A 57,066-nucleotide genomic window follows, 5' to 3' on the forward strand; every position below is an offset into this window, starting at 1 on the left:
CTTCCGCCAGCCATGAGGCTTTCAGCGCGCTGTCGCCCAACACCGCCGCAACCACCTGCGCGCCAAAGTTCGGCGGGCTGGAGTAGTTGCGACGCACGGTCGCTTTTAATTGCCCCAGTACGCGCCCCGCGGTTTCAGTATCTTCACAGACGATCGACAGCCCGCCAACGCGCTCACCGTACAGGGAGAAGATTTTCGAGAACGAGTTGCTGACCAGCATGGGCATCCCGGCGTTCGCTATGGCGCGGATAGCGTAGGCATCCTCTTCCATGCCAGCGCCGAAGCCCTGATAGGCGATGTCGAGGAAAGGAATCAAATTACGCGCTTTCAGCACCTCAACCACTTGATCCCACTGAGCGTTGGTAAGATCGGCTCCCGTTGGGTTATGGCAGCAGGGATGCAGCAGCACGATATCGCGTTTCGGTAGCGTATTGAGTTTTTCAAGGAAAGCAGCGAAACGCACGCCATTGGTTTTATCATCAAACCAAGGGTAAGTACTTACTTCGAATCCAGCCCCTTCAAATATAGCGATGTGGTTTTCCCACGTCGGGTCGCTGACCCATACGCGCGAGCCCGGGAAGTAGCGTTTCAGGAAGTCAGCGCCGACTTTCAGGGCTCCGGAGCCGCCCAGCGTCTGAATAGAGGCCACGCGATGCTGCGCCAGTACCGAATGATCGGCCCCGAACAGCAGCGACGCAATCGCGTGGCGATAGGTGTTCAGCCCTTCCATCGGTAAATAGATTGAGGCGCCGTGCGGCTGGGCGTTAAGACGTGCTTCCGCTTCGGCAACCGCCTTCAGCTGCGGAATGATGCCGTCTTCGTTGTAATAAAGACCGATGCTGAGATTTACTTTGTCACTACGCGGATCGTCTTTAAAACGCTCCATCAGGGAGAGAATGGGGTCGCCAGCGTAGGCGTCAACTTTCTGAAACACGCGATGTTTCTCCAGGTTTACATGGGCTCGTTATAACACAATAAACTGGATGTGAAAGAAGGTCGAGGGGATGTTGGCGGATAAAACAGAACGGGCTGGATTTGACGCAACAACGTGAACGCCCATCCCGGATGGCGGCTTAAACCGCCTTATCCGGGCTACCGGCCCGTAGCCGGTAGCGGCCCCGTAGCCCCGGTAAGGCGTCAGCCGCCACCGGGGGAAAGCGCGCTGGCTGACATTAATCCACGTACTTCATGGATACCCGTGAAGTCAGGCGCGTAATAAGTTCGTAAGCACTTACTTTTGTAATTTCGGCAATCCGCTCGACGGGGAGGCCTTCGCCCCACAGCACGACCGCGTCGCCAGCGTGGTCCTGTGCTTCAGGCCCGAGATCGACGCAAATCATATCCATCGCCACGCGTCCGACAATCGGCACTTCCCGGCCGTTAACCAGTACCGGCGTTCCGGACGGCGCGGCGCGCGGATAGCCGTCACCGTAGCCCATCGCCACAACGCCTAAACGCGTATCACGCTCGCTGATCCAGGTTCCACCGTAGCCTACCGGCTCGCCGGCTTTATGCTCGCGGACCGCGATCAGGCTGGAGGTCAGAGACATCACCGGCTGGCAGCCAAAATCCGCGCCGGTGGATCCACCGTCGAGCGGCGATACGCCGTAGAGAATAATCCCCGGACGCGCCCAGTCGAAGTGCGACTGCGGCCATAGCAATATACCGCCGGATGCGGCGATTGAGCGCAGCCCCGGTTTCCCTTCCGTGAAGGTGGTAAAGATATCCAGCTGACGTTCGGTCGCGCCGCACTCAGGCTCATCCGCACGGGCAAAATGGCTCACGATATTGACCGGCTGGCGGACGTTTTTACACTGGCTCAGGCGCTGATAAAAGGCTTCGGCCTGTTCGGGCAGAACGCCTAATCGATGCATCCCGGTGTCCAGCTTCATCCATACGGTTACCGGCTCGGGTAAATCCGCTTCCTCCAGCGCAGCCAGCTGCTCCGGGCTGTGTACCGCCGTGTGCAGGCGCTGGGCGGAGATCACCGGCAGGTCGGCGGCCTCAAAGAATCCCTCCAGCAGCAGGATCGGCTGGACGATACCGCCCGCGCGCAGGCGCAGGGCTTCTTCAAGACGGGCGACGCCAAAAGCATCGGCGTCCGGGAGCGTTCGCGCGGTCTCAAGAAGACCGTGTCCGTAGGCGTTCGCTTTCACCACCGCAACCAGTTTGCTGGCGGGCGCCAGTTCACGCAGACGTTGCAGGTTGTGTCGCAGAGCGCGGCGGTTAATGACTACAGTTGCCGCTTGCATTTGAATTCCTTGAATTATTTATCTCAAATTTGGCGTTATTGATGCAGCGAGTTTGGGTGCGGCCAGCGCGCAGCCACCGGAGCGTACTGAAGTACGTGAGGATGGCGAGCACTGCCCAATCCCAAAATCGCAAATAAAATAGCCAAATTATTTATTCGTCGTCGTATTGTGGCCCAGCATAATTATCAAAACGCGACCACTGACCGTTAAACGTCAGGCGCACCGTCCCGATAGGGCCGTTACGCTGTTTACCAATAATAATTTCAGCGATACCTTTTAAATCACTGTTTTCGTGATAAACCTCATCACGGTAGATAAACATGATTAAGTCGGCGTCCTGCTCGATGGAGCCGGACTCACGCAGGTCGGAGTTGACCGGGCGCTTATCCGCGCGCTGTTCCAGCGAGCGGTTAAGCTGCGACAGCGCCACCACCGGCACCTGTAGCTCCTTCGCCAGCGCCTTGAGCGAGCGGGAAATTTCGGCGATTTCCAGCGTACGGTTATCGGAGAGCGACGGCACGCGCATCAGCTGCAGGTAGTCGATCATAATAAGACCGATGCCGCCGTGCTCGCGGGCGATACGCCGCGCGCGGGAGCGCACTTCGGTTGGCGTCAGGCCGGAGGAGTCATCAATATAGATGTTACGTTTTTCCAGCAGAATTCCCATGGTGCCGGAAATGCGCGCCCAGTCTTCATCATCCAGCTGGCCGGTACGAATGCGGGTCTGGTCAACGCGCGACAGCGAGGCCAGAGAACGCATCATAATCTGCTCCGAGGGCATCTCGAGACTGAAGATGAGTACCGGCTTATCCTGCAGCATCGCCGCGTTTTCCACGAGGTTCATCGCAAAAGTCGTCTTACCCATTGACGGACGCGCGGCGACGATAATCAGGTCCGACGGCTGAAGACCGGCGGTTTTTTTATTGAGATCGTCATAGCCGGTATTCACCCCGGTGACGCCGTCATGCGGCTGCTGGAAGAGCTGTTCAATACGCGCCACGGTAGCGTCGAGCACGTCGGCGATATTCTTCGGCCCCTCGTCTTTATTTGCGCGGCTTTCGGCAATTTTAAACACCCGGGATTCGGCGAGGTCGAGCAGATCTTCGCTGGTGCGGCCCTGGGGATCGAAACCGGCCTCGGCGATTTCATTCGCCACGGAGATCATTTCGCGTACCACCGCACGTTCGCGGACGATATCGGCATAAGCGCTGATGTTCGCCGCACTTGGCGTATTTTTCGATAATTCCGCCAGGTAGGCGAAGCCGCCGACGCTGTCCAGCTGCCCCTGACGCTCCAGCGATTCGGCGAGCGTAATCAGGTCAATCGGGCTGCCCGATTCCTGCAGGCGCGCCATTTCGGTGAAAATATGGCGATGCGGACGGGTATAAAAATCTTCCGAAACAACCCGCTCGGCAACATCGTCCCAGCGTTCGTTATCCAGCATTAAACCGCCCAACACCGACTGTTCCGCTTCAATCGAGTGCGGCGGGACCTTCAACCCATCGAGCTGATAATCACGCTCGCGGGGTTCAGTCTGTGGTTTGTTGAAGGGTTTATTTCCTGCCATAGTGAATGGAGTTACCGAGATAGTGAATGGGTCGAAAGATTACCACATTTCTGGAGGAAGCATGGCAACACGAATTGAATTTCACCAGCACGGAGGGCCTGATGTTCTGCAAGCGCTGGAGTTCACGCCGAAAGATCCCGCAGAGCACGAAATTCAGGTAGAGAATAAGGCCATCGGCATCAACTACATTGATACCTATATCCGCAGCGGCCTCTACCCGCCCCCGTCATTGCCGAGCGGTCTGGGTACCGAAGCCGCTGGCGTAGTAAGCAAAGTCGGCAGCGGCGTGAAACATATCAAAGCCGGCGATCGGGTGGTCTACGCGCAATCGGCGCTGGGAGCCTATAGCACCGTCCACAACGTGCCCGCGGATAAGGCCGCCATTTTGCCGGACGCGATCTCTTTCGAGCAGGCGGCGGCCTCATTCCTGAAAGGGCTCACGGTCTATTACCTGCTGCGGAAAACCTACGAGATCAAAGCGGGCGAGCCGTTCTTGTTTCATGCGGCGGCCGGCGGCGTCGGGCTCATCGCCTGTCAGTGGGCCAAAGCGCTGGGCGCGAAGCTGATCGGTACCGTCGGCAGCGCGCAAAAAGCTGAACGCGCCAAACAGGCCGGCGCCTGGCAGATCATTAACTATCGCGAAGAGAATATCGTCGAGCGCCTGAAAGAGATCACCGACGGTAAGAAAGTCCACGTGGTTTATGATTCCGTCGGGAAAGATACCTGGGAAGCCTCCCTTGACTGCCTGCAGCGTCGGGGGCTGATGGTGAGCTTCGGCAACTCCTCCGGCCCGGTGACCGGCGTCAATCTCGGGATCCTCAATCAAAAAGGTTCGCTGTACGTCACCCGCCCTTCTCTGCAGGGCTATATCACCACGCGTGAAGAGCTGACGGAAGCCAGCAACGAGCTGTTTTCGCTGATCGCCAGCGGCGTGATAAAAGTGGATGTCGCGGAGAGCCAAAAATATGCGTTAACCGACGCCAGACGCGCACATGAGGTGCTGGAAAGCCGGGCGACGCAGGGTTCAAGTTTGCTCTTGCCGTAATGGCCGGAGCACTAAAGTTTAGGGCTTCCACATGGGAAGCCCTTACTTTTTTTGTTCGGCTGTATGTAGGGTACAGCACGATGAATTCGTTAACCCGCTAATAGTGACAGATTTAATAAGCAAAGCCTACGCTGTTTTATGCAAAAATCTTCAGGTTGTGACATACCGCTCAATACCTTAGTAGCGCCAGCGGTTATTAGCGCGATAACGGTTGTCGGTTGGTGATTTTATCGCCCGAATCACCCAAACCACAACAACGGCCAGCAGCAGCCACGGCAGCAGTTTAATCATTAACGCAAACAGACCGCCGACAAACATCAGCGCGGTCGCGACCACAATCGCGGCAATAATACCCAGCAGTGAAATGCCGGTGACCAATAACATGACAAAAAAGCCAATAACGAATAAGAGTTCCAGCATCGTCTTTCCCCTAAAGAAATTTTATCTACCTTACCGGATATTACAAAAATCGTTCCAAATATAACCTATTGAATAATAACAAAAACGCCCGGCACGATACGTGCAGGGCGTGGTGAATTTGACCAGGTTTTAGTGAAAAACTAACGCTTGTCGGCAACCAGTTTCAGCGCCTGTTCCAGCACGTTGATGTCCGCCCCGGCTTTATGCGCATTTTCGCTCAGATAGCGACGCCACTGGCGCGCGCCGGGGATCCCCTGAAACAGCCCGAGCATATGGCGCGTTACGTGCCCCAGATAAGTACCGTTGCTAAGCTCGCGTTCGATATAGGGATACATCGCCCGGACCACGGAAACCGGGTCAGCATCGACGCCTTCCACGCCGAAAATTTCCCGATCCACCGACGCCAGAATGCCTGGATTCTGATAGGCCTCACGGCCCACCATTACGCCGTCCATATGCGCAAGATGTTGTTTTGCTTCTTCCAGCGACTTAATGCCGCCGTTAATCGCCATCGTCAGATGCGGAAAATCACGCTTCAGCTGGTAAACGCGCGGATAGTCAAGCGGCGGGATCTCGCGGTTTTCTTTGGGGCTCAGCCCCGAAAGCCACGCTTTGCGCGCATGGATGATAAACATCTCGCACTCGCCTTTCCCGGATACCGTTTCGATAAAATCACACAGAAACCCGTAGCTGTCCTGGTCATCAATGCCGATACGGGTTTTCACCGTGACCGGGATCGACACGACGTCGCGCATGGCTTTAATACAGTCTGCCACCAGCTGCGCGTTCCCCATCAGGCAGGCGCCGAACATACCGTTCTGCACGCGATCGGACGGGCAGCCAACGTTCAGGTTAATTTCATCGTAGCCGCGCGCCTGCGCCAGCTTCGCGCAGTGTGCCAGCGCAGCCGGATCGCTGCCGCCGAGCTGCAGGGCGACCGGATGCTCTTCTTCGCTGTAGGCCAGATAGTCGCCCTTGCCGTGAATAATCGCACCGGTGGTCACCATTTCGGTGTACAGCAGCGTGTGGCGCGACAGCTGACGCAGAAAATAACGGCAGTGTCTGTCGGTCCAGTCGAGCATCGGCGCGATGGAAAAACGGTGAGCGGCGAAAGCAGTAGGCGTTGAATCTGACATCATGGCGAATAAATAAGCATCCGGGTAAAAAGGGGCGCTACTATAGCACAAAGATAAACCACTGACGCATAGCGTCAGCGCTCACCTTTTTTATCCCGCAATAAACGCTATATTTTCCGTGGCTTCCCGTCGTGAGGGCCAAAAAACTGCGGCGGATGGTCAACCCAGCGATCCTGTCGCGTGGCGGCATAGCCGGGGTTAAGCGGGTAGTAGATGCGATTAAATTTCTTATTTGCCTCGCCAACGACTAACAGGCGAACCTCCTGCTCGGTGTTATTGAGGAAGGTGTGGCAAATGCCGGTTCCGGCAGGAAAGCCGACGCTATCCCCCGGCTCCAGCTTCCAGAGATAGCCGTTAATCCACACTTCCGGATAACCTTCCAGCACGTAGATAAACTCTTCTTCGTCGCTCTCCGCATGCGGATAAGAGGTTCGGCGTCCGGGCGGTAGACGCTCATGGTGGATCCCCAGGCGATTCAGCCGCAGGCCCCGCGCCAGCGGCGCGCCGATGGAGAAAAGCTCAGTACTGTCGGGATAGGTGGAATCATCCACGCCTTCCAGTTCACGCCAGTGTCGAATGCAGTCAGGTCGTTTCATCGTTTTCTCCCGAAAATGAGATGCATCAGGTATAGCATAAGGTGGCAAGGTTGAGCGACCCCAGGAGCGCGGCTGGGACGAATTGGCGCAGCCAGCGCGCAGGTAACGTGAAGTGTGACGGGTATAGCCCGCCGGGTCTCGGCGTTTTACCGGTATCGTGATAAAGTAACAGTTTCAGATTCACGCAACCAGAGGACGCTCATGGATAAGACCACTTCGCAACAAATGTTAGCGCATGCTGAAAAGCTGTGCGCGCAGCGTGGCGTGCGCCTGACCCCGCAGCGCCTTGAAGTATTGCGTTTGATGAGCCTGCAGCAAGGGGCAATCAGCGCCTACGACCTGCTCGATCTCCTTCGTGAAAAAGAGCCTCAGGCGAAACCGCCGACGGTGTACCGGGCGCTGGAGTTTTTACTCGAGCAAGGGTTCGTGCATAAGGTGGAATCCACCAATAGCTACGTGCTGTGTCACCTTTTCGATCAGCCGACCCACAGCTCGGCGATGTTTATCTGCGACCGCTGCGGCGGCGTCAAAGAAGAGTGTGCGGAAGGCGTCGAAGATATTATGCATACGCTGGCGGCAAGAATGGGATTCGCCCTGCGCCACAACGTCATTGAGGCTCACGGCCTGTGCGCCGCCTGCGTCGAGGTTGAATCCTGCAGTACGCCGGGCCACTGCCACCACGACCATACCATCCAGATCAAAAAGAAAGCCCGCTGAGGCGTTAGCCGCAGCGGGAATCAAGGGTGTATACCCGTCATACTTCAAGTTGCATGTGCGTTGGCTTTGTTACTCGGCTCATCCCTGAGCCTCGCCCTTCGGGCCGCCGGGATACGGCGTTCAAATCTGTTCCAGACAGATTTGTCGCTCACCCCAGTCACTTACTGGAGTAAGCTCCTGGGGATTCTCTGCGTTGCCGCGTTACTCGGCCTGCGGCCTCGCCCCTCCGGGGCCAGCGCAAGCGCTGTTCAAAGCACGAGTGCCTTGTCCTGCAACTCGAATTATTTAGGGTATAAATCGTTAGAGCAGGCAATAGTAAGGGGTTAAAACACGCCGTTTTCGCTACCAGCGATAGTCGTTTTTGGTTTCCCAGTCGGTCACTTCTTTCTCTGCCTGGTCTTTGGCGTAACCGTAACGTTCCTGAATTCTGCCCACCAGCTGGTCGCGTTTGCCTTCAATGACGGTCATGTCATCGTCGGTCAGCTTGCCCCATTTTTCTTTCGCTTTACCTTTGAACTGTTTCCAGTTACCGCCGATTTCGTCTTTATTCATCATGCATTCCTCATCGTTCGGTTATCGTTCGGTGAATGAACAGCCCGCTGTGTGCCGGACATGACTTAACTATAGATGAGTATTCTGAGTAAGATTTATTATTCGGAATCTTTAACCATCAGATGCACCAAATGCATTACGAAAACCAGGTTCCGCGCTGCCAGTGGCGCCGCCAGATAACCGCCAGAGAAACGCCGCGCAGAGCGAGAAAGACCGTCAGCGCCAGCCACAGTCCGTGGTTGCCGAGCGTCGGTACCGTCAGCAGCGTCAGGGCAAACCCCGCCGCCGCTACCGCCATGCTGTTGCGCATCTCCGCCCCCCGCGTCGCGCCGATAAACATGCCGTCCAGCAGGTAGCACCAGACGCCAATGACCGGCAGGATCATCTGCCAGACCAGATAGCGGTCGGCCAGCTGCTGCAGCGAAGGCAGCGAGGTCAGCAAAGCGATAATCTGCTCACCGGCAAGGCCGTAAATCAGCGCAAACGCCAGCGCCACCATCCCTGACTGGCGGCAGGCCGCGTGCCAGACGGCAAGCAGCTGGCTGTCGTCGCGCGCGCCGTAGGCCTGCCCGGAGTGCGCCTCCACGGCGTAGGCAAAACCGTCCAGCGCATAGGCGGTAAAGGTCAGCATCGTCATGAGGACCGCATTGACCGCGACGACATCGGCGCCAAGGCGGGCGCCAAATACCGTCACCGCCCCGAAGCAGAGCTGTAGCAGCAGCGAGCGCAGCATGATGTCGCGATTCAGCGCCAGCAGGCGGCGTATATCTCCGCGCCAGGCGTTTTTCAGCATCGACAGGGAAACGCCGCGCAGCGCCAGCACGCGTCTCGCCATCAGCAGGCCAATAAAGAAAGTGACGTATTCTGCGGTGACCGTCGCCAGCGCCGCCCCCTGCACGTTCATATGCAGGCCCATCACCAGCCATAAATCGAGCACGATGTTGAGGACGTTGCCGACCACCAGCAGGATCACCGGCGCTCTGGCGTACTGCACGCCCAGCAGCCAGCCCAGCAGGACCAGATTCGCCAGCGATGCCGGCGCGCTTAGCCAGCGGAGCTCCAGGAAGCGTCTGGCCTGTTCGAGCACGGCTTCGCTACCGCCGACGATATGCAGCGCCAGGTCGATTAACGGCATCCGTAAGAGCACAATCGCCGCCCCGGCGGCCAGCGCCAGGCCCAGAGGCTGTACCAGCGCACGCGCCAGCCGCTGCGGATCTTTTGCGCCAAACGCCTGCGCCGTCAGTCCGGTGGTACTCATTCGCAGGAACAACAGCAGCATAAAGAGGAAGCTGGTCGCCGTTGCGCCAACTGCTACGCCCCCCAGATAAACCGGGCTGTCGAGGTGGCCAATAACGGCGGTATCCACCAGCCCCAGCAGCGGAACGGTGATATTGGAGAAGATCATGGGCAGCGCTAAGCGCCACAGGGCTTTGTCGGCGGCGTTAAAAAGCATGGAGAAAGAGCCCAAATGAGGAAAAACGGCGCAGCATCATGCATCAGGTGATGATGCCGCGAGGTGAAGAGATTACTGCCAGTTGCCGTTGCGGATAACGCCAACGGCCAGGCCTTCAATAGTGAAGCTTTGCTCGCGAAGGTCCACCACGATCGGCGAGAATTCGCTGTTTTCCGGCAGCAGTTCAACGACGTTACCCTGCTTTTTCAGTCGCTTCACGGTAACTTCTTCGTCGATGCGCGCCACAACCACCTGGCCATTGCGCACATCCTGCGTTTTATGGACGGCCAGCAGGTCGCCATCAAGAATACCGATGTCTTTCATCGACATCCCGCTAACGCGCAGCAGAAAATCGGCATTCGGCTTAAACATAGCCGGATCGACCTGATAGTGACCTTCGATATGCTGCTGGGCCAGCAGCGGCTCACCCGCCGCGACGCGGCCAATAAGCGGCAGACCCGTTTCTTCTTCCGTCAGCAGACGAATACCGCGGGAGGCGCCGGAAACGATCTCGATTGCGCCTTTACGCGCCAGCGCTTTCAGGTGTTCTTCCGCCGCGTTTGGGGAACGGAACCCCAAGCGCTGAGCAATCTCCGCACGCGTCGGCGGCATGCCCGTCTGGCTGATATGATCCCGAATGAGATCAAACACCTCTTGCTGCCTGGTCGTTAACGCTTTCATTCCGCCCCCTGGGTGTATATACAGTTATGCTGTGAGTATATACAGCTAACGGTGATTTTGGAACCACATTTCACACAAAAATCAGGAGTTTCTTTCCGTTTTGCGAGCCGCTACGCCAGGCGTTAGCGGTAGTTTGCCCATAAAAGCGTTCCCCACGCGATCAGCGCGATGATGATCGCCAGCAATACCGCCGCCGATCCCATGTCTTTCGCTCGCCCCGACAGCTCGTGATGTTCAGGGCCAATACGGTCAACAACCGCCTCAATCGCGCTATTGATAATTTCAACTATCATCACTAGCAGGACCGAGCTAATCAACAGCACCCGGGTGATGGCATCGACGTCTAACCAGCAGGCGATCGCCACGGCAACAACGGCCGCGATGCCTTCCTGACGAAAGGCGGCCTCGTTGACCCACGCCGCCCGGAATCCTTTCCAGGAATACCCTGCCGCTTTAATAATTCGGGTTAACCCAGTGGTATTATTGGCCATCAAACAAACCTTTTTATGTAAATGACGTCAATGAGTGTACGCGTTTGCCGCGTTACAACGGAAATTTTGCGCACTTTCTGTTATTCTTGCGGCGCATTTGCATGATTAACCAGAGGCTTCACATCGTCTATGTCTGGCTGGCAACGAATTTACTATAAATTACTGAATTTACCATTAAGGGCGCTGGTAAAAAGCAAGTCGATTCCGGCACAACCTGCTCAGGAATTAGGCCTGGATACCTCGCGTCCCATTATGTATGTCCTGCCCTACAATTCGAAGGCGGACCTGCTGACGCTGCGCGCGCAATGTCTGGAACATGAGTTACCGGACCCGCTGGAGCCGCTCGAGATCGACGGCGGCCTGCTTCCGCGCTACGTATTTATCCACGGCGGACCGCGCGTGTTTACCTATTACACGCCGAAAGAAGAGTCTATCAAGCTCTTTCACGACTATCTGGATTTGCACCGCAACCATCCCGATCTTGACGTGCAGATGGTGCCGGTTTCGGTGATGTTCGGTCGCGCGCCGGGGCGTGAAAAAGGCGAGGTGAACCCGCCGCTGCGCATGCTCAACGGCATTCAGAAATTCTTCGCCGTCCTGTGGCTGGGCCGCGACAGCTTTGTCCGTTTCTCGCCTTCGGTCTCGCTGCGTAAGATGGCGGACGAACACGGTACCGATAAAACCATCGCCCAGAAGCTGGCCCGCGTGGCGCGCATGCACTTCGCCCGTCAGCGTCTGGCGGCGGTCGGCCCGCGCCTGCCCGCGCGCCAGGATCTGTTTAATAAACTGCTGGCGTCGAAAGCCATTGCCCGTGCGGTAGAAGACGAAGCGCGCAGCAAGAAAATTTCTCATGAAAAGGCGCAGCAAAACGCTATCGCCCTGATGGAAGAGATCGCCGCAAACTTCTCCTATGAGATGATTCGCCTGACCGACCGCGTGCTGGGCTTTACCTGGAACCGGCTGTATCAGGGCATTAACGTGCATAACGCCGAGCGCGTGCGCCAGCTGGCGCATGAAGGCCACGAGATCGTTTATGTCCCGTGCCACCGCAGCCATATGGACTATCTGCTGCTCTCTTACGTCATTTATCATCAGGGCCTGGTGCCGCCGCATATCGCCGCCGGTATCAACCTGAACTTCTGGCCCGCCGGTCCGATCTTCCGTCGCGGCGGCGCGTTCTTTATTCGCCGCACGTTCAAGGGCAATAAGCTTTACTCAACCGTATTCCGCGAATATCTCGGCGAGCTGTTCAGCCGCGGCTATTCGGTGGAGTATTTCGTTGAAGGCGGGCGTTCGCGTACCGGACGCCTGCTGGATCCGAAAACCGGCACCCTGTCGATGACCATTCAGGCGATGCTGCGCGGCGGTAATCGCCCCATCACCCTGGTGCCGATTTACATCGGCTACGAGCACGTGATGGAGGTCGGTACCTACGCCAAAGAGCTACGCGGTGCGACGAAAGAGAAAGAGAGCCTGCCGCAGATGCTGCGCGGCTTGAGCAAGCTGCGAAATCTCGGCCAGGGCTACGTTAACTTCGGCGAACCCCTGCCGCTGATGGCCTATCTGAACCAGCATGTGCCGGACTGGCGCGAGTCTATCGACCCTATCGAAGCGGTTCGCCCTTCCTGGCTGACCCCGACGGTGAATAATATCGCCTCGGATCTGATGGTGCGCATCAATAATGCCGGCGCGGCTAACGCCATGAACCTGTGCTGTACCGCGCTGCTGGCATCGCGTCAGCGTTCACTGACCCGCGAGCAGCTCACCGAGCAGCTGGAGTGCTATCTCGCCCTGCTGCGCAACGTGCCATATTCAGCGGATGCGACCACGCCTGCGGCTTCGGCCAGCGAACTGATTGACCACGCGCTGCAGATGAACAAGTTCGAAGTCGAGAAAGATACCATTGGCGATATCATCATTCTGCCGCGCGAGCAGGCCGTCCTGATGACCTACTACCGCAACAACATCGCCCATATGCTGGTGATGCCGTCGCTGTTAGCCGCCATCGTCACTCAGCATCGTCGTATTACCCGCGCCGAAATCCTGCGTCACGTCGAGATGTTCTATCCGTTCCTGAAGGCCGAGCTGTTCCTGCGCTGGGAAAAAGCGGAGCTGGCGGGCGTCGTCGATGCGCTGATCGCTGAGATGCAGCGTCAGGGCCTCATCGCCCTGAACGACGATGAGGTGAGCGTCAATCCGTCTCATGCCCGTTCTCTGCAGCTGCTGGCCGCAGGCGCGCGCGAAACGCTGCAGCGCTACGCCATTACCTTCTGGCTGCTGAGCGCTAACCCGTCAATCAACCGCAGTTCGCTGGAGAAAGAGAGCCGCACCGTGGCGCAGCGCCTGTCCGTTCTGCACGGCATCAACGCGCCGGAGTTCTTCGATAAGGCGGTGTTCAGCACGCTGGTGTTGACCCTGCGTGACGAAGGCTATATCAGCGATACAGGGGACGCCGAGCCGGAAGAGACGTTGAAGATCTACCGCATGCTGGCGGATCTGATTACTTCGGATGTGCGATTAACGATTGAAAGCGTTACCCAGGATGAAGCGTAACGTTTAAAGAGATGTCCCGGCCTGCGCCGGGCTACCGGACCCTGCGGTTTTGTAGCCCGGCTAAGGCGTTTACGCCGCAAGCCGGGAAACCCACAGCGCTACTGCATATATCCCATCGCCAGGCCGAGAAATAGCACCAGCCCCACGTAGTTATTGTTCATAAACGCCTTAAAGCAGGCATCGCGTTCGCGTTTAAATATCAGCTTCTGCTGCCAGGCAAACAGCGCCGCGGCGATAAACAACGACCAGTAATACTCCCAGCCCAGCCCGCTCAGCCAGCCTACCGCGGCCATCAGACCCAGTACCGCCACCTGTAAAATACCGATGATTAAGCGATCGTTGTCGCCAAAGAGAATCGCCGTCGATTTGATACCGATTTTGACGTCATCATCACGATCGACCATCGCATACTGGGTATCATAGGCCACCGCCCACAGGATATTGGCGAGGAACATCAGCCAGCAGCTCAGCGGCAGCGATTCGCTGACCGCCGAAAAGGCCATCGGGATCGACCAGCCGAACGCCGCGCCCAGCACGACCTGAGGCAGGTGGGTATAGCGCTTCATAAACGGATATACCCATGCCAGCGCCAGCGCCGCTACCGACAGCAGAATGGTCATGGTGTTCAGGGTCAACACCAGCAGGAACGAAAGCAGCACCAGCACGACAAACAGCGTCCGCGCCTCCTTTTCGCTAACGTCGCCGCTCGGCAACGGGCGGCGGGCCGTCCGTTTGACGTGGCCGTCAAACTTGCGATCGGCATAGTCGTTGACCACGCAGCCTGCGGCGCGCATCAGCCAGACGCCGGCGACAAAAACGGCGAGGATCCATAGCGGCGGTATCCCCGGCGTCGCCACCCACAGCGCCCACAGCGTCGGCCACAGCAGCAGCAGCGCGCCAATCGGTTTGTCAGTACGCATCAGGCGGTGAAACGCCAGCAGCTTGTTCTGCGTCAGACTCCACTCCATTTCATTTTCCTCTTAATACAACGGCGATGCAGGCAAAAACAGTTCCGTCAGCAGCAGCGGTTTGCCGCTCAACCGGAGGCGGGAACGACGCCCCCACAGCTCTGCATGACGACCAATTTCAATAAAATCACGGGTTAGCGTCGATGACGTGAAGAGATAGCGGCCCAACGGCGTTTGCCCCAGCTGTTGCAGCGCCAGTTCGGGGCCGCTCAGCGTTGATTCGGGCACTATCGTGCGCCCGGCCAGCCAGGGTTCACCGTTGGCGCAAAGAATGATTTCCCGCAGCCAGTAGCGGGGTTCGCTCGGTAACAGGGGCGCCTCACCGGCCAGCGCGTCGCGTCCAACAAAACCTTCGTTAACCATGATGACGCTGACTTTCTTCCCCTGCTGCTCAAAGCGTTTGGTCATTGAGTCTTCCAGCAATAGCCAGTCGCGCAGATGCGCATCCAGCGGGGGCATAGCGGCAAAATAATGCAGCGCACGCAGTTGCGTAAGCGCAGGATGTGGCATGCCTGAATCTCCGGTACATAACGTAAAGGTATTGTATCGCAGAATGGGGCATCGGGGGCGGGCAAACGTCAATATACGATCATCCGCGCAACAGCCGTGCAACAGAGGCTGCGGCGCGCTAAAAAAAAGTGCGCCCTGACGGACGCACCTAAAGGCTGTGCCTAAACATCAGCATTGCGGGGAGACGGTCACCCCTTGCCTTTTACACTGCTGATAAAGGTGGAACGAGCAGATTTCGAGCCAAGACGTTCAGCTTCGTTCATCAATTTCAGGGCCTTATCGATATCGCCTTTCGCAACCGCCTGCTTAATGCCGTTGTTGAAATAGGTTTCGGTGTCATCAAGCATCGGTTCGCTTTTCGCCGCCGGAGCCGGGGCCGGCGCGACAACCGGCGCTGCGGTATTGCCGACGGTCACCGGGCCATTGCCGGAAGAGCCAAACAGCGGACCAACCAGCACGCTGGAGCCGCTATTGGTTTTGACTTTTAGCTTCAGCACGCCATCGGTGGTGTGGCGGGCAATCGGGTCTGGAATATCCGGCACGGCATTGCCCGCGCCTTTAGCGTAAGCTTTCGCCGGATCCAGCAGAGTCGTGGTTTGTTGTAAATCTTTTTCCGTCGTAAAGACCAGCACGTAAAGCTTCTGCTGCCCCAGCGCCGGGGTCAGGCGCATGACGCCTTCAAGCCGATCCGCGGTCATTACGCCGGGCTGCTGATAGGTAAAATAGCTGCTGGGGAAGAACGCGGATGGCGTCATATTCTGATCGAGAATCAGCACGTTCGGCGCAAAAATCTGTTTTTGCTTATTCACTTCGCTCGTGAGCGTCAGGGTCAGTTCGCCAATATTCGCCGGAACGCTCCAGGCCGCAACCGGGCCGGAGATGCCGGCAACATCCAGGCGCTGGCCGCCCGTGAGTAAATCAACGGTCTGCGTTTTAGATTGATCGACTGGCGTCCAGACGAGCTGCTGCAGGGCAGCGCCGGGGATGGCGGGCGCTGCGCTGGTGTTTTGCGGGACAAAGTTGACGTCGGCAAGGCTCATTCCCGGCGCGCATGCCAACATTCCTGCGGATAAACACAGGGCGACGAGAGTTTTCTTCATTTTCATTGTTCTCACCTCGGATAGCGTAGGTTTAGCGGTGGCCAGGCAATAGCGCGCTAATCCTGAAGAATCAGGAGGGGCAGAGCCCCTCCGTGTCACTACATGATTACGGCGGTGTTACCACCAAACTTCCATCTGCGCACCGAAGGTCACTTCGCTATCGTTACCGCGGCTGGAGGTGTAAACCCCGTTACCGCTGCCGTCTTTAGTCTGCAGACCGGAGGTGTTGCTGTAGCCCCAGTTCTCATCCCATTTTGCGTAGGTCGCGAAAATACGGATTGCCGGGCGAGACCAGACGCTGTTACCCGCCTGCCATTGCTGGGCCAGGGTAATTTTGTACTGGTTGTTGTTTTCGCTGGTGCGCTGAGATTTCACGTTGTCGTAACCGACTTCCAGCTGGGTGCTCATGATCGGCGTCCATTTGTACATCGGACGAACACCGACGGTGTACCAGGTAGAACCGTTGTTGCTGTCCAGGTCCACGTCCTGGTACATCGCAACGTACATCAGGCCCCAGTCATCGTTGAAGTCCATCGCGCCGTGATCCAGAACGCGGATCATGCTGCCGTTGTTATCGATGCTGGTTCCCTGGGAGTGACCGCTGTTCCAGGAGGTCATCGAGTCGGTCGCATACTGAACAACAAACTTGTTGAAGCCGCCCCAGATAGACTGAGTATGTTCACCGGTGAACATCCAGCCGTCTTTTGATGCGCCATCAACCAGACGGTAATCGTCCTGCGGGTTAGCGCGGCCATAATCCACGCCTAACTCCAGTACGCCGCCCGGGTTGATTTCCATACCGGCCAGACGCACGTCAAAGACGTCGTTTGCGGTTTTAGCAGCAAATTTCTTGGTGTCATCGCTGGAGAAAGTGTAAGAACCGCCGCTTTCTGAGTTACGCGTGGCCGCCAGAGAGAGTTTACCGAAGCCGAGGTCAACGTTTTCCAGACCCGCACCCGGGCCGGAGATATCCCAGTAGTAGAAGTCGATCATGTGAACGTCATGACGCTGGTAGAAGCGCTTACCGGCCCACAGGGTAGAACCCGGCAACCAGTCAATCAGGTTTTTACCCTGGATGTTAGCCTCACGAAACGCCGGAGAGGTACTTTCCCAGTCATCTTCCTGATTTACGGAATAAGCGACGTTAGTATCGAAATAAAAACTCTTATCACCTTCTTTCCACAACTCCTGGCCCAGCTTCAGTTCCGCATAGGTTTCACATTCGTTGCCAAGACGGTATTTGCTTTGAGCACCCGTGGCTTTAAAGCACTGTTGCTCACCGCCGCTGCCGGTCCAGCCGATACCAGAACGAGCGTAGCCGTGGAAATCAACGGCCAGCGCCTGAGCAGACATAACGCCTGCCGCAACGGCGACCGCCAGTGGAAGTTTGCGCAGAGTAATCATCATTCTATCTCCTGAGATCATTGCTTTTCTTTGAACACTTCACCCTTCGGGCTGCCTCTTTGTTGGCTGCGCTCACTCACCCTGGTCACGTACTTTTGTACGCTCCCAGGGATTCATTCCCTTGCCGCCTCGATGCAGCGCGAATGGTTTTGTGTTTTTTTTTAGTTAGAAGCCTTACACGCCCGGCTCTTTATGCAGCCGACGACAAGCGGTGCCATCCTCACGGAATAAATGGCAGCGCTCCGGCGGCAAACCGATGGCGAATGTGGCTCCCTCTTCTACCAGCACCACGTCGTTCTGGCGGTAAACCAGGTTTTGACGGATGGATGGGATCTGGATATGAATTTGCGTTTCGTGGCCGAGCTGTTCGACCACCTGAACTTCACCTTCAAGGGTGACGTCGGCGATATCGCTGGGCAGCAGATGTTCCGGGCGAATCCCTAAGGACATGTTGGCGCCGACCTGAACGCGGGCGCTGTCCACCGGCAGCCAGACCTGCTGACGGTTTGGCAGCTCCACCTGCACCTGCTCAATGGCGGTAGCGGTGACTTTCACCGGCAGGAAATTCATCTTCGGCGAGCCAATAAAGCCCGCGACGAAACGATCCGCCGGGTAGTGATAGAGTTCGAGAGGCTTCCCGACCTGCGCGACGCGACCGGCGTCCAGCACCACAATCTTGTCGGCCAGGGTCATCGCTTCGACCTGGTCGTGGGTCACGTAAATCATCGTGCGGCCAAGACGCTTATGCAGACGGGAAATCTCAATGCGCATCTGCACGCGCAGCGCGGCATCGAGGTTAGAGAGCGGTTCATCCAGCAGGAACACGCGCGGTTCAGCCACCAGAGTACGGCCAATCGCCACGCGCTGACGCTGACCGCCGGAAAGCGCTTTCGGTTTGCGCTCCAGCAGATGGGCCAGCTGAAGAACTTCCGCCACCTGAGTCACGCGCTGGTTAATCAGCTCTTTTTTGGCGCCGGCCAGCTTCAGGCCAAAAGACATGTTTTCCGCGACGGAAAGGTGGGGGTAAAGCGCATAAGACTGAAACACCATCCCGATACCGCGCTCGGCGGGCGGGACATCATTCATTCGGGTATCGCCAATCAGCAGATCGCCGCTGGTCACCGTTTCCAGCCCGGCAATCATACGCAGCAGGGTGGATTTGCCGCAGCCTGATGGCCCAACAAACACGACGAACTCCCCATCCTGGATCTCGAGATTGATATCTTTCGATACCACTACGTCACCCCAGGCTTTCGTTACATTTCGCAGCTGTACGCTCGCCATGCCCTTCTCCCTTCGTTACAACCTGTCACTTAACGACACATTCAAGATGGGCTGACTATGCGGCATTCATAAATAGGGTAAATCCTCCACCCCCCGGCTTTTTTATGGGGGAGGAGGCGGGAGGATGAGAGATTGCGTCTCGCCGCCGGGGGGGACGGACGGACGTCGATTTCGTGATGTAGCCTGCAAAATTGGCCGCCTTTTTATGTGCTCCAGGACTCATAACCGGCATTTCTGCAATGGAGATCACACTATCGGGGGATGGGGCGTAGACATGGGGAGGATGGAAAGAGGTTGTTAAAAAAGGAAACTCATCACCGTTAAGCCACTCAAGTGTATCCACGAGCACATCACCAAATAGGACGGGTATATGAAAATCAAAACTGGCGCTCGCATCCTCGCGCTGTCTGCATTGACCACGATGATGTTTTCCGCCTCTGCCCTCGCAAAAATCGAAGAAGGTAAGCTGGTTATCTGGATTAACGGCGACAAAGGCTACAACGGCCTCGCTGAAGTGGGTAAAAAGTTTGAAAAAGACACCGGCATTAAAGTCTCCGTAGAGCATCCGGATAAGCTGGAAGAGAAATTCCCGCAGGTTGCCGCGACCGGCGACGGCCCTGACATCATCTTCTGGGCTCACGACCGTTTTGGCGGCTACGCGCAGTCCGGCCTGCTGGCGGAAATCACCCCGGATAAAGCGTTCCAGGACAAACTCTATCCGTTCACCTGGGATGCGGTTCGCTATAACGGCAAGCTGATTGCCTACCCGGTTGCCGTTGAAGCGCTGTCGCTGATCTATAACAAAGACCTGGTGCCAAACCCGCCGAAAACCTGGGAAGAGATCCCGGCGCTGGATAAAGAACTGAAAGCGAAAGGTAAGAGCGCGCTGATGTTCAACCTGCAAGAACCGTACTTCACCTGGCCGCTGATCGCCGCCGACGGCGGTTATGCATTCAAGTTTGAAAACGGCAAGTACGACGTGAAAGACGTAGGCGTGGATAGCGCTGGCGCGAAAGCGGGCCTGACCTTCCTGGTCGACCTTATCAAGAACAAACATATGAACGCCGACACCGACTACTCCATCGCGGAAGCGGCATTCAACAAAGGCGAAACCGCGATGACCATCAACGGTCCGTGGGCGTGGTCTAACATCGATAAGAGCAAGGTTAACTACGGCGTTACCCTGCTGCCGACCTTCAAAGGCAACCCGTCTAAACCGTTCGTTGGCGTACTGAGCGCCGGTATTAACGCCGCCAGCCCGAACAAAGAACTGGCGAAAGAGTTCCTCGAAAACTACCTGATGACCGATCAGGGTCTGGATGAAGTGAACAAGGACAAACCGCTGGGCGCGGTCGCGCTGAAATCCTTCCAGGAAAAACTGGAAAAAGATCCGCGTATCGCCGCCACCATGGCTAACGCCCAGAAAGGTGAAATCATGCCGAATATTCCGCAGATGTCCGCCTTCTGGTATGCCGTTCGTACCGCAGTGATCAACGCCGCTAGCGGTCGCCAGACCGTCGATGCGGCGCTGAAAGACGCACAGGCTCGTATCACCAAGTAATACGGTTTCCCTTATTTCTTAGGGAATAAGGTTTGTTGAATACGTTGTTACGCGAAATCATTCGCGCTACATCGAGGCGGCAAGGATGCAAATCCCCAGGCGCTTACATCAGTAAGTGACTGGGGTACGCATCCGCAGCCAACAAAGAGGTAGCGCGAAGGATAAAGTGTAAAGAGGATGATCCCCATGGATGTCGTGAAAAAGAAGCACTGGTGGCAAAGCCCGCAGCTCACATGGTCTGTGATCGGCTTGCTGTGCCTGCTGGTGGGTTACCTTGTTGTTTTGATGTACGCCCAGGGGGAGTACCTGTTTGCCATCATGACGCTGATTTTGAGCTCGGTTGGCCTGTATATTTTTTCCAATCGCAAGGCCTACGCCTGGCGCTATGTTTATCCGGGTCTCGCCGGGATGGGGCTGTTCGTCCTGTTCCCGCTGATCTGCACTATCGCTATCGCTTTTACCAACTACAGCAGCACTAACCAGCTGACCTTCGAACGCGCCCAACAGGTGCTGATGGACCGCTCCTTCCAGGCAGGGAAATCCTACAACTTCGCGCTTTATCCGGCGGGAGATGAGTGGAAGCTGGCGCTGACCGACGGCGAAAGCGGCAAAAACTATCTTTCCGACGCCTTTAAATTCGGCGGCGAACAGAAGCTGGCCTTAAAAGAGGCAGACGCCCTGCCGGAAGGCGAGCGCGCCACGCTGCGCGTGATTACGCAAAACCGTACCGCCCTGAACCAGCTGACCGCCGTGTTGCCGGATGAAAGCAAAGTCATTATGAGCTCCCTGCGTCAGTTCTCCGGTACTCAGCCGCTGTACGCGCTGGCCAGTGACGGCACGCTGACCAACAACCAGAGCGGCGTGAAATACCGTCCGAACGCCGAGGTCGGTTTCTATCAGGCGATGAACGCCGACGGTAGCTGGGGCAGCGAAAAGCTCAGCCCGGGCTACACCGTGACCATCGGCTGGGATAACTTCACTCGCGTGTTCCAGGATGAAGGCATCCAGAAACCGTTCTTCGCGATTTTCGTCTGGACGGTGGTGTTCTCCGTTCTGACCGTGATTCTCACCGTTGCGGTCGGCATGGTGCTCGCCTGTCTCGTCCAGTGGGAAGCCCTGAAAGGTAAAGCGATTTACCGCGTACTGCTGATTCTGCCTTACGCCGTACCGTCGTTTATCTCGATTCTGATTTTCAAAGGGTTGTTCAACCAGAGCTTTGGTGAGATCAACATGATGCTCAGCGCGCTGTTCGGCATCAAGCCGGCCTGGTTTAGCGACCCGACCACCGCGCGTACCATGATTATCATCGTCAACACCTGGCTGGGCTATCCGTACATGATGATCCTGTGCATGGGCCTGCTGAAAGCGATTCCTGACGATTTATATGAAGCCTCGGCAATGGATGGCGCTACGCCGTTCCAGAACTTCTTCAAAATTACGCTGCCGCTGCTGATCAAGCCGCTGACGCCGCTGATGATCGCCAGCTTCGCCTTTAACTTTAACAACTTCGTGCTGATTCAGCTGTTGACCAACGGCGGGCCGGACCGGCTCGGCACCACCACGCCGGCGGGCTACACCGACCTGCTGGTGAGCTATACCTACCGTATCGCCTTTGAAGGCGGCGGCGGTCAGGACTTCGGCCTTGCGGCGGCTATCGCCACGCTGATCTTCCTGCTGGTAGGCGCCCTGGCGATTGTTAACCTGAAAGCCACACGTATGAAGTTTGATTAAGGGAGATAACGATTATGGCTATGGTTCAACCCAAATCTCAGAAGCTGCGCCTGTTCACGACGCACCTCCTGCTGCTGATTTTTATCGCGGCGATTATGTTCCCGCTGCTGATGGTCATCGCTATCTCTCTGCGCGAAGGGAACTTCGCCACCGGTAGCCTGATCCCCGAAAGTATCTCCTGGGAGCACTGGCGGCTGGCGCTCGGCTTCAGCGTCGAACACGCTGATGGTCGCGTCACGCCGCCCCCCTTCCCGGTGCTGCTGTGGCTGTGGAACTCCATCAAGGTGGCAGGCATTACCGCCATTGGCATCGTCGCGCTTTCTACCACCTGCGCTTACGCTTTTGCCCGCATGCGCTTCCCGGGTAAAGCAACGCTGCTGAAAGGGATGCTGATTTTCCAGATGTTCCCCGCGGTGCTGTCGCTGGTCGCGCTGTACGCCCTGTTTGACCGTCTCGGCCAGTACGTGCCGTTCGTCGGCCTGAATACCCACGGCGGCGTCATCTTCGCCTATATGGGCGGTATCGCGCTGCACGTCTGGACAATCAAAGGTTACTTCGAAACCATCGACGGCTCGCTGGAAGAAGCGGCGGCGCTGGACGGTGCGACCCCATGGCAGGCTTTCCGCCTCGTGCTGCTCCCGCTGTCGGTACCGATTCTGGCGGTGGTGTTTATTCTGTCGTTCATCGCGGCGATTACCGAAGTGCCGGTGGCCTCCCTGCTGCTGCGCGATGTGAACAGCTATACCCTTGCGGTCGGAATGCAACAGTATCTCAACCCGCAGAACTATCTGTGGGGCGACTTTGCCGCCGCGGCGGTGCTTTCCGCCATTCCGATTACCGTGGTGTTCCTGCTGGCCCAGCGCTGGTTGGTTAACGGCCTGACGGCTGGCGGAGTGAAAGGTTAATTTTTTTGTAACACCCGCCCCAAATTTCAGATGAGGGCCGACGGTTTAGCGGTAATGCGCGACCCCAACCGGGTATTACCGCCGTCGCCCTCAGCTGAAAAAGTAAGGCAAATGCCACTGCTATCCTCAACTGGACCCTACATAAATTCTATTTGTGACTGTTGGTCAGCGGCCCTGGAGGCCGCTTTTTTTATTCGCGCTTCAGACGGTTGGAGTTACACAGCCAGAGCGTTATCACCAGAATCAGGATCGCCGCGGAGTAAATCAGCACCGCCATAGGCGACTCATGATCGATAATGATCAGGCGGACGATTGCGGTGATGCCGATATAGACAAAGTAGCGCAGCGGGAAGTGAAATCCCGACTCAAAGTACTTCACTATCAGCGCGATAAACTCGAAATAGAGGAAGTAGACCACCAGCCCTTCCACCAGCTTGTACTTGCTGACAGGCTCCGGGGTGAACAGGACGTGCGCCAGATGCAGCGTCTCCTTTCCCAGAAATACGATCAGAATGACCCCCAGGCACAGCAGGCCAAGATTCAAAACGGTTTGCATTGCGGTTGCAATAAAACTCACCAACGGACGATAAACCGGCGGCATAGGTACACCTCATCATCATGATTTCCTGTGACCTGTATAACGCAAAAATGTGATCCAGATCTACATTTGTGAGTCCCTTCTTTCCACTGCTTGCCTTTCTCATCTCCGATGAAATACGTAAAAAGAGAAATTTTTACTTTCGGCAACGCTGTGAGGTAGTTAACTAAATCCCTTTTTATGTTCAAAAAACAGAATATAAATACCCGTCAAATCAGTTAATTAACCATAATAAGATCACAATTTTACAATATTGTAATAAGCGAATATTTTTCTCTTTCAGGCATAAATTACGCCCGCATTAGAGTAAGTTTTTCCTTAGAAATTGACTTAGCATACTCGCAGATTAATAAACCCTCGTTAGCGGAACGATATAAAACATGACTACTGAACACTCATCCCTGTTTATAAACTGGCTAAAAAAAGAAGTGGCTCCGGCATTAGGCTGTACGGAACCCGTTGCTATTTCTTTTACCGCCGCTTACGCTGCGAAACATTTAGATACGGCTTGTCAAAACATTAGCGGTTTTATTTCTGCGAACCTGTACAAGAATGCGATGGGCGTAACTATTCCGGGCACTTCCGTCAGCGGGGTGGCGCTCGCAGCCGCAATTGGCGCATTTGGTGGCGATGCGGATAAAGGTTTAAAAACGCTGGAGGGAATTACCGAACGGCATGTTGAATTAGCCCAGATGTTAATTGCCGATGGCCAGGTCAATATTAGCGTGAAAGATACTCCTGACTTTATTCATCTGGATCTGACGCTAACGGGTGGCGAAAAGAGCTGCCGCGTGGTGGTCAAGGGCACGCATACCAATATCGTTGAGCTGTATATTAATGGCGAAGCGCAGGTGCTGGCGGACAAACAGAGTACGGTAACGCAGCAGGAAACATTAGCAACCTTCTCGCTTGCGGAAGCCTTTAATTTTATTAACGAGGTCGAATTCGCCGACATCGCATTTATTCTCGAAGCCGCCCGGCTCAATTCGGCGCTGGCGGAGGAAGGTAAAAGCAAAAAATACGGCTTGAACATCAACGGCACCTTCTCTGATGCGGTAAAAAATGGCCTGCTCAGCAACGACCTGCTGAGTAAAGTCATCATCAATACCGTCGCCGCATCCGACGCGCGAATGGGCGGAGCCCCCGTCGTCGCGATGTCTAACTTTGGTTCCGGTAACCAGGGTATCGCCGCCACCATGCCGGTAGTGACGGTCGCGGAGCATCTTAACGCTGATGAAGAGACCCTCGCGCGGGCGCTGGCGCTCTCCCACCTGACCGCCATATCGATCCACTCCCGCTATACGCGTCTGTCCGCGCTATGCGCGGCGTCCACGGCAGCGATGGGCGCCGCGGCAGGCATGGCGTGGTTATTTACCCGTGACCTGCAAACAATTAATACCGCTATTATTAATATGATCAGCGATATTACCGGCATGATTTGCGATGGCGCCTCTAATAGCTGCGCAATGAAAGTATCGTCCGTGGTTTCCAGCGCCTTTAAGGCCGTACTGATGGCGATGCAAAATAGCTGCGCAGGCTCTAATGACGGCATTGTTTGCGCTGACGTTGAGCAGACTATTAATAATCTCTGCCGTCTGGTAATTAAGCCTATGGCCTATACCGATAAAGAAATCATCAACATTATGGTAGCAAAGTAATCATTAATTAGCGTTTTAATGTACCTTACACAAATAATTAATCTCCTGAATACAACAGGTATTGTTTATGAACAAAAAAGTGATTCTACGGGGTATGAGCGCCATACTTCCCCTGTGCATCGGCGACTTTCCGTTTTCATTTATTGTCGGCGCGCTAAGCGTTAGCGCCGGGATGAGTATCTGGCAAAGTACGGCATGGTCGACGATTGTCATCGCCGGTTCGGCACAAATGCTGGCGTTAAATATGCTAAAAACCGGAGCGAGCCTTGGGGTGATTATATTCACCACGCTGATTATTAATCTTCGCCATGTGCTTTATAGCGCCTCTATTTCCAGTACGGTACGCGAAGCCTCCTTCTTTAAAAAATGCTTTATGGCGTATGCCCTGACCGATGAAGTGTACGCCACGACGGTGAAAGAGATGGAGGAGAATAAAAAAGATAAATATCTTTTCTATTTTTCAGCAATGCTGACGTTTTGGTTCGCCTGGGTGCTAGCCGATTTCCTTGGCGCTCTGGTTGGCGCCTCTTTTCCGCACATTGAAAAATATGGTCTGGACTTCGCGATGGTCGCCGCATTTATCGCCATCGTGGTCCCACAAATCAAAAGCCAGGCCTGCACCGTCGCCGCCGTTGTTGCTGCCGTATCCGGGGTACTTTTGGTCGTACTGCCCTACTCGTTAGGTATCGTCGTCGCGTCCGTACTGGGCGTAATGGCGGGCCTGAGCGTCGATCTCGCCGAAGAGCGTAAACAGGCGCAGGCCGCTGACAAACTCTCTCTCGAAGGAGCGCTGGAAAATGAGTAATAGCTTTTTTATCGCCCTGACGCTGGGCATGGCCGCCGTGACCTTTCTTATTCGCTTCTCGTTCATTGGCCTCGCCGGGAAGATTCAGATGTCGAGCCGGGTCAGCAAAACGCTGCGTTTTGTGCCGGTGACCGTGCTGCCGGCCATCATCACGATTCAGATCCTGAGCGTGAACTCCAGCATGGAGTTCGATTTGAAAAACCCGAAGGTGATCGCCGCGATTATCTGCACGCTCGCCAGCTTCCGCCTGGGCCTGGTCTGGGTCGTCGTCAGCGGCGTCGGTTCACTGGTTTTGCTCAACTATTTCATGTAATCACCTATCAGAAGGAATCAACAGAATGATAATTACCACCGCCGCTGCGCCTGCCGCCATTGGCCCGTATGTTCAGGGAGTAAATCTGGGTACCATGACGATGACCTCAGGGCAGCTCCCGGTCAATCCGCAGGACGGCACCATGTCTGACGACATCGCTCAGCAGACGCGACAGTCGCTGGACAACGTTAAGGCTATCGTTGAAGCGGCGGGTTTGCAGGTGAAAAACATCGTTAAGACGATGGTCTTCGTCAAGGATCTGAATGACTTCGCCACCATCAACGCGGTGTATGAAGCGTTCTTCACCGAACACAACGCGGCCTTTCCGGCCCGTTCCTGCGTCGAAGTCGCCAGACTGCCTAAAGATGCGGGCATTGAGATCGAAGCCATCGCCGTCGCCTGATCCCCGGCCGGAGGCCATCCTCCGGCCACTTCTTATCCCCCCCCACTTTTGAGGTTTACCCGCAGCGAACTTTACGGGCAAAATATCGCCACTTCTTTGCGAGGAACGCAGAATGCTAAAGATTCGTCTTGCACGTCCGGAAGATGCGGCTTTACTCAACCAGATGGCCAATGCCAGCTATCGCCACCACTTTGCCCACCTCTGGCACAACGCCGATGAAATGGAGCACTACCTGCAGCAAGAGTATTCCATGGCCGCGCTGGCGCACAGCCTGGCCGATCCGCAGTGCTGCTGGTTGATTGCTGAGGCAGAGGAGCCAATTGGCTTTGCTAAATATGCCTGCCGCCAGGACATCAACCCCGAAGGCCCTACGGGTACGCTATTGCATAAACTCTATCTATTACCTGACGCTACCGGGCATCGCTACGGCGAGCAGATTTTTCGCGCCGTCGAGAAGCGAGCGAAAGAGACCGGTGAAAGCTGGCTATGGCTGGAAGTGCTCGCCGCGAATACCGGTGCCCGCCGTTTTTATGAACGTCAGGGGATGCAGCACGTGAAGGATGTGGCATTTCATTCTGCAACCCAGGAAAGCACACTCCATATTCTGGCTAAACCAATCTGAGAGGCAGCATGCATACCCTTCGTGAAACCGCCATTCGCAACGTCGCCAGCGGCGAAAACGTGGTGATTTACCAGCCCGCCAACCTTTACGACTGCACGCTTGGCGATAACGTCTTCGTCGGGCCGTTTGTAGAGATTCAGGGCCATACCCGTATCGGCAACGACAGCAAAATTCAGTCCCACACCTTTATCTGCGAGTACGTGACCATCGGCGAGCGCTGTTTTATCGGCCACGGCGTGATGTTCGCCAACGATATGTTCCGCGAGGGAAAACCCAACGCCGACCGCGAGAGCTGGGGAAGAATTGTGATTGGCAACGATGTGTCTATCGGCAGCGGGGCAACCATTCTGGCGGTCAGCATCTGCGATGGGGTCGTGATTGGCGCGGGCAGCGTGGTGACCAAATCCATTACGGAGAAAGGCGTGTGGGCCGGGAACCCGGCAAAGCTGCTGCGGCGGCTATAACAAAAATGCCGGCCACATGGGCCGGCATTGCGAACGTTTTAGCGATTATGCGCGCCAGGATTTATAGCGGTTAATCAGGCCGTTAGTGGAGCTGTCGTGGCTGCTCACTTCGGAACCATCTTTCAGCTCCGGCAGGATGCGGTTAGCCAGCTGTTTGCCCAGCTCAACGCCCCACTGGTCGAAGGTGAAGATGTTCATAATCACGCCCTGGGTGAAGATTTTGTGCTCATACAGGGCAATCAGCGCGCCCAGGCTGAACGGCGTAATTTCACGCAGCAGGATGGAGTTGGTGGGGCGGTTGCCTTCAAACACTTTGAACGGCACCACGTGTTCCAGGGTCGCCGGATCTTTACCCTGATCGCGATATTCCTGCTCAACCACTTCGCGGGATTTACCAAACGCCAGCGCTTCGGTCTGCGCAAAGAAGTTAGACAGCAGCTTCGGATGGTGATCGGACAGCGGGTTATGCGTAATCGCCGGCGCGATAAAGTCGCAAGGCACCATTTTGGTCCCCTGGTGAATCAGCTGGTAGAACGCGTGCTGACCGTTGGTCCCCGGCTCGCCCCAGATGATTGGGCCCGTCTGGTAATCCACGGCGTTGCCGTTACGGTCAACGTATTTACCGTTGGATTCCATGTTGCCCTGCTGGAAGTAAGCGGCAAAACGGTGCATATACTGGTCGTACGGCAGAATCGCTTCGGTTTCAGCGCCGAAGAAGTTGTTGTACCAGATACCGATCAGCGCCAGCAGCACCGGCAGGTTTTTCTCAGCCGGGGTGGTGGAGAAGTGTTTATCCATCGCGTGCGCGCCGGAGAGCAGCTCAACAAAGTTGTCGAAGCCCACGGACAGGATGATGGACAGGCCGATGGCTGACCACAGAGAGTAACGGCCGCCAACCCAGTCCCAGAACTCAAACATATTGGCGGTATCAATACCGAACTCGCCAACCGCTTTACCGTTGGTCGAGAGCGCGGCGAAGTGTTTCGCGACGTGCTTCTCATCGCCGGCGGTCGCCAGGAACCAGTCGCGCGCGCTGTGGGCGTTGGTCATGGTTTCCTGAGTAGTAAAGGTTTTCGACGCGACCAGGAACAGGGTGGTTTCCGGGTTCACCGTTTTCAGTACTTCGGCGATGTGGGTACCATCGACGTTAGAAACAAAATGCATATTCAGGTGATTTTTATACGGGCGCAGCGCTTCGGTCACCATGAACGGACCCAGATCGGAGCCGCCGATACCGATGTTGACGACGTCGGTAATCGCTTTACCGGTGTAGCCTTTCCAGCTGCCGGAGATAATGGCTTCGGAGAAGGTTTTCATCTTCTCAAGCACGGCGTTCACTTCCGGCATCACGTCTTTGCCATCAACCAGAATCGGAGTATTGCTGCGGTTACGCAGCGCAACGTGCAGCACCGCGCGGTCTTCCGTGCGGTTAATCTTCTCGCCGGAGAACATGGATTTAATGGCGTCTGCCAGGAAGGTCTCTTTGGCCAGGTCCTGCAGTTTTGCCAGCGTCTCTTCGGTGATGCGGTTTTTGGAAAAATCCACCAGCATCAGATCGTCGAACGTGGCGGAGAATTTAGAGAAACGATCGCTATCCTTCGCGAACAGATCCGCGATGGTAACGTCTTTCATTTCATCAAAGTGTTTCTGTAATGCCTGCCAGGCAGAGGTCTGCGTTGGGTTGATGTTTTTCATTAGCAATACTCTTCTGATTTGAGAATTGTGACTGCGGTCGATTGTAGCGCCGGTGACGAAAAATTGTGATGATTTTTGTGTTATGCCGATGATACGCGTCAGGATTAGAGCCAATTTGGCGCAAATCGCCCCTCATAGTATAGACATCATAAGGCTTTTTTCTGTCAGCGACTCGCGCATGAAAAATCCGCATAACCCTGACGTTGACATACTTCGCCTGAAGCCTTTATATAACGGCAGTACCTACATATACGTAGGTAGGTATGGATCGCGCATTTCACGCTACAGCGAAAGGGTATTGCAGGGGGGTATAATGTCCCGCGTCCCCCTGGCAAAGTGAAAGACGTCGGTAATTGCCAGAAGAGGTGCGTTGCCCAGGTAACCGTATTGGAGGAGCCAGTCCGGGGAAAATACGTGAGGGGGAGCAACGCCGAGGTGAATAAGCGTCTGGTTACGCTCATCACCGGCCACAGGGGCTGAATCCCCTGGGTTGTCACCAGAAACGTTCGCAGTCGGGCGTTTCATACTCGCCGTCTGATGAACAGCATCGGCAAGCGGGTCTACAAGGTGGAGCACTTCTGGGTGACATCGTAGTTTGTTTATCGCTCTGCGCCCACCCTGTTTTTCGCTCTTCCCTTGTGCCATGGCTGAATAATTTGGCCTGGCTTATTAAGACATTTTATTGCAATCCGGTTGCGTCCAGCCCCGCCAGGATTGGTTTTCTGGAATCGTTTTAATAAGTCAGGCCCCCTGACACGAGGTTGTTATGACAGACTTAGTTGTAGCCAAGTTCGGCGGCACCAGCGTTGCCGATTTTGATGCCATGAACCGCAGCGTGGACGTCGCGCTGCTGGACGCCAATACCCGCGTGGTGGTGCTTTCCGCCTCAGCGGGGGTGACCAACCTGCTGGTCGCCTTAGCGGAAGGGCTGGAACCCGGCGAACGTTTCGCGAAGCTCGATGCCATGCGTCAAATCCAGTTCAATATTCTGGAGCGTCTGCGCTATCCCAACGTTATTCGCGATGAAATTGAGCGCCTGCTGGAAAACATCACCACCCTGGCGGAAGCCGCCTCCCTGGCCAGTTCAACCGCGTTAACCGACGAACTGGTCAGCCACGGCGAACTGATGTCTACTCTGCTGTTTGTCGAGATCCTGCGCGAGCGCGGCATCGCCGCCCAGTGGTTCGACGTGCGCAAAATTATGCGCACCAACGACCGCTTTGGCCGCGCGGAACCGGATATTGCCGCCTTATCCGAATTAACCCAGCAGCTGCTGGCCCCGCGTCTTGCGGAAGGCGTGGTGATCACCCAGGGCTTTATTGGCAGCGAAGCCAAAGGCCGCACCACCACGCTTGGCCGCGGCGGCAGCGACTATACCGCCGCGCTACTCGGCGAAGCGCTAAACGCCACCCGCGTCGACATCTGGACCGATGTTCCGGGTATCTATACCACCGACCCGCGCGTCGCCCCGGCGGCCAAACGCATTGACGTTATCGCTTTTGAAGAAGCGGCGGAAATGGCGACCTTTGGCGCGAAGGTCCTGCATCCGGCTACCCTGCTCCCCGCCGTGCGCAGCGATATTCCGGTATTCGTCGGCTCCAGCAAAGAGCCGAAAGCCGGCGGCACGCTGGTGTGCAAAAACACCGAAAACCCGCCGCTGTTCCGCGCGCTGGCGCTGCGCCGCAAGCAGACGCTGCTAACCCTGCACAGCCTGAATATGCTGCACTCACGCGGTTTTCTGGCCGAGGTATTCAGTATTCTGGCCCGCCACAGTATCTCCGTCGATCTGATCACCACGTCGGAAGTGAGCGTGGCGCTGACCATGGATACCACCGGTTCGACGTCGGCTGGCGATACCCTGCTCACCCAGGGACTGTTGACCGAACTTTCCTCTCTGTGCCGCGTTGAGGTCGAGCAGGATCTGGCGCTGGTCGCCATCATTGGTAATGAACTGTCGAAGGCGTGCGGCGTCGGTAAAGAGGTGTTTGGCGTACTGGACCCGTTTAATATTCGTATGATTTGCTACGGCGCATCCAGCCATAACCTGTGCTTCCTGGTCCCGGGTGCGGATGCCGAAAAAGTGGTGCAGAAGCTGCATCATAATCTGTTCGAGTAATCGCGAATAAAATGGCCCGCCATTTCTGCCGGGCCATTTTTAGTTTCCCATCACCGTGGTCATCAGCAATCTGTCCAACTCCCTGACATCACCGCTCCGGCTCTCAGGCAGCGCTGGCGGGATTGCGCCTCTGAGCAGCTCGGACTGAATAAACGCATGCAGCAGCGGTCGACGCGGGCCGTTTTCCGCCTCTCCTGCGCGCTGTTTACGTTCCAGCAGCTCGTCTATTTCCGCACGTAGACCCGCTTCCAGCTCGCTTCCTGCCAGCAGTTCATTAAAGCGCATCGGCGGCACGCCTTTTCCCGCCTCAACCCAACGGACGGCCAGCAGCGGGCGCAGTACGTAAAAGTACTTTTTCAGCCGCACCCGTTCGCCTTGCAGATAGCCGCGAAAATTTTTACGGGCCATCGAATAGTAATGCCAGCGGGCGCGAACCGGAGAAAACCAATGCGGTATCACTTTCTTCAGCGCCTGAACCGTTGCGTCATCCTGCTGATACACCACCGGTGAATCCAGCCATTCGATCAGCGTCGGGTTCGCCCCTTTCAGCAGACCCAGCGCCTTGCGCCACTCCCAGCCGCAGACGTCCAGCTCATCGTCGATGGGCAGCTCAATAACATCGCGCGGGGGATCCACCCGCAGGTACCACTCCAGCGGGTGAACGTAGAGAAACCGCACATCATAATCGCTGTCCGGCGAGGCAAAGCCCCAGCCCCGGCTGCCGGATTCGCAGGCGTAGAGCACTCTGACGCCGTAGCGCTGCTCCACGTCTTTTAACTGCCGCCGCACCTTATGGCGCATGGCGGCGCTTACAGCGTGATACGTCATTTTCATTATCCTTTTAGATTCACCAGGCCATGCAGCACCTGGTCCAGGCCGCCAAAGACCGAGATTTTATCGATACGCTCCGCCACTCTTTCCAGCGTTTCCAGCTCTTTTAAGCGCAGCGCGACCGGGTTATTCTCCATCACCTTCGCGGTGTTGAGCAGCGAGCGCGTCGCCGCGGTCTCTTCACGCCGGCGGATCACGTTCGCCTGCGCCGATTTCTCCGCCTCCACCAGCTGCGACAAAATGGCTTTCATGTCGCCGGGCAGCACAATATCCTTCACGCCCAGCGACGCGACGTCGATACCAAATGCCGCCATGCGCTCGGTGACCTGCGTGCTCACGACCTCATCAATGATTTTCTTATCTTCCAGCAGCTCATCCAGCGTTCGCGTTCCGACGGCTTCACGCAGCGCAAACTGCAGCTCGCGATACAGATGGTCCAGCGGCTTCGTCAGCTGTCCAAACGCCTGCAGTACATCGCTGTAGCGCCAGTTCGCCGCCAGATTTAAACGCAGGTTCACTTTATCTTTGGTCAGAATCTCCTGGCCGCCAACCTCCAGCACCTGCAGGCGGGTATCGACCACTTCCGCTTCCACCAGATGATTGACCTTCCAGTACGCGCTCAGGCCAGGCTGCAGCAGCGATTGTGTCTCGCCGTCGATTTTCAGCACCCCGACGTGCCACGCCGGCACCGATACGGTGAGGATCGCTTCGCGACCTTTTACCGCCCCGTGACGTCGCGGCTGCAGCACCGCATTCATAATGTCAGCCGGAACCGCAACCTGCCGGGTATCGATACGTAGCAGCTGAATTTCATCACCGGCGGACCAGTACAGTCGGCGCGTCGAAGGCGGTAAAATTTCCTGCAGCACACCGTTGGCATACAGCGCCCCGGCCTCGACATCCGTCAAATCCGCCGCCAGGCAGTAGCGTTCAATCCATTCCGGCTGAAAGCGTCGTAAATACTCCGCCAGCGCCTCCGGCACTTCGCTGCCGTCCCGGTTAACGATCAGCACTTCGGGGACGTTGAACCACGGCAGGCGATGCTCGCCCGCTTCCAGAACCTGATAGTAGTCACCCTGACGGGATAAAAGGCCAAGCTGACCTTTACGTATCGTGATTTTCTTCGTCATTTTTTGTTCCTTAGCAAAATCAGGCGCGGGTGCAGGGGCGAAGCCGCAGGGGAACTCCCTTTTGCCTGCGGCACGGCGCCTTTACCGGCGGCCTGCTGTGGGGCGTGCTGACTGCGCATCACCCCGCGTTATTTCTATGATTAACGACCAGTTTTCATTGGAGATGAAATCGGGAATCGAACCCATTGGTGGTCATCGGCTGACGGAACGCGCCCGAAAAACGGCCTGTACCGTTCCTGGCGTGCCGGCGAGGTTTAACCCCCTGCGTTTTCAGCGTCGTGACGGAAGGGATATTGCCAGTTGCGTGCCAACAATAAAAAATGCGAGAGTTATTTTTCAATCAATTGATTAATAACGCTTTTGTTTTTAATTCAAACGGTAACGCTTGCCGCCGGCAGCAGGTTTTTTTATCTTTAAATATCGAAACTTATCTTTTGGGATAAACATGAAAAAGCGGCGAGTGGTCATTGGCGTCCTCGGAACGGTGCTGGACAAACGCGGCAAGCGGGCGAATCGCTTTAAAAAATGGCGGCCTACCGTTGGGCTATGCCAGCAGGCCGATTTTCCTGTCGACAGGCTGGAGCTTCTCCACCAGCCGCGTGATGAAAATATGGCGCAAAAGCTGATTGACGATGTCGCCCAGCTTTCGCCGCATACCGAAGTGCGCCCGCATACGATTGAGATAAACGATCCGTGGGATTTTGAAGAGGTCTACGCGGCGTTTCTCGACTTCGCCAACCGCTATCGCTTTGATACCGAAAACGAAGAGTATCTGGTGCATATCACCACCGGGACCCACGTGGCGCAGATCTGCTGGTTCCTGCTGACCGAAGCGCGCTATCTCCCCGCCAGCCTCCTGCAGACCAGCCCTGCGCCGAAAGGCGCAGCGGATGACGCCGTCGCCGCCGGTATTTACTCGGTGATCGATCTGGACTTAAGCCGCTACGCCGCGCTCACCAGCCGCTTTCAGCGCGAGCAGCAGCAGTCCGTCTCCTTCCTGAAGGCGGGTATCGAGACGCGTAATGCGACGTTCAACGCGCTTATCGATCGTATTGAGCGCGTGGCGATCCGATCGACCGATCCGATCCTGCTGACCGGCCCAACGGGCGCCGGGAAGTCCGTCCTCGCCAAACGTATTTTTCAGCTTCGTCAGTCGCGCCATCGGGTGGCGGGAAAATTCATGGCGGTAAACTGCGCCACGCTGCGCGGTGATAACGCCATGTCCACGCTGTTTGGACATGTCAAAGGCGCGTTTACCGGCGCGGTTACGCCTCGCGCCGGGCTATTACGCGAAGCCGACGGCGGCGTGCTGTTTCTCGATGAAATCGCCGAGCTGGGGCTGGATGAGCAGGCTATGCTGCTGAAGGCCATCGAAGAAAAAACCTTTTTCCCGTTTGGCTCGGATAAAGAGGTGCACAGCGACTTCCAGCTAATCGCCGGCACGCATCGCGATATGCAGCAGTGGGTGGCGGAGGGGCGCTTTCGCGAAGATCTTTATGCGCGCATCAATATGTGGCGCTTTGCCCTCCCCGGCCTGGCGCAGCGGCGGGAAGATATTGCGCCGAACGTGGAGTATGAATTACGGCGACTGGCCAACGAGCGGCAGACGCAGATCCGCTTCGATAAAGACGCCCGCGAACGCTATCTGGCCTTTGCCTGCTCGCCGCAGGCGCAATGGCGCGGCAATTTCCGCGAGCTAGGCTCCTCCGTGGCGCGTATGGCGACCCTGGCCGAGCAGGGGCGCATTACGCTGGCCGTTGCGGAAGAGGAGATAATGCTGCTGAAAGAGAGCTGGCAGCTCACGACATCTTCTCCTGATATTGCAATGGAAATCGATCTGTTCGATCGCCGCCAGCTGGAAACGGTGCTGGAGGTCTGCCAGCGCAGCGCTTCGCTCTCCGAAGCCGGACGCGAGCTGTTCGCCGTCTCCCGGCAGAAAAAGGCCAATCCTAACGATGCTGACCGCCTGCGCAAATATTTAGCGCGCTTCGGACTCAGCTGGGAGCTTATCCGCAGCGGAACATGAACATAATTTGTTTGAATAATATTTCTTAGCACGATAAACAATAGCGATGGCCGGGCTCGATCCCGGCCGGACAATAACAAGCAAACACAACTTACGTGCAAGGAAAACAACATGCTCGCCACGCTTACGCGGCTGTTCCCATTATGGGCGCTGCTGCTCTCGGTTATCGCCTATTACACGCCATCCACTTTTACCCCCGTTGGCCCGTGGGTCCCGACGCTGCTGATGCTGATTATGTTCGGCATGGGCGTGCATCTGAAAGTCGACGATTTTAAGCGCGTGCTTTCCCGCCCCGCGCCGGTCGCCGCAGGCATTTTTCTCCACTACCTGGTGATGCCGCTCGCCGCCTGGCTGCTGGCGCTGATTTTTCACATGCCGCCCGAGCTCTCCGCCGGGATGGTGCTGGTCGGCAGCGTCGCCAGCGGTACGGCATCCAACGTGATGATCTTTCTGGCAAAAGGCGACGTCGCGCTCTCAGTCACCATCTCATCGGTTTCCACACTGGTTGGCGTGGTCGCCACCCCGTTGCTGACGCGTCTGTACGTGGATGCGCATATTCAGGTGGACGTGATGGGGATGCTGCTCAGCATTCTGCAAATCGTGGTGATCCCGATTGCGCTGGGGCTTGTCGTGCACCATCTGCTGCCGAAAGTGGTGAAGGCGGTGGAGCCGTTCCTGCCGGCCTTTTCGATGGTCTGCATTCTGGCGATTATCTGCGCCGTGGTGGCAGGCTCCGCGTCGCATATCGCTTCCGTTGGTTTTGTGGTGATTATCGCCGTTATCCTGCATAACACTATCGGTCTGCTCGGCGGCTACTGGGGCGGGCGACTGTTTGGCTTTGACGAGTCCACCTGCCGCACGCTGGCGATCGAGGTGGGAATGCAGAACTCCGGCCTTGCCGCCGCGCTGGGGAAAATCTACTTTGGCCCGCTGGCCGCGCTGCCCGGCGCGCTGTTCTCGGTCTGGCACAACCTGTCCGGCTCGCTGCTGGCCGGTTACTGGTCAGGGAAGCCGATTGCGGATGAATCGCGTAAAACGGAAAAAGAGAGCTAACAATCCGTAATTTTCCCGGCTTGCGCTGCGCTTAGCCGGGCTACGGTCCGTGCAGCTTGCGGGTTTTGTAGCCGGACTGGTGCGCAGCGCCGCCTCCGGGATTTTCTGCGAGGCACAACAATTTACCGTGAGACGTCAGCCCCAATACCGTACACTGAAACCACAGGCTAATTGAGGGCACCACTATGGCACTCCCCCGCATCAAGCAAAAAGAGATGACCGAGCGCGAACAGCGCGAACTGAAAACCCTGCTCGACCGCGCGCGCATCGCCCATGGCCGTCCGCTGACCAACGCGGAAACCAACAGCGTGAAAAAAGAGTACATCGATAAACTGATGGCCCTGCGCGAGGCCGAGGCTAAGAAAGCCCGCCAGCTGAAGAAAAAGCAGGCTTATAAACCGGACGCAGAGGCCTCGTTTTCCTGGTCGGCAAATACCCCGACGCGCGGCAGACGTTAACGCCCTTTCTTCTTGCGCCCCGGCGCGGTAAAGCGTTTGCCGTTCGACGCCGGGCGGGAGGACTTGTCGCTGGTTTTTTCAATCGCCACGACGGGACGCTTGATGCCGGCCGTTTTCGGCTTCGCTTTTGCCTTCGGTTTCGCTTCTGAAGACGAGTTTTCAATCAGTTTGAAAAGATCGATCAGCTCATCGTCGGTCAGATCGCGCCACTCTCCCAGCGGGATCCCCGTCAGGCTGACGTTCATGATCCGCGTCCGCTCAAGCTTCGTCACTTCATAGCCAAAGTGTTCGCACATCCGGCGGATCTGGCGATTCAGCCCCTGCACCAGGGTAATGCGGAACACAAACGGCGCTTCTTTTTTCACTTTGCACTTCTTCGTCACCGTGCCGAGAATCGGTACGCCCGCCCCCATGCCGCGGATAAACTCATCGGTCACCGGCTTATCAACGGTGACCAGATACTCTTTTTCGTGATCGTTACCGGCGCGCAGGATTTTATTCACCAGATCGCCATGGTTGGTCAGAAAGATCAGCCCCTGGGAGTCTTTATCCAGGCGACCGATGGGGAAAACGCGTTTGCTGTGGTTTACGAAATCAACGATGTTGTCGCGTTCGCCGTCTTCGGTAGTGCTGACGATGCCAACCGGTTTATTCAGCGCAATCAGGACCAGATCGTCCGCTTCGCGCGGCTCAATCAACCGGCCATTGACCTTTACCACGTCGCCCGCTTTAACCTGGTCGCCGATGGTAGCGCGCTTGCCGTTGATAAAAACGTTGCCTTGTTCGATAAAGCGATCGGCTTCACGACGCGAGCAAATTCCGCTTTCGCTGATGTATTTATTGAGTCGGGTTGATGAGTCGGGCAGCATAAAATCTCCTGTAAAAGCGAAATATACCCTACCTTGCGGGCGATAAAAAAGAATCGCGCTCTCGTCGCCTGCCGCTAAATGTGATCTGCCACGCCTTTCAACACAAAAGTGTGCCCATGAAAGCCCGGCAACTTTGCCCGGCGAAACAAAGCAGAATCAGGCTCTTATCACGTCCGGCACAAAGGTGCCATAAACCACCGGTAAGCAACGCAAATGTGCAACAGAAACGGTCGGAACATCATCATGAAATAGAGGAAAATTTCTTTGAAGCGGGTCGCTGATGGGGTTATATCAGATCATGACAGCAACTCTCCCATTTGCACAAATGTGCAGGAGCCGACAGTGACGATGGAAAACAGCGACGATATTCGTCTGATCGTGAAAATCGCCCAGCTCTACTATGAGCAGGATATGACCCAGGCGCAGATTGCCCGCGAGCTGGGGATATACCGCACCACTATCAGCCGTCTGCTGAAGCGCGGCCGTGAGCAGGGCATCGTCACTATCGCCATCAACTACGACTACAACGAAAATCTGTGGCTTGAGCAGCAGCTAAAACAAAAATTCGGTCTCAAAGAGGCGGTGGTGGCGGCCTGCGACTCACTGCTGGAGGAGGATCAGCTCAATCTTATCGGCCTGCATGGCGCGCAATTGGTCGACAGGCTGCTGGAGCCGGGCGATATCGTCGGCTTCTCCTGGGGTCGGGCGGTGCGCGCGCTGGTGGAGAATCTGCCGCAGGCCAGCCAGTCCCGTCAGGTTATCTGCGTGCCGATTATCGGCGGCCCCTCCGGAAAACTGGAAAGTCGCTACCACGTGAATACGCTGACCTACGGCGCAGCGGCGAAGCTGAAAGCGGAATCTCATCTCGCTGATTTCCCGGCACTGCTGGATAACACATTAATTCGCAACGGTATTATGCAGTCCCGGCATTTTAAAACGATTGCCTCCTACTGGGATAACCTGGACGTCGCGCTGGTGGGCATTGGTTCTCCGGCGATCCGCGACGGCGCCAACTGGCATGCATTTTACGGCAGTGAAGAGAGCGACGATCTCAACGCTCGCCAGGTCGCCGGCGATATCTGTTCGCGTTTTTACAACATTGATGGCGCGCTGGTCGAAACCGCCATGAGCGAAAAAACGCTCTCTATCGAGATGGTGAAACTCAAGCAGGCGCGCTACTCGGTGGGTATCGCCATGGGCGAGGAGAAATACGCCGGGATTCTTGGCGCCTTAAACGGTCATTACATTAATTGTCTGGTGACGAATCGAGAAACCGCTGAGTCATTACTGAAGTAAATGTCAAGAATATGATTTCACGCAGCGCTGCTGCGGGGGATCCCTTTATCTAAAGAAACAGGAGTCGATAATGAATACATGGTTAAATTTAAAAGACAAAATAATTATCGTGACCGGCGGCGCATCAGGAATCGGCCTGGCGATTGTCGATGAGTTATTAGCCCAGGGCGCAAACGTGCAGATGAGCGATATTCACGGCGGCGACAAACATCAGGATCGCGATAATTATAATTTCTGGCCAACCGATATTTCCAGCGCCAGCGAAGTGAATAAAACCGTCGACAGTATTATTCAGCGCTTTGGCCGCATTGATGGTTTAGTCAATAACGCCGGCGTCAACTTCCCGCGTTTATTAGTCGATGAGAAAGCGCCGTCCGGTCGCTATGAATTAAATGAAGCGGCTTTCGAAAAAATGGTCAATATCAACCAGAAAGGCGTGTTCCTGATGTCGCAGGCGGTGGCGCGCCAGATGGTTAAACAGCGCAGCGGCGTGATTGTTAACGTCTCGTCAGAAAGCGGTCTCGAAGGCTCTGAAGGCCAGAGCTGCTACGCCGCGACCAAAGCCGCGCTGAACAGCTTTACCCGCTCCTGGTCGAAAGAGCTGGGCAAGCACGGTATTCGCGTCGTAGGCGTTGCGCCGGGCATTCTGGAAAAAACCGGGCTGCGTACGCCGGAATATGAAGAAGCGCTGGCCTGGACCCGCAATATCACCGTCGAACAGCTGCGCGAAGGCTATAGCAAAAATGCGATTCCTGTTGGTCGCTCCGGCCGTCTCAGCGAAGTTGCTGATTTTGTTTGCTATCTGCTCTCAGAGCGCGCCAGCTACATTACCGGAGTAACCACTAACATTGCGGGCGGCAAAACGCGCGGCTAAGGGGGAAACATGGTTAACGTCATCTTCTGCGCTCACGGTCAGCTGGCCTGCGCCATGCTCGACTCGGTGCGCATGGTTTACGGCGATGTCCACGTCAGCGCCGTGGCGTTTGTACCGGGGGAAAACGCGGGCGATATCGCCGATAAGCTTGAAAAGTTGGTAAGTACTCACAAAGAGGAGGAGTGGCTCATCGCCGTCGATCTACAGTGCGGCAGCCCGTGGAACGCCGCCGCCGGCCTGGCGATGCGCAACCCACAGCTTCGGGTCATCAGCGGCCTGTCGCTACCGCTGGCTCTGGAGCTGGTCGATAACCAGCAAACGATGAATGCAGAAGCACTGTGCCAACATCTTGAGACCATCGCCAGCCAGTGCTGCGTCACCTGGCGGCAACCGGAAACCGTTGAGGAGGATTTCTGATGAACATTACGCTCGCACGCATCGATGACCGCCTGATTCACGGCCAGGTCACCACCGTTTGGTCAAAAGTGGCCAACGCCCAGCGCATCATTATCTGTAATGACGACGTGTATAACGACGACGTTCGCCGCACGCTGCTTCGCCAGGCCGCGCCGCCGGGCATGAAGGTCAATGTGGTGAATATCGAGAAAGCCGTCGCCGTTTATCACAACCCGCAATATCAGGACGAAACGGTTTTTTATTTATTCACTAATCCGCAGGACGTATTAACCATGGTGCAGCAGGGCGTCAAAATAGCCACGCTGAATATTGGCGGCATGGCCTGGCGACCGGGTAAAAAACAGTTAACCAAAGCGGTGTCATTAGACGCAGCGGATATTAATGCCTTTCAGCAGTTAGATAAGCTGGGCGTTAAGCTTGATTTACGCGTCGTGGCTTCGGATCCGTCGGTTAATATTCTCGATAAAATAGCAGAGCAGTCCGTTACAGAATAATAAAACGCGCCTTTTATTACACACTGTCATTCTGGATGCATCGCGGCGGCAAATGAGCGAGTCACCAGCAGCATAGCTAACTATGTGACTGGGGCGAGAGAATGCAGTCAACAAAGAGGCAGCCTGAAGAACATCGTGTAAATGCCGTAAAAGGCAGGGATTTCTATACCCTCAAGGTGACAAATTATGGAAATAAGTACCCTACAAATAATCGCCATATTTATTTTTTCCTGTATTGCCGGGATGGGCAGCGTGCTGGATGAATTCCAGACGCACCGGCCATTAATCGCCTGTACCGTGATTGGCTTAATTCTCGGCGATCTAAAAACCGGGATTATGCTCGGCGGAACGCTGGAGCTGATCGCGCTCGGCTGGATGAACGTCGGCGCGGCGCAGTCTCCGGATTCGGCGTTAGCCAGCATTATCTCCGCCATCCTTGTGATCGTGGGCCAGCAAAGCATCGCTACCGGAATAGCGATTGCGCTGCCGGTCGCTGCCGCAGGTCAGGTGCTCACCGTGTTCGCCCGCACCATTACCGTGGTGTTCCAGCACGCGGCGGATAAGGCCGCGGAAGAGGCGCGCTTCAGAACAATCGATCTGCTGCACGTGTCTGCGCTGGGCGTTCAGGCGCTGCGCGTCGCCATTCCCGCACTCATCGTTTCTCTGTTTGTCAGCGCGGATATGGTCAGCAATATGCTCAACGCCATTCCGGAATTCGTCACCCGCGGTCTGCAAATCGCCGGCGGTTTTATCGTGGTGGTCGGCTACGCCATGGTGCTGCGCATGATGGGCGTGAAGTATCTGATGCCCTTCTTCTTCCTCGGCTTCCTCGCGGGCGGCTACCTCGACTTTAGCCTGCTGGCCTTCGGCGGCGTCGGGGTCATCATCGCGCTGATTTATATCCAGCTTAATCCGCAGTGGCGTAAACCCGAACCGCAGGCCGCCGCCACCTCTTCCACTGCCCTTGACCAGCTTGACGACTGATGGAGCCCAACATGGAACAGAGAAAAATTACCCAAGGCGACCTGGTGAGCATGTTTCTGCGCTCCAACCTGCAGCAGGCGTCATTCAACTTCGAACGTATTCACGGGCTTGGCTTCTGCTACGACATGATCCCGGCCATCAAGCGCCTCTACCCGCTGAAAGAGGATCAGGTCGCCGCGCTGAAGCGCCATCTGGTGTTCTTCAACACCACTCCGGCAGTCTGCGGGCCGGTGATTGGCGTCACCGCCGCGATGGAGGAAGCCCGGGCCAACGGCGCCGCTATCGACGATGGCGCCATCAACGGGATCAAAGTTGGCCTGATGGGGCCGCTGGCAGGCGTGGGCGACCCGCTGGTATGGGGCACGCTGCGGCCGATTACCGCCGCCCTCGGCGCCTCGCTGGCGCTCTCCGGCAATATTCTTGGACCGCTGCTGTTCTTCTTTATTTTCAACGCGGTACGTCTGGCGATGAAGTGGTACGGGCTGCAGCTCGGCTTCCGTAAAGGGGTCAATATCGTCAGCGATATGGGCGGCAACCTGCTGCAAAAACTAACCGAAGGCGCCTCCATTCTTGGCCTGTTTGTGATGGGCGTGCTGGTGACCAAGTGGACCACCATCAACGTCCCGCTGGTGGTCTCGCAAACCCCGGGCGCCGACGGCTCGACCGTCACCATGACCGTACAGGACATCCTCGATCAGCTCTGCCCCGGCCTGCTGGCTCTGGGCCTGACGCTGCTGATGGTGCGCCTGCTCAATAAGAAAGTGAACCCGGTATGGCTGATTTTCGCCCTCTTCGGTTTGGGGATTATCGGTAACGCGCTGGGCTTCCTGTCCTGATTTTTCCGCCCCGGCGATGCCGGGGCTACTTCAACAAGTTAGACCCAAAAGATTTCGCAGCCGTCATGCGAAAGATGAAGGGGATGAGGTGGTAAACATGCAAACAACAACAGCCCTGCGCCTGTACGGCAAACGCGACCTGCGCCTGGAAACCTTCGAACTCCCGGCGATGCAGGATGATGAAATCCTCGCCCGGGTGGTCACCGACAGCCTGTGCCTCTCCTCGTGGAAAGAGGCGAATCAGGGCGAGGACCACAAAAAGGTGCCTGACGATGTGGCGACCAACCCAATCATTATCGGCCATGAGTTCTGCGGGGAGATTATCGCCGTCGGCAAAAAGTGGCAGCACAAGTTTCACGCCGGCCAGCGCTATGTGATTCAGGCCAACCTGCAGCTGTCGGATCGCCCGGACTGCCCCGGTTATTCTTTTCCATGGATCGGCGGCGAAGCCACCCACGTGGTGATCCCCAACGAGGTGATGGAACAGGATTGTTTGCTTTCCTGGGAAGGCGATACCTGGTTTGAAGGCTCGCTGGTGGAGCCGCTTTCCTGCGTGATTGGCGCCTTCAACGCCAACTATCATCTGCAGGAAGGCAGCTATAACCATGTGATGGGCATTCGTCCGCAGGGCCGCGCCCTGATCCTCGGCGGCACCGGCCCGATGGGCCTGCTGGCCATCGACTACGCGCTGCATGGCCCGATCAACCCGGCGCTGCTGGTGGTCACCGATACCAATAAGCCAAAGCTCAGCTATGCGCGCCAGCACTATCCCTCCGAGCCGCAAACGCTGATCCACTATCTGGATGGGCGCGACGCCAGCCGCGAAACGCTGATGGCGCTCTCCGGCGGCCACGGCTTTGACGATATCTTCGTCTTCGTCCCTAACGAACAGCTCATCACCCTGGCATCCTCGCTGCTGGCCCCGGACGGCTGCCTGAACTTTTTTGCCGGCCCGCAGGATAAGCAGTTCAGCGCACCGATCAATTTTTACGATGTGCATTACGCCTTCACCCACTACGTGGGCACCTCCGGCGGCAATACCGACGATATGCGCGCCGCCGTAGCGCTGATGCAGGAGAAAAAGGTGCAGACCGCGAAGGTGGTGACTCATATTCTGGGGCTGAACGCGGCGGGCGCGACCACCCTGGATTTACCGGCGGTAGGCGGCGGTAAGAAGCTGGTTTATACCGGAAAAAACATTCCGCTTACGCCGCTGGGAAACATTAGCGACCCGCAGCTGGCGGCGATTATGGAACGTCACCACGGTATCTGGTCAAAAGAGGCGGAAGAGTATCTTCTGGCCCACGCGGAGGATATTACTCATGATTGATCGCGATACGCTGCTGTGCATGTCGCTGGCCGGTCGCCCGGGTAACTTCGGCACCCGCTTTCATAACTACCTGTATGAAAAGCTGGGGCTGAACTATATCTATAAAGCGTTTACGACCCAGGATATAGCCGCGGCGGTAAACGGCGTGCGCGCATTAGGCATTCGCGGCTGCGCGGTCTCTATGCCGTTTAAAGAGAGCTGCATAGCGTATCTTGACGCGCTTGACCCTTCGGCGAAGGCGATTGATTCGGTCAACACCATCGTCAACGACGACGGCAGGCTGACCGGGCTGAATACCGACTATATCGCGGTGAAAAGCCTGATTGACAGCTATCAGCTCGATTCCTCAGCCAAAGTGATGATCCAGGGCAGCGGCGGAATGGGCAAAGCGGTCATCGCCGCCTTCCGCGATGCCGGTTTCCGCGATGTGATTATCGCCGCCCGCCATCGCGAGCGCGGCCTGGCGCTGGCAAAGCAGTACGGTTTTCAGTGGCAGCCCAGGCCGGAGGGAATCGCGGCGGATATTCTGGTTAACGTCACGCCGCTCGGCATGGCGGGCGGCGCGGAAAGCGAAACTCTGGCCTTTAGCCCGACGATGGTGGAACGGGCCGACGTGATATTTGACGTGGTCGCTCTGCCGCCGGAAACCCCGCTCATCAAGCTGGCGCAGAGGCTGGACAAGCGCGTTATCAGCGGTGCGGAGGTGATTGCCCTGCAGGCGGTGGAGCAGTTTGCGCTCTACACCGGCGTGCGTCCGGACGCGGTACTGGTCGCTGAAGCCGCGGCCTTTGCCAGAGGATAAAGGCAAAACGGAGAGCGCCAGGGAGGGCGCTCTAATAACCGTTGATCAGAAAGTCGATTGCATCGCGCAGCGCAGCCCTGTCCGCCGTCAAATCAGCAACGCGCTTGCCCAGTTCTTTCTGCGGCAAACCCGCCATCATATGCGTCATCACAATATAAGTTTGACCGGCAATCGTAATCACGGGACAAATTTTGGTCGGAGGCTGGGTATCAGGTAGTTGGTTTTGTTCTATCACAGGGGCAACCAGGATATGCTTCAGGACATTCGCGACCGGATGCTGCAGGTTGATTAAATAAGGGAAAACCTTTTTACCGCTTCCCGTATTCTCATAAGCGCAATATTGTTCCATCAGAACGGCCTTTGAAAATCACTAAACGAACCGTTTTCTTCTACCCATTGGTTAATCGTATCGATCGATTTCTTATTGTCTCGTAACCACTCTTCACGTTTGTGCTCACGAAATTTCTCAAGTAAAGCTTCCGTTAATACCGCCGAAATGTTGATTTTAAGTTTACGCGCCTCTTCCAGGATTTCAGGCGAAAGCGAGACATTGACTGATTTTTTAACGTTCGACGTAGTGCGCATGATAGCCCCCATGATAATGCGCATGACATGCCTCAGATTAGCGTAATAAACGAGCATTTTCTATTCCTTTGCCTGTGAATCATCAACGTAAAACTAAGCGGTTCCCGCTAACCTGTCACGCCCGGTAGAGTCAGTCTGCGAGGCGCTTTCCAGATTAATTCAGAGAGTTGCTGCGCCAATAATCACCGTTCCGCTTTGCTCAGCGCGTCCCAGCGTGAGCCACGTCAGCAAGCGGTAAGATATCCTGTGATAACATCTCTGCCCGAATAATCATCTGGTCAAATGGAGAAATAATGGAACTGCTGCTATTAAGTAACTCAACGCTGCCGGGCAAAGCCTGGCTGGAACATGCGCTGCCGACCATTGCCGGGCAGCTAAATGGCCGCCGTTCTGCGGTATTCATCCCTTTTGCCGGGGTGACGCAAACCTGGGATGATTACACCGCGAAAACCGCCGCCGTCTTCAGCCCAATGGGCGTTACGGTTACCGGTATTCACAGCGTCGCGGACCCGGTGTCGGCGATTGAGAATGCGGAGATAGTTATCGTCGGCGGCGGCAATACCTTTCAGCTGCTGAAAGAGTGCCGCGAACGCGGCCTGCTGGCGCCGATGGTGGATGTGGTGAAGCGCGGGGCACTGTATATCGGCTGGAGCGCGGGCGCTAACCTGGCCTGCCCGACGATTCGCACCACTAACGATATGCCGATTGTCGACCCTAACGGTTTTGCTGCGCTGGGGCTGTTCCCGCTGCAAATTAACCCGCATTTCACCAACGCGCTGCCGGAAGGCCATAAAGGCGAGACCCGCGAACAGCGGATCCGCGAGCTGCTGGTGGTTGCGCCAGAGCTGACGATTATCGGCCTGCCGGAAGGCAACTGGATACAGGTGACGCAGGGCCACGCTACCCTTGGCGGCCCGAATCCAACGCTGGTATTCAGAGCCGGAGAAGACGCGGTGACCCTCAACGCCGGTCATCGTTTCTAAACCCCGTGCGCACGTTTCCCGGAGGCGGCGCTGCGCGCCTGTCCGGGCTACCATCCCGCAGACGGTGGAGAACTCGTAGCCCGGCTAAGCGCAGCGCGAGCCGGGGATGTCAGGCGGCACATCAGCGCTTAATAATCATCGCGCTCATCGTCCTCATCCGGCTGCTCCATCACGCTATAGGCCACCGAGCAGAACAGTGAATTCAGACGCTTCATATCGCCCAGCAGCGCCAGGTGCAGCGTACTGGTCTCAATACTCTGCACGTTTTGCTGATGCAGGCGGTCAACGTGGGCATGCGAGTAACGACGGTTCATGATACGAAAACGATGCTTGCTGCGGCGCAGGCGGCGGGCGCTCGGCACGTCGCCGGAGAAGAAGACCGACATCGCCAGCTGCAGATTGCTGAGCAACTGCTCGTAGAGGGCATCCAGCTCTTTTAATCCCTCCATGGAGAACGCGCGCCGCGCGGCCAGCGATTTATCGGCGATCTCGCTGCCCATTCTTTCGACGATATCCGAAGCCTGCTCGAGGTTAAGCGCCATTTCGATAATTTCCGCCCAGCGGCGGGACTCCTCATCCGCCAGCTCCTCTTTCGGCATCCGCGCCAGATAGAGCTTAATGGCGGTGTAAAGTACGTTGATATCGTCCGCCATCCGCCGCAGCTCTTTCTCCTCACGCGGCTCGCCGTGCATCACTTTATGCAGGCTTTCCAGCATCTGCTCCATGGCATCGCCAATACGCAGGGTTTCGCGGGCGGCATTGGCCAGCGCCAGGGCGGGCGTATCCAGCGCCGAAGTATCAAGATGCTTCGGCTTCAGCCGCGCGTCCAGCTCGGGCTCATCGCGAATCAGACGCTTACAGAGGTTAGCCATGGGGCCGGCAAACGGCACCATGGCGATACAGCGGATCAGGTTGTAGAAGACGTGGAAATAGATAACCAGTTCGGATTTTTGCAGCGGAAGCTCATCCATGACGTTTGCCAACAGATGCACAAACGGCAGGATAATCAGGCTACCCACCAGCTTAAACAGCAGGCTGCCGAGCGCCACGCGGCGCGCGGCAGCATTGGCGCCGCTGTTGTTTAGCATGGCCAGCAGCCCGGATCCGAGGTTGGCGCCGATCACCAGGCACAGCGCCACCGGAAACGAAATCACGCCGGTGGCGGTTAACGTTGCGGTCAGCAGCACCGCTGCCAGGCTTGAATAGCTGATGATGGCAAACACCGCGCCGATCAGCGCATCCAGCATAATATCGCCGGTCAACGAGGCGAAAATCACCTGTACGCCGTTAGCCTGGGTGATGGGATGCACCGCCTGCACGATCAGCTCCAGCGCTAGCAGAATCAAGCCCAGACCAATCCCCACGCGCCCAAGCTGGCCCGCGCGCGTTTGCTTGCGCCCAAGGAAGAAAATCACGCCGATAAAAATCAGCAGCGGCGAAAGCCAGGACAGATCGAAGGTCAGCACCCTCGCCATCAGCGCGGTACCGACGTCAGCGCCCAGCACCATCACCAGCGCAGGGGCCAGCGCCACCAGATCCTGGGCGACAAAAGAGGTGACCAGCATGGTGGTGGCGTTGCTGCTCTGCACCAGCGCGGTAACGCCGATCCCCGCGCAGAAGGCGAGCGGTTTTTTCTCCACGCTGCTGCTGAGCACGCTTCTCAGACGAGCGCCGTAGACGCGCATCACGCCGGTACGGACAATATGGGTGCCCCACACCAGTAGGGCGACGGCGGACAACAGGTGTAGCAGAGTTAACACGGAATCAGCTTCTCCTTATATTTATTCGTTCCCGAAACTCATAAACCGTTACAGGCCGGATAGCGCTTCGCTTATCCGACGGCAACGATCGCAAGCTTCCTTCAGTATAAGGGTTTACGCACAATAAAGAGACAGGGCGCTCATTGAGCGCCCTGTTAGTTGTAAGGAAAGATAACGGTTTGGTGGATCAGTCGGCATCGTAACCGAGGTTCGGCGCCAGCCAGCGCTCCACTTCCGCCACGCTCATCCCCTTACGCAACGCATAGTCTTCCACCTGGTCGCGCTGAATTTGCGCTACCGCGAAGTATTTGCTGTCCGGATGGCTGAAGTACCAGCCGGAAACCGACGCGCCGGGCCACATGGCAAAAGATTCCGTCAGCTTCATGCCGGTGCGTTTTTCCACCTCCAGCAGTTCCCAGATCGTCGCCTTTTCGGTGTGCTCCGGGCAGGCCGGATAGCCCGGCGCCGGGCGAATTCCCTGGTAGTTCTCGCGGATCAGCTCCTCGTTGCTGAGGTTTTCGTTCGCCGCATAGCCCCAGTAAACCTTACGCACCCGCTCATGCAGATACTCGGCAAAGGCTTCCGCCAGGCGGTCGGCAATCGCCTTCACCATAATCTTGTTGTAGTCATCGTGCTGCGCTTCGTAGGCGTCGGCCAGCGCGTCTTCCTCAAGGCCGCCGGTCACCGCAAAGGCGCCGATATAGTCCGCCTTCCCCGACAGCTTCGGCGCGACAAAATCCGCCAGGCAGTAGTTGGCAAAGCCGACTTTCTCCGTCTGCTGGCGCAGATGATGCCCCACCGTCAGCACGTGAGTCCGGGTTTCATCGCGATAGATTTCAACATCGTCGCCGACGCGGTTAGCCGGGAACAGCCCCACCACGCCGCGCGGATTCAGAGCCTTCCCGGCGCTGAGCTTATCCAGCAGTTCGTTGGCGTCTTTAAACAGGCGCTGCGCCTCTTCGCCGACCACTTCATCTTCCAGAATGCGCGGATACTTACCGGCCAGCGACCAGGTCATAAAGAACGGCGTCCAGTCGATATAGTTACGCAGGGTTTCGATACTGGCCTCAACCTCATGCACGCCCAGACGATGGGCCACCGGCGGAGTGTAGCTTGCCCAGTCAAAGGCCAGGTCGTTATCGCGCGCGGCCTCCAGCGTGACCGGCGGGGTGCGCGGCTTTTTACGCCCGTGCTGAATACGTACCGTTTCGTACTCTTTGCGGGTACGGGCGACAAAATCATCGCGCTGGCTATCGGACAGCAGCGCGGCGACCACGCCAACGGTGCGCGAGGCGTTCTGCACGTAGACCGTCGGCCCGCTGTAGTTCTGCTCGATTTTCACCGCCGTGTGCGCTTTCGAGGTGGTTGCGCCGCCGATCAGCAGCGGAATAGTAAAGCCCTGACGCTCCATCTCCTTCGCCACGTTGACCATCTCATCCAGCGACGGCGTAATCAGCCCGGAGAGGCCAATCAGGTCGGCGTTAACCTCGCGGGCGGTTTTCAGGATTTTATCCGCAGGCACCATCACGCCAAGGTCGACGATTTCGTAGTTGTTACACTGCAGCACCACGCCGACAATATTCTTGCCGATGTCGTGAACGTCACCCTTCACGGTGGCGATGACCATCTTGCCGTTGCTGGAACCTTTCTCTTTGCTGGCCTCAATATAGGGTTCGAGGTAGGCCACCGCCTGCTTCATGACGCGGGCGGATTTCACCACCTGCGGCAGGAACATTTTCCCTTCACCGAACAGATCGCCGACCACGTTCATGCCATCCATCAGCGGCCCTTCGATAACCTCAATCGGACGCGCGGCCTGCTGGCGGGCTTCTTCGGTATCGAGCTCGATAAATTCGGTAATGCCTTTAACCAGCGAGTATTCGAGGCGCTTTTTGACGTCCCAGCTGCGCCATTCCGCCTGCTGAGCGTTGGCGGTATCGTCGGTTTTGCTGCCGCGATACTTTTCCGCCAGATCGAGCAGACGTTCAGTGCCGTCATCGCGGCGGTTCAGAATCACATCTTCAACCGCATCGCGCAGCTCGGCGGGAAGGTCGTCGTAAATCGCCAGCTGGCCGGCGTTAACGATGCCCATGTCCATGCCGTTGCGGATGGCGTAGTAGAGGAATACCGCGTGAATCGCCTCGCGCACCGGGTCGTTGCCGCGGAAGGAGAACGACACGTTAGAGACGCCGCCGGAGATCAGCGCGTGCGGCAGTTCGCGTTTGATATCTTCGCAGGCGCCGATAAAGTCCTGGGCATAGTTGTTGTGCTCTTCAATCCCGGTCGCCACGGCGAAAATATTCGGGTCAAAGATGATGTCTTCCGGCGGGAAGCCCACCTCTTCGGTGAGAATTTTGTACGCCCGGCGGCAAATTTCAATTTTCCGCTCGCGGGTATCGGCCTGGCCCACTTCATCAAAGGCCATAACCACGACGGCGGCGCCGTAGCGGCGCACCTTTTTCGCATGCTGGATAAACGGCTCAACGCCCTCTTTCATCGAGATGGAGTTAACGATGCCTTTACCCTGAATACACTTCAGGCCCTTTTCGATGACCTCCCATTTGGAGGAGTCGATCATAATCGGCACGCGGGCGATATCCGGCTCACCGGCGATCAGGTTGAGGAAACGCGTCATCGCCGCTTCGGCGTCGAGCATCCCCTCATCCATATTGATATCGATAATCTGCGCGCCGCTTTCCACCTGCTGGCGCGCCACATCCAGCGCTTCGTTATATTTTTCTTCTTTAATCAGGCGTTTGAATTTTGCCGAGCCGGTAACGTTGGTGCGTTCGCCGACGTTCACAAACAGGCTGTCATCGCCGATATTCAGCGGCTCAAGGCCGGAAAGACGACAGGCGACGGGGATTTCCGGCAGCTGGCGCGGCGGCAGGCCGGCCACCGCGCGGCTCATGGCGGCGATATGTTCCGGCGTGGTACCGCAGCAGCCGCCGACAATATTCAGGAATCCGGCTTCAGCCCATTCGCGAATTTGCGCCGCCATCGTGTCGGCGTCCAGGTCGTATTCGCCAAAGGCGTTCGGCAGACCGGCGTTCGGGTGGGCGGTAACGTAGCATTCGGCGATACGCGACAGCTCCTGCACGTACTGGCGCAGCTCATCCGGCCCCAGGGCGCAGTTGAGGCCAAACGTCAGCGCATCGGCGTGGCGCAGCGAGTTATAAAAGGCTTCGGTGGTCTGGCCGGACAGCGTGCGCCCGGAGGCGTCGGTGATAGTGCCGGAGATCATAATCGGCAGATCGACTCCCAGCGCTTCAAACTCCTCTTTAACCGCAAAGATCGCCGCTTTGGCGTTGAGGGTATCGAACACCGTCTCAATCAAAATCAGATCCGCCCCGCCTTCCACCAGCGCTTTGGTGGATTCACGGTAGGCTTCCACCAGCCCGTCAAAGGTGATGTTGCGGAAGGCCGGGTCGTTGACGTCGGGAGAAATGGACGCCGTGCGGTTAGTCGGGCCGAGGACCCCTGCGACGTAGCGCGGTTTTTCCGGCGTGCGTGCGGTCCAGGCATCGGCGCTGGCGCGGGCCAGTTTCGCCGCCACAAAGTTGATTTCCGCCGACAGGGATTCCATCTGGTAATCCGCCATCGCGATGGTCGTCGAGTTAAAGGTGTTGGTTTCAATGATATCCGCCCCGGCCGCAAAATAGGCATCGTGGATAGCGGTTATCACATCCGGCTTGCTGAGAACCAGCAGGTCGTTGTTGCCCTTCAGGTCGCACGGCCAGTCGGCAAAGCGCTCGCCGCGAAAGTCCTGCTCACTCAGACGGTAGCTCTGGATCATGGTGCCCATGCCCCCATCCAGAACCAAAATACGTGCTTTTAACTGCTGATGCAGTTGCTCAACTTTGCTGCTCACACTCGCTCCCGACAACGCTCAACCAGACCGAAAAAACTCAACAGACCATACTGGCACAAACCGAAGGGGTGGAAAAGAGAACAGCGGGCAAGATGAGACATGTTCAGCTTCACTCATCCGATCAGTCGGGTAGTGATTGCATTATCGCCAAATAAAACGAAAATCATTTCCACGATACAGAAAAAAGGAGTCCGCGATGGCGACCCCCGCTCCCGCAAAACGCGGCAGAAAACCTGCCTCCCCCGCCGCCGCTCCGGCCGGCGGGCAAGTTCAGTCCCTGACCCGCGGACTGAAGCTGCTCGAATGGATTGCTGAATCCCACGGCAGCGTGGCGCTGACCGAACTGGCCCAGCAGGCCGGCCTGCCTAACTCCACGACTCACCGCCTGCTGACGACCATGCAGCAGCTGGGTTTTGTTCGTCAGGTCGGTGAGCTGGGCCACTGGTCGGTGGGCGCCCATGCTTTCGTCGTCGGCAGCAGCTTCCTGCAAAGCCGTAATCTGTTGGCGATCGTCCATCCGATTTTGCGTCAGCTGATGGAAGATTCCGGTGAAACGGTTAACCTCGCGGTGCTTGACCAGAGCGATCATCAGGCGATTATTATCGATCAGGTGCAGTGTACGCAGCTGATGCGTATGTCGGCACCGATTGGCGGTAAGCTGCCGATGCACGCTTCCGGCGCCGGAAAGGCGTTTCTGTCGCAGCTAAGCGAAGAGCAGGTTACCGGCCTGCTGCACCGTCAAGGTCTGCACGCTTATACCCATGCCACCCTGGTATCGCCGGTACATCTGAAAGAGGACCTGGCCCAGACGCGTAAGCGCGGCTACTCGTTTGATGACGAAGAACACGCGCTGGGCCTGCGCTGCGTAGCGTCGTGCATTTATGATGAACATCGTGAGCCGTTCGCCGCCATCTCCATTTCCGGGCCCATTTCCCGTATTACCGATGACCGCGTGACCGAGTTCGGCGCGATGGTGATTAAGGCGGCGAAAGAAGTGACGCTGGCCTACGGCGGAGTGCGCTAAATGAGCGATCTGAAATCCTACTGGCAGGATAAATACCCTTCTGCTTTCTGCTGGTCTTTCGGCGATTCACCGGCGCTGGCCGACGAGCTGGCTGCCCTGGTTATCGCCGGGAAGAAACGCGGCACCTGCGGTTCGCTTGCCAGCTATCAGCAGGAGCAGCCGCCCGTGACGCCGGGTGCGTATCACATTGTGCTGGACGGCAAAGGGAAAGCCGTCTGCGTGATACGCACCCTGACCCTCAGGCTCATTCGCTTTAACGAAATGAGCCCTGAGCTCGCCGCGCTGGAGGGCGAAGGTGATTTAAGCCTCGCTTACTGGCAATCGGCGCATCAGGCATTCTTTGAACGCGAAGGCACCTGGGCGCCGGATATGGAGCTGGTGTACGAAGAATTTGCCGTTATCGAAGCAGCCTGAAGCAGGCCATCGGCTATCCCGCCTGCTTCAGGTCGCCGTAGCGCACGCTAAAACGCTGACGGCGGCGATAGGCGTAGACGTCTTCCACGTGGCCGTTGCGGATACGCGTTTGCAGCTCCCGCCAGTAGTCGGCGCGCAGCAGGTCGGCGTGCATCTCTTCAAATAGCGGTCCGATGCGCGGGTCAGCGCACAGCCAGTGGCGAAACTCTTCCGGAAAAACATCGCCAGGCGAGACGCTATACCAGGGCTCGCTGGCAAGCTCATCCTCCGGGTAGCGCGCCGGCGGGATCTCGCGGAAATTCACCTCCGTCATATAGCAAATTTCATCGTAATCGTAGAACACCACCCGGCCGTGACGCGTGACGCCAAAGTTTTTAAATAGCATATCGCCGGGGAAAATGTTGGCGGCGGCCAGCTGACGAATGGCGTTGCCGTACTCCTCTACCGCATCGCGCAGCGCCGGACCGTCCACCTGCTCCAGCCAGATATTCAGCGGCACCATCCGCCGCTCGATATAAAGATGGCTGATCGCAATCCGATCGCCGAGATCGCTAATTTTCGCTCCGGCTTCGGTTTGTAACAGGGCCATAAGTTCGGGCGCAATTTGCCGTTTCTCCAGGACGAAGTTCTCAAACTCCTGGGTATCGGCCATCCTTCCCACGCGGTCGTGCTCTTTGACCAGCTGATAGCAGGCGCGCACGTGGGCGGCGGTCATCTCTTTCTGCGGCGCAAAGCGGTCCTTAATGACTTTAAATACCCGGTCAAATCCCGGCAAAGTAAACACCAGCATCACCATGCCGCGAATCCCCGGCGCTTCAATAAATTGCTCATCGCTGCGGGAAATATAGTGCAGGTATTCCCGATAGCTCTCGGTTTTCGCATGCTTCTGGCAGCCAATCGCCATGTACAGTTCAGCGGTGGTTTTCCCCGGGAGAATCTCGCGCAGCCACTCGACCAGCGCGCCGGGTAGCGGCGCGTAAACCATAAAATAGGAGCGGGCGAAGCCAAAAACGATGCTGGCTTCGGCATGCGTCGTCAGACAGGCGTCGACAAACAATTCGCCTTCATCGGTGCGATGGATTGGCAGAAGAAAAGGCAGCGTCGCCATCGGCGTAACCAGTTTGCCTACCAGCCAGGCCGCCTTATTGCGGTAAAACAGTTCATTCGCCACCTGCAGGTGCGACCGGGAAAGCAGCTCGCTGCCGAGCGCCTCCTGCAGGCAAGCGGTGATATAACCGATATCGCGCGCGCTGTTTTGCCACGGCAGACGGAGAGGAAGATCGGATAACACTTTGCGTAATAGCGTGTCCCAGCCGCGCTCGGGGAAGAAATCTTTGGCCAGCGGGCGCGGGATGGCGCGTAAGCGCCGCTCTGGCTGAGAGCTGAAAATAAAAAGCCGCTCGGGAGTCAGCGAGCGGTGGTCAAACAACCGGCAATAAACGGAATTGAAAAAGCTCTCCGCAATTTCGAAACGAGGGTAATCCGGCAGCAGGTGGGTATAGTGTTCTTTTACCTGCAGCAAAAAATCGGTATCGGTATTTTTACCATCGGTAATGCAGCGCAGCTGCTCGACGACCAGGCCGACATGGTGATCGTAGAGATGAATACGCTGCTTCATCGCCTGCTGGACGGCATGCCAGTCAGCCTGTTCAAAGCGCTGCTGGGCGCCGGAAGTCACTTCAAGAAAACGACCGTACTGGGCGTCAAAACCCTGCAAAATAGTTTGAGCAATCAATAATTCCAGGCCACGCGTCATCTCTTCCCCCTCACCCATCCCTCTCCCCCGGAGAGAGGGAGAGGGGGAAATTATCAGAACTGATCTTCTTCTGTAGAGCCGGTTAACGCCGTGACTGATGAGGCTCCGCCCTGGATAATGGTGGTGACCTTATCGAAGTAGCCGGTGCCGACCTCCTGCTGATGAGAGACAAAGGTGTAGCCATCTTTAGCCGCCGCGAACTCCGGCTGCTGGACCTTCTCAACGTAGTGCTTCATCCCCTCGCCCTGGGCGTAGGCGTGGGCCAGGTCGAACATGTTGAACCACATGCTGTGAATACCGGCCAGGGTGATGAACTGATACTTGTAGCCCATATCCGACAGCTGCTGCTGGAAGCTGGCAATGGTTTTATCATCCAGCTTTTTCTGCCAGTTAAACGACGGCGAGCAGTTGTAGGCCAGCAGTTTGCCCGGATATTTCGCGTGGATCGCGTCGGCAAAGCGCTTCGCCAGCTCAAGGTCCGGGGTAGAGGTTTCACACCACACCAGGTCGGCATAGGGCGCGTAGGCCAGCCCGCGGCTGATGGCCTGTTCGATACCGGCATGGGTACGGAAGAAACCTTCGCTGGTACGGTCGCCGGTAATGAACTGGCGATCGTAAGGATCGCAGTCTGAGGTAATTAAATCCGCCGCATCGGCGTCAGTGCGAGCGATCACCAGCGTCGGCACGCCCATGACGTCCGCCGCCAGACGCGCGGCGACCAGTTTCTGAATCGCCTCTTGCGTGGGGACCAGCACTTTGCCGCCCATATGGCCGCATTTTTTCACCGATGCCAGCTGGTCTTCGAAGTGTACGGCCGCTGCACCGGCCTCAATCATCGATTTCATCAGCTCAAACGCATTAAGCACGCCGCCAAACCCCGCTTCCGCGTCGGCGACGATCGGCAGGAAATAATCGGTATAACGCGGATCGTTCGGCTCAATGCCCGCAGACCACTGGATCTGATCCGCGCGGCGGAAGCTGTTGTTGATCCGATCGACCACGGCCGGTACCGAGTTCGCCGGATAGAGCGATTGATCCGGATACATGCTGGAGGCCAGGTTGGCGTCCGCTGCGACCTGCCAGCCGGAAAGATAAATCGCTTCAATGCCCGCTTTCGCCTGCTGCAGCGCCTGACCGCCGGTCAGCGCGCCCAGGCTGTTGACGTAGCCTTTTTTCGCTTCCCCGTGCAGCAGTCGCCACATCTTTGCCGCGCCCAGCTGCGCCAGAGTACATTCCGGGTTGACCGAGCCGCGCAGCTTCACCACATCTTCGGCGCTGTATGGGCGAGTAATGCCTTCCCAGCGCGGATTCGTCCACTCTTTGTTTAATTCTTCGATTTGTTGGGTACGGGTTTTCATGTGCAGATGCTCCATATTGTTGTGTGGTGAATTAGGCCAGAAGGCGGTAGCCCGGCAGGGTTAAGAAATCGATCAGCTCGTCGGAGGTGGTGATCTGTTCCATCAGGCGAGCGGCTTCATCAAAACGCCCGCTGCTGTAGCGGTGCTCGCCCAGTTCGTCCTGAATCACCCGCATCTCTTCAGCCAGCCACTGGCGGAACAGCGCTTTGGTAACCGGTGTGCCGTTACTGAGGGTTTTCTCATGGTGGATCCATTGCCAGATAGAGGTACGGGAAATTTCCGCCGTCGCCGCATCTTCCATCAGGCCATAAATCG

General features: G+C 56.7%; 54 protein-coding genes and 1 riboswitch (2 of these 55 only partly in view). Of the genes, 27 read left to right on the forward strand and 27 right to left on the reverse strand.

Annotated features, from left to right (window positions below; all coding sequences use genetic code 11):
* The 3 genes from tyrB to dnaB all read right to left on the reverse strand — a co-directional run.
* Nucleotides 1–934: the 5' portion of an aromatic amino acid transaminase gene (gene tyrB / locus ABLU96_RS08630; protein ID WP_025107700.1), read on the reverse strand. It extends 260 nt beyond the left edge of the window; only the first 934 of its 1,194 coding nucleotides appear in the window; it begins with the start codon at nt 932–934; the stop codon falls past the left edge of the window.
* Nucleotides 935–1,172: 238 nt separating this feature from the next.
* Nucleotides 1,173–2,252, reverse strand: coding sequence for an alanine racemase (gene alr, locus ABLU96_RS08635; RefSeq protein ID WP_064405862.1), 1,080 nt, complete (start codon nt 2,250–2,252; stop codon nt 1,173–1,175).
* Between the two features lie 151 nt (nt 2,253–2,403).
* Entirely contained in the window at nt 2,404–3,819 is a 1,416-nt protein-coding gene (dnaB, locus tag ABLU96_RS08640; RefSeq protein WP_004097788.1) for a replicative DNA helicase, read from the reverse strand.
* Between the two features lie 61 nt (nt 3,820–3,880).
* Between dnaB and ABLU96_RS08645 the strand changes: the two genes are divergently transcribed.
* Nucleotides 3,881–4,864, forward strand: coding sequence for a quinone oxidoreductase (locus ABLU96_RS08645; protein WP_014227544.1), 984 nt, complete (start codon nt 3,881–3,883; stop codon nt 4,862–4,864).
* 177 nt (nt 4,865–5,041) lie between these two features.
* Here the strand turns inward: ABLU96_RS08645 and pspG are convergent, their stop codons facing one another.
* From pspG to ABLU96_RS08660, 3 genes are all read right to left on the reverse strand, one after another.
* Entirely contained in the window at nt 5,042–5,284 is a 243-nt protein-coding gene (gene pspG / locus ABLU96_RS08650; protein WP_014227543.1) for an envelope stress response protein PspG, read from the reverse strand.
* A 140-nt stretch (nt 5,285–5,424) separates the two neighbouring features.
* Nucleotides 5,425–6,423: a tRNA dihydrouridine(20/20a) synthase DusA gene (gene dusA, locus ABLU96_RS08655; protein ID WP_086074011.1), complete on the reverse strand. Its 999-nt coding sequence runs from the start codon at nt 6,421–6,423 to the stop codon at nt 5,425–5,427.
* Nucleotides 6,424–6,527: 104 nt separating this feature from the next.
* Nucleotides 6,528–7,016, reverse strand: coding sequence for a cupin domain-containing protein (locus ABLU96_RS08660; protein WP_014227541.1), 489 nt, complete (start codon nt 7,014–7,016; stop codon nt 6,528–6,530).
* Nucleotides 7,017–7,217: 201 nt separating this feature from the next.
* Between ABLU96_RS08660 and zur the strand changes: the two genes are divergently transcribed.
* Nucleotides 7,218–7,733, forward strand: a complete 516-nt coding sequence (zur, locus tag ABLU96_RS08665) for a zinc uptake transcriptional repressor Zur (RefSeq protein WP_004097781.1) — start codon at nt 7,218–7,220, stop codon at nt 7,731–7,733.
* 342 nt (nt 7,734–8,075) lie between these two features.
* Here zur and ABLU96_RS08670 read toward each other — a convergent pair whose 3' ends face one another.
* From ABLU96_RS08670 to ABLU96_RS08685, 4 genes are all read right to left on the reverse strand, one after another.
* Nucleotides 8,076–8,285, reverse strand: a complete 210-nt coding sequence (locus ABLU96_RS08670) for a CsbD family protein (protein ID WP_004137568.1) — start codon at nt 8,283–8,285, stop codon at nt 8,076–8,078.
* A gap of 136 nt (nt 8,286–8,421) precedes the next feature.
* Nucleotides 8,422–9,738 (reverse strand): MATE family efflux transporter DinF, encoded by a 1,317-nt coding sequence (gene dinF / locus ABLU96_RS08675; protein WP_049083110.1) that lies wholly within the window; start codon nt 9,736–9,738, stop codon nt 8,422–8,424.
* Between the two features lie 72 nt (nt 9,739–9,810).
* Entirely contained in the window at nt 9,811–10,419 is a 609-nt protein-coding gene (lexA, locus tag ABLU96_RS08680) for a transcriptional repressor LexA (protein ID WP_004097774.1), read from the reverse strand.
* Between the two features lie 122 nt (nt 10,420–10,541).
* A complete protein-coding gene (locus ABLU96_RS08685; RefSeq protein ID WP_014227539.1) occupies nt 10,542–10,910 on the reverse strand; it encodes a diacylglycerol kinase in 369 nt (122 codons plus the stop codon).
* A gap of 129 nt (nt 10,911–11,039) precedes the next feature.
* Between ABLU96_RS08685 and plsB the strand changes: the two genes are divergently transcribed.
* A complete protein-coding gene (gene plsB, locus ABLU96_RS08690) occupies nt 11,040–13,463 on the forward strand; it encodes a glycerol-3-phosphate 1-O-acyltransferase PlsB (RefSeq protein ID WP_004097770.1) in 2,424 nt (807 codons plus the stop codon).
* Nucleotides 13,464–13,561: 98 nt separating this feature from the next.
* On the opposite strand, the gene ubiA is transcribed toward plsB, so the two are convergent.
* The 5 genes from ubiA to malK form a co-directional block, all read right to left on the reverse strand.
* Nucleotides 13,562–14,431 carry a 4-hydroxybenzoate octaprenyltransferase gene (ubiA, locus tag ABLU96_RS08695; protein ID WP_004097768.1) on the reverse strand — a complete coding sequence of 290 codons (870 nt, stop codon included), beginning with the start codon at nt 14,429–14,431 and terminating at the stop codon, nt 13,562–13,564.
* Nucleotides 14,432–14,443: 12 nt separating this feature from the next.
* Nucleotides 14,444–14,941 (reverse strand): chorismate lyase, encoded by a 498-nt coding sequence (gene ubiC, locus ABLU96_RS08700; protein ID WP_014227537.1) that lies wholly within the window; start codon nt 14,939–14,941, stop codon nt 14,444–14,446.
* Between the two features lie 188 nt (nt 14,942–15,129).
* A complete protein-coding gene (malM, locus tag ABLU96_RS08705; RefSeq protein ID WP_014837132.1) occupies nt 15,130–16,047 on the reverse strand; it encodes a maltose operon protein MalM in 918 nt (305 codons plus the stop codon).
* A 111-nt stretch (nt 16,048–16,158) separates the two neighbouring features.
* Entirely contained in the window at nt 16,159–17,448 is a 1,290-nt protein-coding gene (locus ABLU96_RS08710; RefSeq protein ID WP_014227535.1) for a maltoporin, read from the reverse strand.
* A gap of 171 nt (nt 17,449–17,619) precedes the next feature.
* On the reverse strand, nt 17,620–18,729 hold the full coding sequence (gene malK, locus ABLU96_RS08715) for a maltose/maltodextrin ABC transporter ATP-binding protein MalK (RefSeq protein ID WP_004097762.1): 1,110 nt from the start codon (nt 18,727–18,729) through the stop codon (nt 17,620–17,622).
* A 370-nt stretch (nt 18,730–19,099) separates the two neighbouring features.
* Here malK and malE point away from each other — a divergent pair, with 370 nt between their 5' ends.
* From malE to malG, 3 genes are all read left to right on the forward strand, one after another.
* A complete protein-coding gene (gene malE, locus ABLU96_RS08720) occupies nt 19,100–20,290 on the forward strand; it encodes a maltose/maltodextrin ABC transporter substrate-binding protein MalE (protein WP_014227534.1) in 1,191 nt (396 codons plus the stop codon).
* Between the two features lie 186 nt (nt 20,291–20,476).
* A complete protein-coding gene (malF, locus tag ABLU96_RS08725) occupies nt 20,477–22,021 on the forward strand; it encodes a maltose ABC transporter permease MalF (protein WP_025107705.1) in 1,545 nt (514 codons plus the stop codon).
* Nucleotides 22,022–22,035: 14 nt separating this feature from the next.
* Entirely contained in the window at nt 22,036–22,926 is an 891-nt protein-coding gene (malG, locus tag ABLU96_RS08730; protein WP_004097756.1) for a maltose ABC transporter permease MalG, read from the forward strand.
* 190 nt (nt 22,927–23,116) lie between these two features.
* Here the strand turns inward: malG and psiE are convergent, their stop codons facing one another.
* Nucleotides 23,117–23,527 carry a phosphate-starvation-inducible protein PsiE gene (gene psiE / locus ABLU96_RS08735; RefSeq protein WP_004097754.1) on the reverse strand — a complete coding sequence of 137 codons (411 nt, stop codon included), beginning with the start codon at nt 23,525–23,527 and terminating at the stop codon, nt 23,117–23,119.
* Between the two features lie 377 nt (nt 23,528–23,904).
* On the opposite strand from psiE, the gene ABLU96_RS08740 reads away from it, so the two are divergent.
* From ABLU96_RS08740 to ABLU96_RS08765, 6 genes are all read left to right on the forward strand, one after another.
* On the forward strand, nt 23,905–25,182 hold the full coding sequence (locus ABLU96_RS08740; protein WP_025107706.1) for an L-serine ammonia-lyase, iron-sulfur-dependent, subunit alpha: 1,278 nt from the start codon (nt 23,905–23,907) through the stop codon (nt 25,180–25,182).
* 67 nt (nt 25,183–25,249) lie between these two features.
* A complete protein-coding gene (locus tag ABLU96_RS08745) occupies nt 25,250–25,987 on the forward strand; it encodes an AzlC family ABC transporter permease (protein WP_004097750.1) in 738 nt (245 codons plus the stop codon).
* On the forward strand, nt 25,980–26,300 hold the full coding sequence (locus tag ABLU96_RS08750; RefSeq protein ID WP_004097748.1) for an AzlD domain-containing protein: 321 nt from the start codon (nt 25,980–25,982) through the stop codon (nt 26,298–26,300). The genes ABLU96_RS08745 and ABLU96_RS08750 overlap by 8 nt, the downstream gene beginning before the upstream one ends.
* A 25-nt stretch (nt 26,301–26,325) precedes the next feature.
* Nucleotides 26,326–26,703 carry a Rid family detoxifying hydrolase gene (locus ABLU96_RS08755; protein ID WP_004097745.1) on the forward strand — a complete coding sequence of 126 codons (378 nt, stop codon included), beginning with the start codon at nt 26,326–26,328 and terminating at the stop codon, nt 26,701–26,703.
* Between the two features lie 112 nt (nt 26,704–26,815).
* The gene (locus ABLU96_RS08760) at nt 26,816–27,325 is read left to right on the forward strand and encodes a GNAT family N-acetyltransferase (RefSeq protein ID WP_014227531.1); all 510 of its coding nucleotides are present in this window, start codon (nt 26,816–26,818) and stop codon (nt 27,323–27,325) included.
* A gap of 8 nt (nt 27,326–27,333) precedes the next feature.
* Nucleotides 27,334–27,789 carry an acyltransferase gene (locus tag ABLU96_RS08765; RefSeq protein ID WP_004097740.1) on the forward strand — a complete coding sequence of 152 codons (456 nt, stop codon included), beginning with the start codon at nt 27,334–27,336 and terminating at the stop codon, nt 27,787–27,789.
* A 45-nt stretch (nt 27,790–27,834) separates the two neighbouring features.
* Here ABLU96_RS08765 and pgi read toward each other — a convergent pair whose 3' ends face one another.
* Nucleotides 27,835–29,484 carry a glucose-6-phosphate isomerase gene (gene pgi / locus ABLU96_RS08770; protein WP_004097737.1) on the reverse strand — a complete coding sequence of 550 codons (1,650 nt, stop codon included), beginning with the start codon at nt 29,482–29,484 and terminating at the stop codon, nt 27,835–27,837.
* A gap of 352 nt (nt 29,485–29,836) precedes the next feature.
* Nucleotides 29,837–30,070, forward strand: a riboswitch (Lysine riboswitch).
* 180 nt (nt 30,071–30,250) lie between these two features.
* Between pgi and lysC the strand changes: the two genes are divergently transcribed.
* Nucleotides 30,251–31,600, forward strand: coding sequence for a lysine-sensitive aspartokinase 3 (gene lysC, locus ABLU96_RS08775; RefSeq protein ID WP_004097732.1), 1,350 nt, complete (start codon nt 30,251–30,253; stop codon nt 31,598–31,600).
* A gap of 39 nt (nt 31,601–31,639) precedes the next feature.
* On the opposite strand, the gene ABLU96_RS08780 is transcribed toward lysC, so the two are convergent.
* The gene (locus ABLU96_RS08780) at nt 31,640–32,428 is read right to left on the reverse strand and encodes a nucleotidyltransferase domain-containing protein (RefSeq protein ID WP_049083124.1); all 789 of its coding nucleotides are present in this window, start codon (nt 32,426–32,428) and stop codon (nt 31,640–31,642) included.
* Nucleotides 32,429–32,433: 5 nt separating this feature from the next.
* Complete coding sequence (locus ABLU96_RS08785; RefSeq protein ID WP_064405863.1) at nt 32,434–33,561, reverse strand: slipin family protein; 1,128 nt, start codon at nt 33,559–33,561, stop codon at nt 32,434–32,436.
* Nucleotides 33,562–34,006: 445 nt separating this feature from the next.
* On the opposite strand from ABLU96_RS08785, the gene rtcR reads away from it, so the two are divergent.
* From rtcR to ABLU96_RS08800, 3 genes are all read left to right on the forward strand, one after another.
* Nucleotides 34,007–35,587, forward strand: a complete 1,581-nt coding sequence (rtcR, locus tag ABLU96_RS08790; protein ID WP_064358251.1) for an RNA repair transcriptional activator RtcR — start codon at nt 34,007–34,009, stop codon at nt 35,585–35,587.
* Nucleotides 35,588–35,698: 111 nt separating this feature from the next.
* Entirely contained in the window at nt 35,699–36,640 is a 942-nt protein-coding gene (panS, locus tag ABLU96_RS08795) for a ketopantoate/pantoate/pantothenate transporter PanS (RefSeq protein WP_032747482.1), read from the forward strand.
* A 185-nt stretch (nt 36,641–36,825) separates the two neighbouring features.
* Entirely contained in the window at nt 36,826–37,098 is a 273-nt protein-coding gene (locus ABLU96_RS08800; protein ID WP_348862452.1) for a DUF3811 domain-containing protein, read from the forward strand.
* Here the strand turns inward: ABLU96_RS08800 and rluF are convergent.
* Nucleotides 37,095–37,967: a 23S rRNA pseudouridine(2604) synthase RluF gene (gene rluF / locus ABLU96_RS08805; RefSeq protein WP_014227524.1), complete on the reverse strand. Its 873-nt coding sequence runs from the start codon at nt 37,965–37,967 to the stop codon at nt 37,095–37,097. The two genes, ABLU96_RS08800 and rluF, sit on opposite strands and share 4 nt — an antisense overlap.
* A 348-nt stretch (nt 37,968–38,315) precedes the next feature.
* On the opposite strand from rluF, the gene ABLU96_RS08810 reads away from it, so the two are divergent.
* The 8 genes from ABLU96_RS08810 to ABLU96_RS08845 all read left to right on the forward strand — a co-directional run bounded on the left by ABLU96_RS08810 (nt 38,316) and on the right by ABLU96_RS08845 (nt 45,000).
* Complete coding sequence (locus ABLU96_RS08810; protein WP_025107710.1) at nt 38,316–39,263, forward strand: sugar-binding transcriptional regulator; 948 nt, start codon at nt 38,316–38,318, stop codon at nt 39,261–39,263.
* A 70-nt stretch (nt 39,264–39,333) separates the two neighbouring features.
* Nucleotides 39,334–40,137 (forward strand): SDR family oxidoreductase, encoded by an 804-nt coding sequence (locus ABLU96_RS08815; RefSeq protein WP_025107711.1) that lies wholly within the window; start codon nt 39,334–39,336, stop codon nt 40,135–40,137.
* Between the two features lie 9 nt (nt 40,138–40,146).
* Nucleotides 40,147–40,554: a mannose/fructose/sorbose PTS transporter subunit IIA gene (locus tag ABLU96_RS08820; RefSeq protein WP_014227521.1), complete on the forward strand. Its 408-nt coding sequence runs from the start codon at nt 40,147–40,149 to the stop codon at nt 40,552–40,554.
* A complete protein-coding gene (locus ABLU96_RS08825; protein WP_032747479.1) occupies nt 40,554–41,048 on the forward strand; it encodes a mannose/fructose/sorbose PTS transporter subunit IIB in 495 nt (164 codons plus the stop codon). The genes ABLU96_RS08820 and ABLU96_RS08825 overlap by 1 nt, the downstream gene beginning before the upstream one ends.
* Before the next feature lie 186 nt (nt 41,049–41,234).
* The gene (locus tag ABLU96_RS08830) at nt 41,235–42,032 is read left to right on the forward strand and encodes a PTS mannose/fructose/sorbose transporter subunit IIC (protein ID WP_025107713.1); all 798 of its coding nucleotides are present in this window, start codon (nt 41,235–41,237) and stop codon (nt 42,030–42,032) included.
* An 11-nt stretch (nt 42,033–42,043) separates the two neighbouring features.
* The gene (locus tag ABLU96_RS08835; RefSeq protein ID WP_004097717.1) at nt 42,044–42,868 is read left to right on the forward strand and encodes a PTS system mannose/fructose/sorbose family transporter subunit IID; all 825 of its coding nucleotides are present in this window, start codon (nt 42,044–42,046) and stop codon (nt 42,866–42,868) included.
* Nucleotides 42,869–42,965: 97 nt separating this feature from the next.
* On the forward strand, nt 42,966–44,198 hold the full coding sequence (gene sorE / locus ABLU96_RS08840; RefSeq protein ID WP_064378286.1) for an L-sorbose 1-phosphate reductase: 1,233 nt from the start codon (nt 42,966–42,968) through the stop codon (nt 44,196–44,198).
* Entirely contained in the window at nt 44,191–45,000 is an 810-nt protein-coding gene (locus ABLU96_RS08845) for a shikimate 5-dehydrogenase (protein WP_064405866.1), read from the forward strand. The genes sorE and ABLU96_RS08845 overlap by 8 nt, the downstream gene beginning before the upstream one ends.
* A 31-nt stretch (nt 45,001–45,031) precedes the next feature.
* Here the strand turns inward: ABLU96_RS08845 and ABLU96_RS08850 are convergent, their stop codons facing one another.
* Together ABLU96_RS08850 and ABLU96_RS08855 are read right to left on the reverse strand one after the other, a co-directional pair.
* On the reverse strand, nt 45,032–45,349 hold the full coding sequence (locus tag ABLU96_RS08850; RefSeq protein WP_014837118.1) for a CcdB family protein: 318 nt from the start codon (nt 45,347–45,349) through the stop codon (nt 45,032–45,034).
* On the reverse strand, nt 45,349–45,642 hold the full coding sequence (locus tag ABLU96_RS08855) for a type II toxin-antitoxin system CcdA family antitoxin (RefSeq protein ID WP_064358246.1): 294 nt from the start codon (nt 45,640–45,642) through the stop codon (nt 45,349–45,351). Before ABLU96_RS08855 ends, ABLU96_RS08850 begins: the two co-directional genes overlap by 1 nt.
* A gap of 236 nt (nt 45,643–45,878) precedes the next feature.
* Between ABLU96_RS08855 and pepE the strand changes: the two genes are divergently transcribed.
* Complete coding sequence (gene pepE, locus ABLU96_RS08860; protein WP_014227515.1) at nt 45,879–46,568, forward strand: dipeptidase PepE; 690 nt, start codon at nt 45,879–45,881, stop codon at nt 46,566–46,568.
* 128 nt (nt 46,569–46,696) lie between these two features.
* Here the strand turns inward: pepE and ABLU96_RS08865 are convergent, their stop codons facing one another.
* Complete coding sequence (locus tag ABLU96_RS08865) at nt 46,697–48,328, reverse strand: Na/Pi cotransporter family protein (protein WP_009651734.1); 1,632 nt, start codon at nt 48,326–48,328, stop codon at nt 46,697–46,699.
* Between the two features lie 187 nt (nt 48,329–48,515).
* On the reverse strand, nt 48,516–52,199 hold the full coding sequence (gene metH, locus ABLU96_RS08870) for a methionine synthase (RefSeq protein ID WP_025107717.1): 3,684 nt from the start codon (nt 52,197–52,199) through the stop codon (nt 48,516–48,518).
* Nucleotides 52,200–52,395: 196 nt separating this feature from the next.
* Between metH and iclR the strand changes: the two genes are divergently transcribed.
* Together iclR and ABLU96_RS08880 are read left to right on the forward strand one after the other, a co-directional pair.
* Nucleotides 52,396–53,223 (forward strand): glyoxylate bypass operon transcriptional repressor IclR, encoded by an 828-nt coding sequence (gene iclR / locus ABLU96_RS08875; protein ID WP_004097706.1) that lies wholly within the window; start codon nt 52,396–52,398, stop codon nt 53,221–53,223.
* A gap of 9 nt (nt 53,224–53,232) precedes the next feature.
* Nucleotides 53,233–53,637, forward strand: a complete 405-nt coding sequence (locus ABLU96_RS08880; RefSeq protein WP_086074014.1) for an ASCH domain-containing protein — start codon at nt 53,233–53,235, stop codon at nt 53,635–53,637.
* Between the two features lie 13 nt (nt 53,638–53,650).
* Here the strand turns inward: ABLU96_RS08880 and aceK are convergent, their stop codons facing one another.
* The 3 genes in view from aceK to aceB are tightly spaced (at most 53 nt apart) and all read right to left on the reverse strand, a layout consistent with a single transcriptional unit that may run on beyond the window.
* The gene (aceK, locus tag ABLU96_RS08885; protein ID WP_025107719.1) at nt 53,651–55,393 is read right to left on the reverse strand and encodes a bifunctional isocitrate dehydrogenase kinase/phosphatase; all 1,743 of its coding nucleotides are present in this window, start codon (nt 55,391–55,393) and stop codon (nt 53,651–53,653) included.
* Between the two features lie 53 nt (nt 55,394–55,446).
* Nucleotides 55,447–56,751, reverse strand: coding sequence for an isocitrate lyase (aceA, locus tag ABLU96_RS08890; protein WP_004097699.1), 1,305 nt, complete (start codon nt 56,749–56,751; stop codon nt 55,447–55,449).
* A 31-nt stretch (nt 56,752–56,782) separates the two neighbouring features.
* Nucleotides 56,783–57,066 carry the final stretch of a malate synthase A gene (aceB, locus tag ABLU96_RS08895; RefSeq protein WP_004097698.1) on the reverse strand. Its footprint extends 1,318 nt past the window's final position, so 284 of the gene's 1,602 nt are visible here — the last part of the coding sequence; its start codon lies beyond the right edge, outside the window; its stop codon occupies nt 56,783–56,785.

The organism is Klebsiella sp. CN_Kp106 (genome assembly GCF_040064575.1).
In the GTDB taxonomy this organism is placed as follows: domain Bacteria; phylum Pseudomonadota; class Gammaproteobacteria; order Enterobacterales; family Enterobacteriaceae; genus Klebsiella; species Klebsiella michiganensis.

Bases quoted from the DNA above. Each gene is read 5' to 3' on its own strand.
- alr (WP_064405862.1), bottom strand. From the start codon at position 2,252: ATGCAAGCGGCAACTGTAGTCATTAACCGCCGCGCTCTGCGACACAAC.
- dnaB (WP_004097788.1), bottom strand. From the start codon at position 3,819: ATGGCAGGAAATAAACCCTTCAACAAACCACAGACTGAACCCCGCGAG.
- ABLU96_RS08645 (WP_014227544.1), top strand. From the start codon at position 3,881: ATGGCAACACGAATTGAATTTCACCAGCACGGAGGGCCTGATGTTCTG.
- pspG (WP_014227543.1), bottom strand. From the start codon at position 5,284: ATGCTGGAACTCTTATTCGTTATTGGCTTTTTTGTCATGTTATTGGTC.
- dusA (WP_086074011.1), bottom strand. From the start codon at position 6,423: ATGATGTCAGATTCAACGCCTACTGCTTTCGCCGCTCACCGTTTTTCC.
- ABLU96_RS08660 (WP_014227541.1), bottom strand. From the start codon at position 7,016: ATGAAACGACCTGACTGCATTCGACACTGGCGTGAACTGGAAGGCGTG.
- zur (WP_004097781.1), top strand. From the start codon at position 7,218: ATGGATAAGACCACTTCGCAACAAATGTTAGCGCATGCTGAAAAGCTG.
- ABLU96_RS08670 (WP_004137568.1), bottom strand. From the start codon at position 8,285: ATGAATAAAGACGAAATCGGCGGTAACTGGAAACAGTTCAAAGGTAAA.
- dinF (WP_049083110.1), bottom strand. From the start codon at position 9,738: ATGCTTTTTAACGCCGCCGACAAAGCCCTGTGGCGCTTAGCGCTGCCC.
- lexA (WP_004097774.1), bottom strand. From the start codon at position 10,419: ATGAAAGCGTTAACGACCAGGCAGCAAGAGGTGTTTGATCTCATTCGG.
- ABLU96_RS08685 (WP_014227539.1), bottom strand. From the start codon at position 10,910: ATGGCCAATAATACCACTGGGTTAACCCGAATTATTAAAGCGGCAGGG.
- plsB (WP_004097770.1), top strand. From the start codon at position 11,040: ATGTCTGGCTGGCAACGAATTTACTATAAATTACTGAATTTACCATTA.
- ubiA (WP_004097768.1), bottom strand. From the start codon at position 14,431: ATGGAGTGGAGTCTGACGCAGAACAAGCTGCTGGCGTTTCACCGCCTG.
- ubiC (WP_014227537.1), bottom strand. From the start codon at position 14,941: ATGCCACATCCTGCGCTTACGCAACTGCGTGCGCTGCATTATTTTGCC.
- malM (WP_014837132.1), bottom strand. From the start codon at position 16,047: ATGAAAATGAAGAAAACTCTCGTCGCCCTGTGTTTATCCGCAGGAATG.
- ABLU96_RS08710 (WP_014227535.1), bottom strand. From the start codon at position 17,448: ATGATGATTACTCTGCGCAAACTTCCACTGGCGGTCGCCGTTGCGGCA.
- malK (WP_004097762.1), bottom strand. From the start codon at position 18,729: ATGGCGAGCGTACAGCTGCGAAATGTAACGAAAGCCTGGGGTGACGTA.
- malE (WP_014227534.1), top strand. From the start codon at position 19,100: ATGAAAATCAAAACTGGCGCTCGCATCCTCGCGCTGTCTGCATTGACC.
- malF (WP_025107705.1), top strand. From the start codon at position 20,477: ATGGATGTCGTGAAAAAGAAGCACTGGTGGCAAAGCCCGCAGCTCACA.
- malG (WP_004097756.1), top strand. From the start codon at position 22,036: ATGGCTATGGTTCAACCCAAATCTCAGAAGCTGCGCCTGTTCACGACG.
- psiE (WP_004097754.1), bottom strand. From the start codon at position 23,527: ATGCCGCCGGTTTATCGTCCGTTGGTGAGTTTTATTGCAACCGCAATG.
- ABLU96_RS08740 (WP_025107706.1), top strand. From the start codon at position 23,905: ATGACTACTGAACACTCATCCCTGTTTATAAACTGGCTAAAAAAAGAA.
- ABLU96_RS08745 (WP_004097750.1), top strand. From the start codon at position 25,250: ATGAACAAAAAAGTGATTCTACGGGGTATGAGCGCCATACTTCCCCTG.
- ABLU96_RS08750 (WP_004097748.1), top strand. From the start codon at position 25,980: ATGAGTAATAGCTTTTTTATCGCCCTGACGCTGGGCATGGCCGCCGTG.
- ABLU96_RS08755 (WP_004097745.1), top strand. From the start codon at position 26,326: ATGATAATTACCACCGCCGCTGCGCCTGCCGCCATTGGCCCGTATGTT.
- ABLU96_RS08760 (WP_014227531.1), top strand. From the start codon at position 26,816: ATGCTAAAGATTCGTCTTGCACGTCCGGAAGATGCGGCTTTACTCAAC.
- ABLU96_RS08765 (WP_004097740.1), top strand. From the start codon at position 27,334: ATGCATACCCTTCGTGAAACCGCCATTCGCAACGTCGCCAGCGGCGAA.
- pgi (WP_004097737.1), bottom strand. From the start codon at position 29,484: ATGAAAAACATCAACCCAACGCAGACCTCTGCCTGGCAGGCATTACAG.
- lysC (WP_004097732.1), top strand. From the start codon at position 30,251: ATGACAGACTTAGTTGTAGCCAAGTTCGGCGGCACCAGCGTTGCCGAT.
- ABLU96_RS08780 (WP_049083124.1), bottom strand. From the start codon at position 32,428: ATGACGTATCACGCTGTAAGCGCCGCCATGCGCCATAAGGTGCGGCGG.
- ABLU96_RS08785 (WP_064405863.1), bottom strand. From the start codon at position 33,561: ATGACGAAGAAAATCACGATACGTAAAGGTCAGCTTGGCCTTTTATCC.
- rtcR (WP_064358251.1), top strand. From the start codon at position 34,007: ATGAAAAAGCGGCGAGTGGTCATTGGCGTCCTCGGAACGGTGCTGGAC.
- panS (WP_032747482.1), top strand. From the start codon at position 35,699: ATGCTCGCCACGCTTACGCGGCTGTTCCCATTATGGGCGCTGCTGCTC.
- ABLU96_RS08800 (WP_348862452.1), top strand. From the start codon at position 36,826: ATGGCACTCCCCCGCATCAAGCAAAAAGAGATGACCGAGCGCGAACAG.
- rluF (WP_014227524.1), bottom strand. From the start codon at position 37,967: ATGCTGCCCGACTCATCAACCCGACTCAATAAATACATCAGCGAAAGC.
- ABLU96_RS08810 (WP_025107710.1), top strand. From the start codon at position 38,316: ATGGAAAACAGCGACGATATTCGTCTGATCGTGAAAATCGCCCAGCTC.
- ABLU96_RS08815 (WP_025107711.1), top strand. From the start codon at position 39,334: ATGAATACATGGTTAAATTTAAAAGACAAAATAATTATCGTGACCGGC.
- ABLU96_RS08820 (WP_014227521.1), top strand. From the start codon at position 40,147: ATGGTTAACGTCATCTTCTGCGCTCACGGTCAGCTGGCCTGCGCCATG.
- ABLU96_RS08825 (WP_032747479.1), top strand. From the start codon at position 40,554: ATGAACATTACGCTCGCACGCATCGATGACCGCCTGATTCACGGCCAG.
- ABLU96_RS08830 (WP_025107713.1), top strand. From the start codon at position 41,235: ATGGAAATAAGTACCCTACAAATAATCGCCATATTTATTTTTTCCTGT.
- ABLU96_RS08835 (WP_004097717.1), top strand. From the start codon at position 42,044: ATGGAACAGAGAAAAATTACCCAAGGCGACCTGGTGAGCATGTTTCTG.
- sorE (WP_064378286.1), top strand. From the start codon at position 42,966: ATGCAAACAACAACAGCCCTGCGCCTGTACGGCAAACGCGACCTGCGC.
- ABLU96_RS08845 (WP_064405866.1), top strand. From the start codon at position 44,191: ATGATTGATCGCGATACGCTGCTGTGCATGTCGCTGGCCGGTCGCCCG.
- ABLU96_RS08850 (WP_014837118.1), bottom strand. From the start codon at position 45,349: ATGGAACAATATTGCGCTTATGAGAATACGGGAAGCGGTAAAAAGGTT.
- ABLU96_RS08855 (WP_064358246.1), bottom strand. From the start codon at position 45,642: ATGCTCGTTTATTACGCTAATCTGAGGCATGTCATGCGCATTATCATG.
- pepE (WP_014227515.1), top strand. From the start codon at position 45,879: ATGGAACTGCTGCTATTAAGTAACTCAACGCTGCCGGGCAAAGCCTGG.
- iclR (WP_004097706.1), top strand. From the start codon at position 52,396: ATGGCGACCCCCGCTCCCGCAAAACGCGGCAGAAAACCTGCCTCCCCC.
- aceK (WP_025107719.1), bottom strand. From the start codon at position 55,393: ATGACGCGTGGCCTGGAATTATTGATTGCTCAAACTATTTTGCAGGGT.
- aceA (WP_004097699.1), bottom strand. From the start codon at position 56,751: ATGAAAACCCGTACCCAACAAATCGAAGAATTAAACAAAGAGTGGACG.